This window comes from Sphaerisporangium sp. NPDC005288 (assembly GCF_040607475.1).
Lineage (GTDB): Bacteria > Actinomycetota > Actinomycetes > Streptosporangiales > Streptosporangiaceae > Sphaerisporangium > Sphaerisporangium rhizosphaerae.
Genome location: NZ_JBEXGT010000052.1, coordinates 1 through 57,671, shown reverse-complemented (window position 1 = coordinate 57,671; position 57,671 = coordinate 1). Strand labels below are relative to the sequence as shown.

Annotated in this window: 36 protein-coding genes (1 of these 36 running past the window's edge); 20 read left to right on the top strand and 16 right to left on the bottom strand. The window is 73.0% G+C overall.

The window, feature by feature from the left end; translation table 11 throughout:
* The 3 genes from ABZU32_RS35100 to ABZU32_RS35090 all read right to left on the bottom strand — a co-directional run.
* Nucleotides 1-781, bottom strand: the 5' portion of a protein-coding gene (locus ABZU32_RS35100) for a hypothetical protein (protein ID WP_354929432.1). Its footprint begins 137 nt before the window's first position; the window shows 781 of its 918 coding nt (coding positions 1-781); the start codon lies at nt 779-781; its stop codon lies off the left edge, out of view.
* Between the two features lie 23 nt (nt 782-804).
* On the bottom strand, nt 805-1,326 hold the full coding sequence (locus tag ABZU32_RS35095) for a SigE family RNA polymerase sigma factor (protein WP_354836532.1): 522 nt from the start codon (nt 1,324-1,326) through the stop codon (nt 805-807).
* 235 nt (nt 1,327-1,561) lie between these two features.
* A complete protein-coding gene (locus tag ABZU32_RS35090) occupies nt 1,562-3,502 on the bottom strand; it encodes a Xaa-Pro dipeptidyl-peptidase (RefSeq protein ID WP_354929429.1) in 1,941 nt (646 codons plus the stop codon).
* Between the two features lie 274 nt (nt 3,503-3,776).
* Here ABZU32_RS35090 and ABZU32_RS35085 point away from each other — a divergent pair, with 274 nt between their 5' ends.
* Together ABZU32_RS35085 and ABZU32_RS35080 are read left to right on the top strand one after the other, a co-directional pair.
* Nucleotides 3,777-6,953 (top strand): amidohydrolase family protein, encoded by a 3,177-nt coding sequence (locus ABZU32_RS35085; RefSeq protein ID WP_354929426.1) that lies wholly within the window; start codon nt 3,777-3,779, stop codon nt 6,951-6,953.
* 352 nt (nt 6,954-7,305) lie between these two features.
* Complete coding sequence (locus tag ABZU32_RS35080; protein WP_354836526.1) at nt 7,306-8,679, top strand: hypothetical protein; 1,374 nt, start codon at nt 7,306-7,308, stop codon at nt 8,677-8,679.
* A 194-nt stretch (nt 8,680-8,873) separates the two neighbouring features.
* Here ABZU32_RS35080 and ABZU32_RS35075 read toward each other — a convergent pair whose 3' ends face one another.
* From ABZU32_RS35075 to ABZU32_RS35065, 3 genes are all read right to left on the bottom strand, one after another.
* Nucleotides 8,874-9,335, bottom strand: coding sequence for a cupin domain-containing protein (locus ABZU32_RS35075; protein WP_354929423.1), 462 nt, complete (start codon nt 9,333-9,335; stop codon nt 8,874-8,876).
* Between the two features lie 24 nt (nt 9,336-9,359).
* Nucleotides 9,360-9,491 carry a hypothetical protein gene (locus ABZU32_RS35070; RefSeq protein ID WP_354929420.1) on the bottom strand — a complete coding sequence of 44 codons (132 nt, stop codon included), beginning with the start codon at nt 9,489-9,491 and terminating at the stop codon, nt 9,360-9,362.
* Between the two features lie 105 nt (nt 9,492-9,596).
* Nucleotides 9,597-10,319 (bottom strand): TetR/AcrR family transcriptional regulator, encoded by a 723-nt coding sequence (locus ABZU32_RS35065; protein WP_354929417.1) that lies wholly within the window; start codon nt 10,317-10,319, stop codon nt 9,597-9,599.
* Nucleotides 10,320-10,404: 85 nt separating this feature from the next.
* Here ABZU32_RS35065 and ABZU32_RS35060 point away from each other — a divergent pair, with 85 nt between their 5' ends.
* Nucleotides 10,405-10,722, top strand: a complete 318-nt coding sequence (locus tag ABZU32_RS35060; protein ID WP_354929414.1) for a nuclear transport factor 2 family protein — start codon at nt 10,405-10,407, stop codon at nt 10,720-10,722.
* 82 nt (nt 10,723-10,804) lie between these two features.
* Here ABZU32_RS35060 and ABZU32_RS35055 read toward each other — a convergent pair whose 3' ends face one another.
* Nucleotides 10,805-14,329, bottom strand: coding sequence for a S8 family serine peptidase (locus ABZU32_RS35055; RefSeq protein ID WP_354929411.1), 3,525 nt, complete (start codon nt 14,327-14,329; stop codon nt 10,805-10,807).
* 421 nt (nt 14,330-14,750) lie between these two features.
* Here ABZU32_RS35055 and ABZU32_RS35050 point away from each other — a divergent pair, with 421 nt between their 5' ends.
* Complete coding sequence (locus ABZU32_RS35050) at nt 14,751-15,170, top strand: YchJ family metal-binding protein (RefSeq protein ID WP_354929408.1); 420 nt, start codon at nt 14,751-14,753, stop codon at nt 15,168-15,170.
* A 126-nt stretch (nt 15,171-15,296) separates the two neighbouring features.
* Here ABZU32_RS35050 and ABZU32_RS35045 read toward each other — a convergent pair whose 3' ends face one another.
* On the bottom strand, nt 15,297-15,941 hold the full coding sequence (locus ABZU32_RS35045; protein WP_354929405.1) for a 3'-5' exonuclease: 645 nt from the start codon (nt 15,939-15,941) through the stop codon (nt 15,297-15,299).
* A 9-nt stretch (nt 15,942-15,950) separates the two neighbouring features.
* A complete protein-coding gene (locus tag ABZU32_RS35040; protein ID WP_354836516.1) occupies nt 15,951-16,484 on the bottom strand; it encodes a MarR family winged helix-turn-helix transcriptional regulator in 534 nt (177 codons plus the stop codon).
* An 85-nt stretch (nt 16,485-16,569) separates the two neighbouring features.
* Between ABZU32_RS35040 and ABZU32_RS35035 the strand changes: the two genes are divergently transcribed.
* On the top strand, nt 16,570-17,217 hold the full coding sequence (locus ABZU32_RS35035) for an NAD(P)H-dependent oxidoreductase (protein WP_354836514.1): 648 nt from the start codon (nt 16,570-16,572) through the stop codon (nt 17,215-17,217).
* A gap of 126 nt (nt 17,218-17,343) precedes the next feature.
* On the opposite strand, the gene ABZU32_RS35030 is transcribed toward ABZU32_RS35035, so the two are convergent.
* Entirely contained in the window at nt 17,344-18,165 is an 822-nt protein-coding gene (locus tag ABZU32_RS35030) for a helix-turn-helix transcriptional regulator (protein WP_354929402.1), read from the bottom strand.
* 150 nt (nt 18,166-18,315) lie between these two features.
* On the bottom strand, nt 18,316-19,656 hold the full coding sequence (locus tag ABZU32_RS35025; protein WP_354929399.1) for a 6-phospho-beta-glucosidase: 1,341 nt from the start codon (nt 19,654-19,656) through the stop codon (nt 18,316-18,318).
* A 314-nt stretch (nt 19,657-19,970) separates the two neighbouring features.
* Between ABZU32_RS35025 and ABZU32_RS35020 the strand changes: the two genes are divergently transcribed.
* Together ABZU32_RS35020 and ABZU32_RS35015 are read left to right on the top strand one after the other, a co-directional pair.
* Nucleotides 19,971-21,074, top strand: coding sequence for a Gfo/Idh/MocA family oxidoreductase (locus ABZU32_RS35020; protein ID WP_354929396.1), 1,104 nt, complete (start codon nt 19,971-19,973; stop codon nt 21,072-21,074).
* Between the two features lie 257 nt (nt 21,075-21,331).
* Nucleotides 21,332-22,498, top strand: a complete 1,167-nt coding sequence (locus ABZU32_RS35015; protein WP_354929393.1) for a phosphodiester glycosidase family protein — start codon at nt 21,332-21,334, stop codon at nt 22,496-22,498.
* 111 nt (nt 22,499-22,609) lie between these two features.
* Here ABZU32_RS35015 and sigJ read toward each other — a convergent pair whose 3' ends face one another.
* Nucleotides 22,610-23,638: an RNA polymerase sigma factor SigJ gene (gene sigJ / locus ABZU32_RS35010; protein WP_354929390.1), complete on the bottom strand. Its 1,029-nt coding sequence runs from the start codon at nt 23,636-23,638 to the stop codon at nt 22,610-22,612.
* Between the two features lie 174 nt (nt 23,639-23,812).
* On the opposite strand from sigJ, the gene ABZU32_RS35005 reads away from it, so the two are divergent.
* The 6 genes from ABZU32_RS35005 (at nt 23,813) to ABZU32_RS34980 (ending at nt 30,743) form a co-directional block, all read left to right on the top strand.
* Nucleotides 23,813-24,685 (top strand): NAD(P)H-binding protein, encoded by an 873-nt coding sequence (locus ABZU32_RS35005; protein ID WP_354929387.1) that lies wholly within the window; start codon nt 23,813-23,815, stop codon nt 24,683-24,685.
* Between the two features lie 180 nt (nt 24,686-24,865).
* Entirely contained in the window at nt 24,866-25,930 is a 1,065-nt protein-coding gene (locus ABZU32_RS35000) for a Dyp-type peroxidase (RefSeq protein ID WP_354929384.1), read from the top strand.
* On the top strand, nt 25,927-26,742 hold the full coding sequence (locus tag ABZU32_RS34995; RefSeq protein WP_354836496.1) for a family 1 encapsulin nanocompartment shell protein: 816 nt from the start codon (nt 25,927-25,929) through the stop codon (nt 26,740-26,742). Before ABZU32_RS35000 ends, ABZU32_RS34995 begins: the two co-directional genes overlap by 4 nt.
* A gap of 675 nt (nt 26,743-27,417) precedes the next feature.
* Complete coding sequence (locus ABZU32_RS34990; protein WP_354929381.1) at nt 27,418-27,819, top strand: peptidase inhibitor family I36 protein; 402 nt, start codon at nt 27,418-27,420, stop codon at nt 27,817-27,819.
* Nucleotides 27,820-28,041: 222 nt separating this feature from the next.
* Nucleotides 28,042-30,111, top strand: a complete 2,070-nt coding sequence (locus ABZU32_RS34985) for a phosphocholine-specific phospholipase C (RefSeq protein WP_354929378.1) — start codon at nt 28,042-28,044, stop codon at nt 30,109-30,111.
* A gap of 170 nt (nt 30,112-30,281) precedes the next feature.
* A complete protein-coding gene (locus ABZU32_RS34980; RefSeq protein WP_354929374.1) occupies nt 30,282-30,743 on the top strand; it encodes an ester cyclase in 462 nt (153 codons plus the stop codon).
* A gap of 131 nt (nt 30,744-30,874) precedes the next feature.
* On the opposite strand, the gene ABZU32_RS34975 is transcribed toward ABZU32_RS34980, so the two are convergent.
* Nucleotides 30,875-34,612, bottom strand: a complete 3,738-nt coding sequence (locus ABZU32_RS34975) for a S8 family serine peptidase (protein WP_354929371.1) — start codon at nt 34,610-34,612, stop codon at nt 30,875-30,877.
* 267 nt (nt 34,613-34,879) lie between these two features.
* Between ABZU32_RS34975 and ABZU32_RS34970 the strand changes: the two genes are divergently transcribed.
* The 3 genes from ABZU32_RS34970 to ABZU32_RS34960 all read left to right on the top strand — a co-directional run bounded on the left by ABZU32_RS34970 (nt 34,880) and on the right by ABZU32_RS34960 (nt 38,946).
* Entirely contained in the window at nt 34,880-35,839 is a 960-nt protein-coding gene (locus tag ABZU32_RS34970; RefSeq protein ID WP_354929368.1) for a TIGR01777 family oxidoreductase, read from the top strand.
* A 194-nt stretch (nt 35,840-36,033) separates the two neighbouring features.
* A complete protein-coding gene (locus tag ABZU32_RS34965) occupies nt 36,034-37,041 on the top strand; it encodes a MaoC family dehydratase (RefSeq protein WP_354929365.1) in 1,008 nt (335 codons plus the stop codon).
* 237 nt (nt 37,042-37,278) lie between these two features.
* On the top strand, nt 37,279-38,946 hold the full coding sequence (locus tag ABZU32_RS34960; protein WP_354929362.1) for a cellulose binding domain-containing protein: 1,668 nt from the start codon (nt 37,279-37,281) through the stop codon (nt 38,944-38,946).
* Between the two features lie 218 nt (nt 38,947-39,164).
* Here the strand turns inward: ABZU32_RS34960 and ABZU32_RS34955 are convergent, their stop codons facing one another.
* The 3 genes from ABZU32_RS34955 to ABZU32_RS34945 all read right to left on the bottom strand — a co-directional run bounded on the left by ABZU32_RS34955 (nt 39,165) and on the right by ABZU32_RS34945 (nt 49,929).
* Nucleotides 39,165-39,701, bottom strand: coding sequence for a hypothetical protein (locus ABZU32_RS34955; RefSeq protein WP_354929359.1), 537 nt, complete (start codon nt 39,699-39,701; stop codon nt 39,165-39,167).
* A gap of 16 nt (nt 39,702-39,717) precedes the next feature.
* A complete protein-coding gene (locus ABZU32_RS34950; protein WP_354929356.1) occupies nt 39,718-46,101 on the bottom strand; it encodes an RHS repeat-associated core domain-containing protein in 6,384 nt (2,127 codons plus the stop codon).
* Between the two features lie 126 nt (nt 46,102-46,227).
* Nucleotides 46,228-49,929, bottom strand: coding sequence for a LamG-like jellyroll fold domain-containing protein (locus tag ABZU32_RS34945; RefSeq protein ID WP_354929353.1), 3,702 nt, complete (start codon nt 49,927-49,929; stop codon nt 46,228-46,230).
* A 318-nt stretch (nt 49,930-50,247) separates the two neighbouring features.
* Between ABZU32_RS34945 and ABZU32_RS34940 the strand changes: the two genes are divergently transcribed.
* From ABZU32_RS34940 to ABZU32_RS34925, 4 genes are all read left to right on the top strand, one after another.
* Nucleotides 50,248-51,741, top strand: coding sequence for an MFS transporter (locus ABZU32_RS34940; protein ID WP_354929350.1), 1,494 nt, complete (start codon nt 50,248-50,250; stop codon nt 51,739-51,741).
* Complete coding sequence (locus ABZU32_RS34935) at nt 51,731-52,813, top strand: TauD/TfdA family dioxygenase (protein ID WP_354929347.1); 1,083 nt, start codon at nt 51,731-51,733, stop codon at nt 52,811-52,813. The genes ABZU32_RS34940 and ABZU32_RS34935 overlap by 11 nt, the downstream gene beginning before the upstream one ends.
* Before the next feature lie 55 nt (nt 52,814-52,868).
* On the top strand, nt 52,869-57,242 hold the full coding sequence (locus ABZU32_RS34930) for an amino acid adenylation domain-containing protein (RefSeq protein ID WP_354929344.1): 4,374 nt from the start codon (nt 52,869-52,871) through the stop codon (nt 57,240-57,242).
* A gap of 1 nt (nt 57,243) precedes the next feature.
* Nucleotides 57,244-57,671: AMP-binding protein (locus ABZU32_RS34925; protein WP_354929340.1), on the top strand; the 428-nt coding region annotated here is incomplete at its 3' end.

The window sequence follows — 57,671 nt, the reverse complement described above, 5'->3', positions numbered from 1 at the left end:
CCGGCTTCTGCTCCACCTGGTCGGCGGGCGGTGCCGTGACCGTCACCGGAGTGCCGAAGTCGGCGAAGTCGATGACGTCACGCTGGCCGTTGTCGCTGAAGGTGACCTCCAGTCGCCGTACCCGTCCCTGGTCGTCCACCTCCACCGAGCCGGTGGCGTCGAACGACTCCTTGGAAGCGCCGGCGGGGCCGGTCCACTTCTGGTCCTTCAGCGAGAAGGTGAACCGCCGGCCGGTCCAGCCGGTTCCCGAGGCCGTGCCGTCCTCGTGGACGTCGGTGGCCGACCGGAGCTTCTGCAGGGCGGCCTGGGGGTCCTGGGGGGCGAGCTTGACCAGGGCGGTGGCCGCCGGCGCGCCCTTCTCCTGCCCCTGGTTGCGCGGGTAGAGGTGCCATTTCGCCGCGCCGGCCTCCCTGACGTACATCCGGTCGCCGATGAAGATGGTGTCGGTCCCGCCGCCACTTCTCCCGTTGACGACGCCGACGCGCCGGACCGGGTCGAAGGCGCCGTCGAACGCCTTGGCGCCGGAATCGCCGTGGATGCGGTAGCTCTCCTTGCTGGTGTTGTCCACCGCGGCGGCCACCTGGGCCTGTGCCGAGGGCTGGCCGCCGAGCAGCACCAGCACGGTCGTGCCGACCGTGGCGGCGACACCGGCCGTGGCGATCACCGGCACCAGGGACCGGGCCCGCCGGGGTGCGCGAATCGTCACCGGCATGAGGTCGATGCCCGCGGGCCGATCCTCGGTCGCCCTGACGAGCAGGGTGCGGAGTTCACTCTCGTTCATGGAAGGCTCCTGTCGTTGGTGGTTCACCGGACTCCACTCCCTTCTTGCTCGGGTTGGTTGACAGCCGTCTCGGGTGAGATCAGCAGGCGCATCGCTCGCAGGCCGCGATGCGTGTGGGACTTGACCGTGCCCGTGGAGCAGCCCATCAGGTCGGCGACCTCCGCTTCGGGCAGGTCGACGAAGAAGCGCAGCACCAGGGCCGTGCGCTGCCTCACGGGCAGCTTCGCCAGCGCCTTGCGGACGTCCTCGGCCACCGCCCGGGCATCCGCCACATCGCCCGAGCCGGCCGCTTCCGGCAGGTCGGGACGGGGGACCTCCCGCCGCCACCGGGCGCGCCACCACGAGCGGTGGGTGTTGACCAGGATGCGGCGCAGGTAGGCGTCGGGCTCGCTGCTGGTGTCCAGCCGGTCCCATACCCGGTACAACTTGCCGAGGCAGGACTGCACCAGATCCTCGGCGGTGTGCCAGTCCCCGGTGAGCAGGACGGCCGTTCTCAGGTGATGGTCTCCCCGGCGCCGTACGAAATCCGCGAAATCGGCATCCACCCGGTCTCCTCTCGTCACTGAAAGCCACCCCTGACACGCCCCGAGCGCCACCCCGGGTTGACCGGGTTCACCCGGAATCTTCGGCGGCCTCAGGCGCGCGGACGAGCGGGGGAGCGCGCGGCGTACCGGAGGACGCGTACGCCGGAGGCCGGTCGGCTCTGTTCTCCGGGTGTCCGGTGCCGCGTCGGCGCGGCGGGGCCGTCCGGGTGGCGCGCCCCGCCGGGTGGAGGCGGGGTCAGCCGGTGACCGGGATGAGGGCGTTCGTCGCTCCTACCAGCGGCAGCGTGACCGTGCTCCTGGTGGGGTCGAGGGTCAGGGTCGCGCCGGGGGCGGGACGGATGGTGTGGTCGTGGTCGCTGGACAGCAGCACCAGGCCGATCCGGTGGCCGGCCGGGAACACATAGTCGTGCGGCTGCATGTCGAAGCGCAGGCGGTACGGGGTGCCGGGCTTGACCGGGTCGGACCTCCAGAGCGACCTGCGGTTCTGCGGGTCGGCCCAGCCGCGGGTGATGATCTTCGCCTTGCCGCTCGGGTCGTGGTCGACCAGCAGCGCCGTGAGGTTGGCGGCGGGCCGGCCGAAGGACATCCGCAGCGACAGCTCCGGGGTGCCGCTGAGCCGCACCGCGCCGGCCAGCGGGCCGGACCTGTAGGCCAGGCGGTTCGCGGAGGCCGCCACGTCGGCCAGTGCCTGCGCCGGCTGTGACGCGTCGTCGACGAAGGTCTCGGTCACCGGCGCGCCCTGGCGGGTCCGGCCAGAGGTGAGCACGCCCGCGGTTCCGCCGATGCCCGGCGCCAGGTGCAGGCGGACGCCGGCCGCGGCCGGGTCGGGCCACTCGGTGTACTGCACCAGGCTGCGGTCCTCACGCTGGACCAGCGCCCGCGGGTCGTTCTCCACGCCGTTGCGGTGGTCCCACAGGTAGCGGGTGAACCAGCGGTTCAGCACGTCGAGGCCGGGGGAGCCGCCGTGGCCGCCCTGGTGCAGGTAGATCTTGTGCGGCACGTGACGCGCCTTGAGCGCCTCGTACCACCGCGCGGCCTGCTTGGTCTTGACGTTCCAGTCGTTGAGCCCGTGCGCGACCAGGACGGCGGCGTGGACGCGGCGGACGTCGTTCACGTAGTCGCGCTCGTCCCAGAAGCGGTTGTAGTCGCCGGTCACCCGGTCCTGCGCCTTCGCGAGCCCGTCGATGACGCTCCGGCAGACCGCCCGGTCGGCGCGGGTGTAGACGTACTCGGCGAGCACGTCGGTGTCCTCGCCCTGGTAGCCGCCGGGGGCGACGACGGCGCCGTTGGCGCGGTAGTAGTCGTACCAGCTCGAGATCGCCGAGATCGGCACGATGGCCTCCAGCCCCTTGACGCCCGTGCTCGCGACGGCGTTGGGCAGGGTGCCGTTGTAGGAGGTGCCGATCATGCCGACCCTGCCGGTGGTCCAGGTGGCCCGCACCTGCGCGCCCGTGGCGTCGTAGGCCTTCGCCCGGCCGTTGAGCCAGTCGACGACGGAGGCGGCGCCGATGGTCTCGTCGCGGCCGCCGATGGTCGGGCACCCGTCGGATCTGCCGCTGCCCAGCGACTCGGCGTGGACGACGGCGAAACCGCGCGGCAGCCAGTTGGCCTCGTGGCTGGTGCTGATGGCCGGTCCGGGGCCGGTGCCGTCGATGCTCCTGGCGTTCCCGGCCCCGTCGGCGTCGGCGGCGGCCGGCCGCTCGTCGGTCCGCGGGTCCAGCACCTGGCCGTCCCGGTCGTCCTGGCCTGGGCGCCGTGCCTCGTACAGCTCGTGGTCGACGTCGTGGTTGCCGATCGGGTTGCCGCCGGCGTAGTACGGACTGGCCTCGTACACGACGGGCGACCTCAGCCCGGCCGTCTCGGTCTCCCGGAGCCGGGTGACCTCGGCGTGCACCCGGTCCCTGCGCCCGTCGCCGTCGCTGTCGACCGTCGTCTCGACCCATACCTCCTGGCGGATCCAGTCGTCGGGGTCGGCGGAGAACACCGGCTGGGCGAGGCCGTCCTGGAAGACCGGCCCGACGGCGGCGTCCGGGGACGCGGCGGCCGGGTCGACGACGACCCCCGCGAGGGTCGTGGCGACGGCGAGGCCGAGCGCCGCGGCGCCGCGGCGTGCCGGTGCGGGACGACGGACGCCGGTCGGTGCCACAGGGCCTGTCACCGGGCGAGGCATTGACATCGGCGAACCTTCCGTGACGCTGAGAGGTCCGAGACCGCGGCCGCGGTGCCGAACGGAGTTCAAGGGACCACGAAGGCGGCCCGCTCGATGTTATGGGGACGAAGTTCCGAATGTCGCTGGATGTGCTCTATTTCTTTATTGTGGCATTTGCGGGGCACGTAGGGCTTTTGATGAATTAGTGGTGTCTGTCGTTAGTGCTGGTCGGCGGTCCGGGGCGTCGCCGGTCGGTTCGATGTCACCTTCCGGTCAGCGCTCCGGCGCGCATACTGTCGTAATGTCCCCCACACCAGCCTCCCCCGACCCATCCGTCCTCCCCACCGGTTCACCGTTCCGCCCGTCCCGCCGGGCGGTGCTGGCCGGCGCCGGAGGCGCTCTGGCCGCCACGCTGGTCCCCTCCCTCCCCGCGCGCGCCGAGACCACGGGCGACGGCCGCGACGGCCGAACCCCGGTCGCGTCCGGCACCGACTTCGCCGTCGCCGTCTCACCAGACGGTCGCACGCTCGCCCTGGACATGCTCGGCGTCCTGTGGGTCTGCTCGGCCTCCGGCGGCACCGCGCGCCGGCTCACCAGCGACCTGTACGACATCGCCCAGCCCGACTGGTCGCCCGACGGGTCCACCATCGTGTTCCAGTCCTACCGCGACGCCGTCTTCGACCTGTGGACGATCCGCCCCGACGGGTCGGCGATCAGGAGGCTCACCACCGGGCCCTTCGACCACCGCGAGCCCCGCTACAGCCCGGACGGGCGCACCATCGCCTACTCCAGCGACGCCGGCGGCGGCTACGGCGTCCACCTGCTCGACGTCGCCACCGGCGCGACGCGCGTCCTGGCCGACACCTCCGCCGAGGAGTACGAACCGGCCTGGTCGCCCGACGGGAGCCGCGTCGCGTTCGTCGTCACCGACACCAGGATCGACGTCGTGGAGGTGGCCACCGGCGCCCGCCGCACCGCGGTCACCGTCCCGGCCGGCCAGGTCGTCCATCAGCCGTCCTTCCTGCCGAACGGGACCGACATCGCCTACCACCTGTTCCACGACGGGGTCAACGAACTGGCCTGCACCGCGGGCACGCTCGTCTCCGGCGAGGAGGTCTTCCCGTTCAGAGCGCGGTTCCTGCGGGACGGGCGCTACTACTACACCTCCGGCGGCGCCGTCCGCACCCGCCGCCTCGGCTCGGCGTCCGCCGGCACGGTCGGCTTCACCGCCGCGCTGACCACGACGACCCCGAAGTACCGCAAGAGCGTCCGCGTGTTCGACGCGCCCGGGAGGTTCCCGGTCGCCGGCATCGGCAGCCCGGCGGTGTCCCCCGACGGCACCGCCATCGCCTTCCGCGCGCTCAACGACATCTACCTGACGCGCGCCGGAGGCAGGCCGTCCCCGCTGTTCGGCGACCGGTGGTGGAAGGCCGACCCCGACTTCTCCCCGGACGGGCGGCGGCTGGCGTTCGTCACCGACCGCACCGGCACGCTCAACATCTGGGTCCGCGACCTCGCGACCGGCGCCGACACGCAGCTCACCCACCTGTCGGACTCGGCCGCCCTGTCGGTCCGGTGGTCACCGGACGGCAAGGAGATCGCCTACCTGGACCAGGACGGCGCCCTGTGGGTCCTGGACGTCGCCGCCGGGGAGGTCCAGAAGGTCTTCGACGCGACCTTCGAGCCGGGCCGGCCGACCTGGTCGCCAGATGGCAGGACGATCGCGCTGGCGGCGGTCGTGCCGTACTCGCGACGCTACCGCGAGGGCCTGTCCAAGATCCTCCTGGTCGACCGGGCGACGGGCGCCGGCGCCTACGTCGACCCGGCCCCGCACCGGTCCCTGCAGACCCGCGGCGACGACGGCCCCGTCTGGTCGCCGGACGGCACCATGCTGGCCTTCGCCATGGAGTCGGTCGTATGGGTGCTGCCGGTCGACCCGGCCGGACGGCCCACCGGGCCCGCCCGGCAGGTCACCCGGGAGGTGTCGGACGCCCCGGTGTGGGCGGGCGACTCCGCCACCCTGCTCTACCTCAACGGCGGCAGGCTGAAGACGGTCCGCGTCGACGGCGGGCACGTCCGGACCGTCCCCGTCGAGCTGTCCTGGCGCAACGACCCCGGCCCGGACGAGGTCGTCGTGCACGCCGGCCGCATGTGGGACGGCGTCTCCGCCACCGTGGCCCGCGACGTCGACATCATCGTGCGCGGCCAGCGCGTCGTCGCGGTCGAGCCGCACCGGCCGGGACGGCGCGGCACGCTCGTCGACGCCGGCGACAGGTTCGTCATGCCGGGGCTGATCGACATCCACCACCACCGAGAGATGCAGGGGTACGCCTACGGGTCGCGGCAGGGGCCGCTGTGGCTCGCCCTCGGCGTGACGACCACCCGCTCGCCCGGCTCACCCGCCTACCACATGGTCGAGGAGCGCGAGTCGGTCCAGTCGGGCGCCCGGCTCGCACCGCGCTACATCGCCACCGGTGAGGCCATCGACGGGCCGCGCGTCTACTACAACTTCATGCGCCCGACCTACTCCCACCAGCAGCTGAGACTCGAGCTGGAAAGGGCCGAGGACCTCGGCTACGACCTGATGAAGTGCTACGTGCGGCTGCCCGTCGTCTGGCACAAGGAGGTCATCGAGTGGGCCCACCGCAGGGGCAAGCCGGTCACCTCCCACTACCACTACCCGGCGATCGCGATGGGCGGAGACGGCACCGAGCACGTCGGCGCGACCAACAGGTTCGGCTACTCGCGCACGGTCACGAACGTCGGCTCCGCCTACTCCGACGTCATCGCCATGTTCAACGCCTCGAAGATGGCCAGGACCCCGACCCTGTTCGGCTCCGCGACCCTCTACAAGGAGGACACCTCGCTGGTCACCGACGAGCGGGTCCGCCGGCTCTACCCGAACTGGCGGATGGCCAAGCTCGAGGCGAGCGTCACCACCGCGCGGACGACCGACCAGACGGCCAACCGGGCCAACCTCGCCAACCAGGTCGCGCAGCTGGTGGCGATGGTCCGCGGCGGCGGCGTCGTCACCGCCGGGACCGACGCGCCGATCGACCACCTCGCGGTCAGCCTGCACATGAACCTGCGGGCCATGGTGAAGTACGGCCTGACCCCGCGGGAGACGCTGATCACCGCGACGAGCACGTCCGGCGCCTACCTCGGGCTGCCGCTGGGCAGGATCGGCAAGGGCATGTACGCCGACCTGGCCATCGTCGACGGCGACCCGCTGACGCGCATCGAGGACGCCGCGAACGTCGTCGCCGTCGTCGTCGGCGGCAGGCACCACACGGTCGAGGGGCTACTGGCGCCCTACCCGTCCTCCACGACCACCGACCAGGCCGGGCCGCCCGCCGCCCTGGCGGCCCGCGGCAAGGTCAGGGCCCGTGTCCCCGTCCACCCGAGCGCCGCGGCCTTCTGGTGGAACGACCCGGCGGAACTGGAGAAGGCCCGCGTCTCCTGCGACCACGACCACTAGCCGTCCCTGGTTCGTTCGCTCCCGGGCGACCGGGAGCAAACGAACGATCAGGGATGAACGGGGGCGCTAGCTGACGTTGGCCGCTGTCGGGCATGGATATCCCAATGGGTGCACAGGTCGCTAATCTGCCGATCATCCCAAATAGGGGCCCAATAGCATGGTCCACGGCTATTTTCGGGGAATGGGTGATGCGACGGATGAATGGCACTTTCTTACGATGGACGGGCTGAGACGGGGTCACTCTAGGCGCGGGATTATCGATAAATTGTGACAAGACTCACGCTGTTCACTTTTTCGCCATAAGTCGTGATTAGTCTTCCCGTGCACGCATTACCCACGGGAGGAGCCCCTTTTGTCGTCGAAGCTTTATCGCTTCGCCTCGGCCGCGGTGGCGGCAGGTCTCATCGTCCTGACGATGACGAGCCCGGCGCACGCCACCTTCAACCCCATCGGGACCGAGCCCGTCGCGCCCTACGCCCAGCCGGTGGACGCCAGCGTCCCCCAGCGCGGGTGCACCACGACGCCGGCGGACCCCAAGAACACGACCTCCGCCGCTCCCGCGGTCCAGGTGATCTACGCCTGGCACGACGGCAACGGCAACAACTACGAGTCCTACGTCGAGCGCATCGCCAAGATCGTCGACAGGATGGACTGGCTGCTCGACGAGTCCACCGACTACGACCAGCACGTCAAGCTGAGCTGCCGGAGCGGCTACAACACCGGCACCTCCTCCGGATACGCCCACGCGCTCGTGGTGCCGGAGAAGATCGAGAACGCCGTCATCGCCGGTGAGACCCCGCCCGACGTCATCGCCGACGACCTGTTCGCGGCCGGTTACGACAACGCCAACCGCAAGTACCTGGTGTTCGAGGACTTCGACGGCACGGCGACCGCCCACTGCGGCGACGTCTGCGTGGCGACCGCCGACGAATGGGACAGCGGCACCCTGATGCACGAGCTGATCCACCTGTACGACGTGGACCACGCGAAGGTCAGCGAGGTGCCGAACACCTTCTCGATCAACGACATCATGATCAGCCAGTACAACGACTGGCAGATCGACCAGGAGTTCAACACCTACTACGACCCGAGCGAGACCTCGGCGACCTTCTACACCTCCAGCTATCCCGACACCCGCAAGGTCAACCTCGCCGCCTACTCGATGTTCACCACGCCGACCTGCTGCGACGTGGGGTACAGCAACGACCTGCTGACCGCGCAGGAACGCACGATCGAGGCGGACGCCCCGTACGGCAACCCCACGGGCTTCACCGTGTCCGGCGGCGGCTGGATGCAGGAGACCCCGCCGGGACCCGACGGGCAGACCTCGGCGCGGTACTACGACGGCCGGCGGTCGCTGACCATGAACGTGCAGTCGTACGCCGAGGGCGCGGTGTCGGTCACCCGTAAACCGGCGGTGACCGCGGGGCAGCGGTACAAGTTCTTCGCCCGCCTGACCACCGGCACCTCCGGCAACGTCAAGCTGCGGCTGTCCTGGTACAACTCCTCCAGCGGCCTCATCTCGACCTCCGACAGCTCGACCTACTCCCTGACGTCCGGCTGGCAGGAGTACGCGGTGTCGGCGATCGCGCCGACCGGCGCGGCCACCGTGCAGTTGTCGGTGGTGAGCCCGGCGGGGCAGACCTTCGCCTACCTGCTCGACAGCCTGCAACTCAACCGCTGCGACAACGGCAGGACCACCGACGGCTGCCGCCTGAACGGCTGACCGTCACGCGGTTCCCAGCGCCTCCGGCCGGCGGGTCGCCCGCCGGCCGGAGCGCCCGTGCGCGCTGACGGCGCAGACCCGGCGCCCGCCGTCCGCGTCCGCTCGTAACACCTGCCAGAACGCCCGTCCGGGCGTCCATCCGCACCACGCGGGCACGCGCCTCGACGGGGTGAGCCGTCGCGGCCGTCCCGCGGTCAGGTGGACGTCCGGGCAGGGCCGGTCCACTTCAGCTCGGGCAGGTTGACCACGATCGCCTCCTGCGTACTGCGCGCGATGACCACGACCGCCTCCACCTCGGGGTCGGGGTTCTCCTCCCGGTGCGGCACGAACGGCGGCACGAAGATGTAGTCGCCGGGCGCGGCGTCGATCCGCACCTCGTGCGGCTCGCCGCCCTCCACGTCGAGGAACACGAACGACGGGGTGCCGCTGACCACGTAGATCGCGGTCTCGGAGTCGCCGTGGTGATGGGCGGCGGACACCGTGGCCGGGGCCACGTGCGTCTGGCCCATCCACAGGCGCCTGGACCCGACGCTCGCGCCGCTGATGGCGGCCCGCCGCAGCATCCCGCCGGTCTGCGAGGTGTCGCCCGTCATCTCCGCCGGGGCCACATGGTGCAGCCGGCGATGGAACGGGTCCTCGGAAAGCTCGACGCTCACGTGTGTCTCCTTGGGCTGGCGGGGTCAGAACCGGTAGCGCAGCACCCAGCCGGCGTTCTTCCAGGAGGGCACCAGACCGATCATGGCCACCAGCAGCCGGTAGTACAAAGGGGCGTGCCTGAGCAGGGCCGGTTCGGCGGGGCTGCCGGTCTCCACCAGGCGCAGGCGGGGATGGAATCCCTCGACGCCGCGGGGGTCGTCCAGGAACCACCGCTCGACGCCGTGCGCGGCGAGCTCGGCGAGGCCGGCGGCGGGCGGGTCTCAGGTCAGGCGCCGCAGCCACTCTTTGAGCATGAGCTCCTCGGCGGGGGTGAGCGCGGCGGCGCCCTCGGTGTCCAGCGCCGCCGACAGGGCGCCGGCCAGCGCGCCCACGCCCGTCCGGGCCTCGCCCGCTTCAGGCTCGGGGACGATGAGTGAGCCGAGGATCGTGTCGCGCACCTGGCGTGACATCGCCGGATCGCGACGGTCCTCGGGCTGGGCGATGAGGCTGAGGGTGACGCCGGCGTTGGCCGCCGCGATCTGCCGCGCCGCCTCCGCCGCGCCGGTCCGCAGCCGTCCCCGCCGCGCGAGCGGTGTGAGCAGGCGCAGCAGCATGGCCTCGGCGCTGGAGGTCAGCGAGCAGGGCGTGCCCGGTTCGATCTGGCCGTACAGCAGGACGTAGAAGGACGGGTGGTCCAGCCCGTACCGCACGTGCCGGTCCCAGCCGTCGCGGACGGCCTCGACCGGGTCGGCGCATGCGTCCCCGGCGTCGCCGTCCGGCTCGACGTACTGGGTGAACCCGTAGTTCACCACGGCGTCGACCAGGCCCTGCTTGCTGCCGAAGTGGTGGTAGAGCGTGGGCGCCCGCACCCCGGCGCGCTCGCAGATGGCGCGGGTGGAGACCTGCCCGTCCTTCGACTCGTTCAGCAACTGGCCGGCGGCGAGCAGCAGCCGGTCGCGGGCACCGGCGCCGACCTTGCTCCGGGAGTCCGTCCGAGTAGCCATGTATCGATTGTAGCGGCGCCTCTGGTATACCTGGTGTTACATTGGCTACAGACCGAATGTAGCGACAGGAGCGGGAGGGCAGGAGATGGACCAGATCGAGCGGTACTTCACGGCGGCCGAGGGGCACGACCACGAGGCGGTCGCCCGCTGCTTCACCGAGGACGGCACCGTCTCCGACGAGGGGCACACCTACCGCGGCCGCAGCGAGATCCGGGGCTGGCGCGAGGCGACGGCGGGCAGGTGGACCTACACGGTCACCGTCCTCGACACCGCGCACACCGGCGGGGACGACTACGAGGCGCACACGCTCGTCCGGGGTGACTTCCCCGGCGGCGAGGTGCGGCTGACCTACGGTTTCACCCTCAGAGACGGCCTCATCGCCGGCCTGCGCATCGGCGAGTGAGCCTGCCCCCGGAGCCGCCGGGCATGGGACCGGCCCGCCGCGACAGCGACGGGCCGGTGGTCGGGAGACGGCGGACCGGGGGTCAGCCGGCCGTCTTGTCGGGGCGTTCGGTGAGGCGGATGGCGCTGACGATCGGATCGCCGGTCCGTGCGACGAAGTTCACGTCGAGCCGTCCGCCGGTGACCTTCACCGTGTACTGCCGGGTCAGCGCGGCGTTCTGGCCGGCCTCGCGGGCGATGTCGAGCGCTTGCGCCGCGACCTCGCCGTCGATGCGGACGTCGAAGACGCGCTGGCCCGGCCGCTTGTTCCGGGTCTCGGCGAAGCCGAGCTCGACGGTGTAGACGCCGTCGGGCACGCCGTCGAACCGGTAGCCGTGCATCCCTTCCCGGGCGCTGGCGAACAGCGCCTGGTCGGCGGTGCCGGAGATCGTGCTCTTCGTCGTGGACGCCTTGCCCTCGCCCACGTGGCCGCTGCCGCCAGGGGCGTACCGCCGGTCGGCCGTCCAGGTGTCGCCCGCGGCGTCGATGGTGCTCTTGTCACCGCCGGCGTCGATGGCGACCCGCAGCTTGGGCACCACGACGGTCACGACGACCGGGAAGGCCGGAGCCCGGCCGCTGGAGGAGCGCACGACCAGCGCGCTTGAGCGGAACTCACCCGGCCGGACGCCGGAGCTGGAGGCGGTGACCTGGAGGGTCACCGATCCGCCCGCCGCGATGCGCCCGCTCGCCGGGGTGACCGTCAGCCAGGTCTGGGCGGGGTCGGACTCGACGGTGTAGGTCGCGTCCGCGCCGGTGTTGGACAGCTCGACGGTGCCCTTCCTGGTGGCGGAGGCGGGCATGACCAGGGTGAGCCGCCCGGTCGAGGCGGTGACCCGGCCGGTGGCGAGCGCGGTGTCGAACGCGCTGCGCGCGCCAGCGGTGACGGTGACCTCCTTGGTGAAGGTGCCGTAGTTCTCCGCTGAGACCTCCAGCTCGTAGTCCCCGGCGGGAACCTGTCCGAGGAAGGTGCCGTCGGCCGCGGTGGTGAAGGAGGCCGCGTCGCCCACCTTCACCGTCGCGCCGGCCAGGGGCTTGCCGTCGTTGGCGTCGGTGACGGTCCCGGCCGCCAGTCCGTGACCCCGAGCGGCGAAGACCAGCGTCTGGTCGTCGCGAACCGCCGCGTCGTCCAGGGAGTACTGCAACGCGTCGGTGCCGTCCCCGTTCTCGATGCCGACCGTGGCCTTCTGACCGGCCTTGTAGGTGTCGTCGATTCCGCTGTAGCGGAACTCGACCGAGCCGTCCTCGCCGAGCAGCGCCTCGAAGGAGATGATCCCGTCGACGCCGAGGAACCGCGCGTTGCGCCATTCGAGGACGAAGGTACGGTTCGGCGCCGTGCCGATGGTGGAGGTGTAGAGCCCGCCCTCGCCGTCGATGATCTGCAGGTCGGCCCAGTACGGGTAGATCGCGCCGTTGGGCCCGTCGGTGGAGGGCAGCGGGCCGTGGGTCGGGAAGGAGTAGCGGTCGGTGCCGAAGCTGACGTAGCCGTTGGTGCTCACGACGCCGCTGGTGTAGGTCTTGCCGTAGAACGGGAAGGCGAACGGCAGGCCGACCGTCTGGGTCTCGTCGTCCCAGACCAGCGGCTCCAGGTGCGTGCCCTTGACGAACGGCTTGGCGTCGCTCCTGCAGGTGTGCCCGAAGGCGTCACTGCGGACGGTCAGCTCGATGTCCTTGGCCGTGTCACCGGTCACCGTGACGGGCACGGTGGTCTTCTCCGAGCACAGCGAGGGCGGTGCGGCCTTGAGGTCGTAGGTCTTGTGCGGCAGCCGCAGCTCGTAGCGGCCGTTCGCGTCGGTGACCGTGGTGGCCGGGGTGCCGGCCGCGGTCACGGTGGCGCCCGGCTCGGGCTGTCCGACGCTGGTGACCGTTCCCGACACCGTGCTCAGCTCCTGAGCGGTCAGCGTCAGGTCCTGGGTGACGGTCCGATCGGTGGAGACGGTGACGGTCGCGGTCGCGTCGTCGTAGGTGAACTTCTTCACCGTGAGCTTGTACTCGCCGCTCAGCAGGCGGGGGAGGGTGTAGGTGCCGTCCTGCGCGGTGGGGACGGCGCGGCTCAGCGGGCCCGAGACGCTCACGGTGGCTCCCTCGACGGGAGAGCCGCCCGAGGTGACCCTGCCGGTCAGCGTGCCGAGCTCGCCGGCCGGGGTGGCCTTGACCGCGGCGTAGGCGTCCAGCATGCCCTCGCCCCAGACGAAGTTGTCCTGCGCGGTGCCGCCGCAGCCCTCGTCGTCGACGTCGACCGCTGTGCCGTCGAGCAGCGCGCGCGTGTTGTCCACGTCGTTGCGCAGGAACGGGGAGGCCGACCACATGAGCGCCACCGTCGCGGCGACGTGCGGGCTGGCCATCGAGGTGCCGGACTTCAGGCCGTAGCCGCCGCCGGGCAGCGCGGAGCGGATGTCGACGCCGGGCGCGGAGATGTTCGGCTTGATCTCGCCGTTCTCGCCGGGCCCCCGGGAGGAGAAGTAGGCGATGTGGCCGCTCGCGTCGAACGCGCCCGCGCTGTAGCTGGCGACGTAGCCGCCGGGCGTGCCGGTGGTGCCGCACGCCGGGCCCGCGTTGCCGTTGGAGAAGGCGGGGAAGATGCCGGCGGCGACCCATGCCGACACCATGTCGGTGTACCAGAGGTCGATGCCCTCGCCGCCCCAGGAGTTGTTGACGATGTCGGGGGCGAGGTCGGGCCGGGGGTTCTGGTTGTTCAGGTCGGTGGGCGCGATGATCCACTGCCCGGCGGCGAGCAGGGCGTAGTCGGGGCACCCGCCGACGGTGAAGCACGCCTTCGCGGCGATCCACTTGGCGCCGGGGGCGACGCCGATGGCGTTGGCGCCGCCGTCGTCGCCGACCATGGTGCCCATGGTGTGGGTGCCGTGGCCGCGGTCGTCGCACGGGGCCTTGGAGGGGCAGGCGCCGGAGGGGTCGTACCAGTTGTAGTCGTGGTCGACGGTGCCGTCCGGTCCGGTCCCGCGGTATTGGGAGACCAGCGCGGGGTGGTCCCACTGCACGCCGGTGTCGATGCTGGCGATGGTGACGCCCTCGCCGTGGTCGCCGAGCTCGTTCCACACCTTGGGGGCGTTGATGCGGTCGATGTTCCACTCGACGGAGGCGGTCGTGGCCTTGGCCGTGCCCGGCGCGGGGTCGGGCAGCGGGACGACCTTGGACGGCTCGATCGCCGCCACCTCGGGCAGCTCGGCGATGTCGGCCGCCAGGGCCGCGTCGCCGGTCACCTTGACGGCGTTGACGATCCAGAAGGGGGTGAAGTCGGCGTGCGCGGCCTTCAGCAGTTTGCGCAGGCCCGCCTGGGAGGAGGCGGCGGTCTCGGTCTTGGCGCGGTAGACCTGGCGGCCCTTGTCGGCCTTGGTCTTGGCCGCGCGCGCGGCGCGCAGGTCGGCGCCGTCCTTCAGGCGCACCCAGAAGGTGGCCTTGTCGTCCTTGGACAGGTCGGCCCGGACCACGCGATCGATCTTGTCGGACGCGGGGGCGGCCTGCGTGGCGCTGTACGCCACTGATTGGGGGGCCAGCAGGGCGAGTGCGGTGGTCCCGATCAGGGCCGCTCGCCAGAGGCGGGGGATGGACACACGATCTCCTTCACGGGCCGTGGGGTACCCGTGGGGGACGGAAAAAGGGGTTATAAGGGGATCTTGCACACCCACGTGGAGCATCGTGGTTGGATCGTGGCTTTCACGGCAAGAGCGGGACAAAGCACGTTAAACAAGAATTAACACGCATATGTGAGGATCGGGCGCGGACCAGCCGTCTCCGCCTGTCGGCCAAGTGGCGCCGACCTGCGGGAACGCCGTCCCAAGGTGGCCCGGCCACCCCGCCTCCGCGCGTCCCGCGCCGGGCGTGGCGGGATCACGCCAACGACGGGATCGGACACGCCGGCGGCTCGTGTGGAGCGGGTGCCGGTGGCTCGTGTGGACCGGGCGCTGAGGGCTCGCATGGAGCGGGCTCCGGGCGCGCGCGCTCCAGGCGCCGGCCGCACGGTAGCCTCGCGGGGTGAAGCACGGCTCCCAACCCCGGCGTACGCCGCCGCGCGCGGAGCGGGCCTGCCCCTGCGGCCTGCCCGCCGCCTACGGCGAGTGCTGCGGCCGGTTCCACGCCGGCGCCGCCGCGCCGACGGCCGAGGCGCTCATGCGCTCGCGCTACGCCGCGTTCGCGGTCGAGGACGAGGCGTATCTGCTGCGCACCTGGCATCCGACGACCCGGCCGCCGCGCGTGGAGTTCGAACGCGGCATGCGGTGGACCGGCCTGGAGATCGAGGACGTCTCCGGTGGCAGCCCCGTCCACACCGACGGCACGGTCACCTTCCGCGCCGGCTACACCTACCGTGGGCGTCCCGGCGAACTGCGGGAGAAGAGCCGCTTCGCCCGCCACCAGGGCGCCTGGACCTACCTCGACGCCGTCGCCACCGCCTGACCGGGCGGCCGGCGCGGGTGACCGCTCGGCCCGCCCCGGCCGCGCGCCTGGACCGCGCGCCTGGACCGCGCGGCTGGAGGTCGACAGCCCGCGGCCCGCCGGCGTCCTATTGGCACGCCTGTGTGCTCAGCGGTCGCCGGCGCCGCTCCCGTGGCGGGCGGCGCCTGGCCGCGCGCGCGGTGGCGCGGTGCCGGGGACGGCCGGCCAGCGCACCTCGGCGGCCTCGGCCAGGCGCCCGTGCCACGGCGGGGCGGGGGCGGTCACGTCGAGGTAGTACTGCAGGAGGCCGGCCGTGGCACGGGCGTCGGCCAGCGCGTCATGGCGCCGTTCGAGGCGGACGCCGGCCGCGGCGCAGCAGGCGGCGAGGGAACGCGGCGCGTAGGCGAGCAGCCGGGCGGCCTCGGCCATCGTGCACACGCCGATGCGGTCCAGGCGCGGGAGCCCCGCCCCGAGCCGGTCGAACTCCCGGCGAAGGAAGGCCAGGTCGAAGCGCAGGTTGTGCGCGACGGGCACCCGGCCGCGCAGCAGGCCCGTGAGCGTGCCCGCGATGTCGCCGAACGCGGGGGCGTCGCGGACGTCCGCAGTCGTGAGGCCGTGGACGCTCCGTGGCCCGAGGTCGCCTCCGGGGTCGAGCAAGGTGCACCACTGGCCGGTGAACCGGCCGCTGGGGGCCAGGTGCACCACGCCGATCTCGACGACGCGGTGCCGTGAGGGCCGCAGGCCGGTCGTCTCCAGGTCCAGGACGGCATAGCCGACCGGGTCGGCGCCCACCGCCGGCCCTCAGTCGTGGTCGGCGGCGGCGCAGAATGCCGCGGATTCCGCGGCGGCGCAGGAGGCCGCGGCCTCGGCGGCGGAGTCGGCGGCGGCGCAGGGGATCTCGGAGCCGGTCGCGGCCTTGCTGAGCAGGGCGTAGAGGCTCTCGCGCTCGGCCTGGTCGAGGGCGCCGAAGACCTCGTCCTCGGCGGCGGCCATGGCGCATTCGGCCTGGCACAGCAGATCGGTGCCCGCGGGGGTGAGCTCGACGATGTGGCGCCGGCGGTCTTCGGGGGAGCGTCGGCGCGCGATGAGATCGCCCGTCTCGAGCTCGTTCAGCAGCCCGACGATGTTGGTGCCGTCCATCTCGAGCGTCGCGGCGAGCGACTGCTGGGAGCACCCGCCCTGGGCGCGCAGCACCGTCAGGGCGACGAGGTGGCGCGGGCGCAGACCGAGAGGGACGAGCACCGTCTCGGCGCGGAGCCGCACGCGGCGCGCCAGGTGGTCGAGCAGGGGGCCCGACCGGTGCGACTGCCGGTCGGCGGCCGGCGGGGAGGTCATGGCGAGAAGTCTAGCCGACTTGACGTTCGGTCGGTGGGGCATTAATGATTTGTCCTACACAAACGATTTGTGGAGGAGAAGCGACATGGCTCATCTGTTGCACATCGACGCCAGCATCCGGGGCGAGCACTCGGTCAGCCGCAGGCTCACGGCCCGGGCCGTCGAGGGCTGGCGCGCGGCACACCCCGGCGGCACCGTCACCTACCGTGACCTGGGCCGTCACCCGCTGCCGCACTTCGACGAGGCCGGAGGGCTGGCACGGATGGTGCCCGCCGAGCAGCACACCCCCGCCCAGGCCGCCTCCTGGGCGCTGACCGCGCAACTGATCGGCGAGATCCGGGAGGCCGACACGATCGTGCTGGGCCTGCCGCTGTACAACTTCGGCGTGCCCAGCACGGTCAAGGCGTGGGTCGACCACCTGATCGCCCCGGGGCTGTCCACCGACCCCGCCACGGGGGCGGGCCTGCTCGGCGGCAGGGACTTCGTGGTCATCGCCTCCCGTGGCGGCGGGTACGGCGAGGGCACGCCGCGCGAGGGCTGGGACCACGCCCAGTCGTGGCTGCCGCACGGGATCTCGATGACGGGTCTGGAACCGCGCTTCATCACCGCCGAGCTCACCCTCGCGGAGGTGCAGCCGGCGATGGCCGAGCTGATCCCGCAGGCCGCCGAGAGCCTCACGGCGGCGCAGCGGGCCATCGACGCCCTGTGGACCCCGGCCCACGCCCTGGCGTGACCCCGGCGCCCCGGTCCCGGGAGATCACCGGGCCGGCATGCGCAGGGCATCCGCGGGGGGCGATCCGGCGCGGGGGGATGATCGCCGGCCGCCCTGGGGCGAGCAAGGCGGCCGGGCTCGGCGGGACTAGGGACGCCCCGGGCTCGTCTGGCCGGCGGCGAGGATGCCGAGGAGGGTGAGGGCCTCCTCGGAGGGGGTGCCGGGCTCGGCGTGGCACACGTAGAGCAGCACGCCGGGGGCGCTGCGCACGGTCAGCGTGTCGTGCCGGAGCAGGATCTCGCCCACCGCGTGGTGGTACATGCGCTTGTACTCGTCGACCTCGACGTCCTGGCGGGACCACATCCGCTGGAAGTCGGCGCTCTCCGAGGAGAGCTGGTCGACCAGCTCGTACAGCTCGGGGCGGTCGCGGTCGGCCTCGGCGGGGGCCTCGGTGGCGGCCTCGCGGAGATGGGCGACCTTCGAGCCGGCCTCCCGCTCCCACTCGGGGAAGAACTCCTGCGCGGCGGGGGCGAGGAAGGCGTGCCGCATCAGGTTGTCGGTGTGGTCCATGCCGTCGAACAGGATGCGCGCCATGCCGTTGGCGGCCAGCACGTCCAGCCGCCGGTTGACGGCGAAGACCGGGGCGGTGTGCCAGTTCTCCACGGTCCAGCGCACCCGCTGGGAGAGCCGGGTCGGCCCCGCGGGCGGGTGGGCGAGCAGGTACATCCGCTCGGCTCCCGCCGCGTCGAGGTCGAAGACCCGCGCCAGGGCCGCCAGCACCCAGTCGGGGGGATCTCGCTCGAGCCCCTGCTCAAGCCGTGCGTAGTACGCGGGATGCAGGCCGGCGAGCGCGGCCACCTCTTCCCGTCGCAGCCCCGGGGGCCGCCGGTGGCCGTCCGCCCGGACCGGGGCGCCGGGCGGCGGCGCCGTCTCGCGCAGCGCGCGCAGCAAGTCAGCCAGAACCTCCATTCTGTCAACGTACGGCGTTCCGGCGCATCCACGGTGGGTGTGTCACACCCAGGCTCGCGCGGGTGATCAGGCGGTCGCCGCGCGCACTCCGTCGATGCGCACCCCCGTCGATGCGCGCATCGACGGGCTCGCGTCGTCGTGCGTCCGGGGTCAGTTCCCTTCGCCCAGGTAGCCGAGCTGGGGCAGTTCCCGTTCGTATCGTTCGAGCAGCCGTCCGGCGAGTGCGACGGAGTCCACCAGCGGGTGGACGGCGAAGGCGCGCAGGGCGGCGCGGCGCGAGCCGGTGGCCGCCGCCTCGATCACCGCGCGCTCGGCCGCCTTGACGCTGGTGACCAGGCCCTGGGCGTGGCCGGGCAGCGGGTCCACCACCATCGGGCGGGCGCCGTTGGCGTCGACGAAGCAGGGCACCTCGACCACGGCGTCTTCGTCGAGGGCGGCGATGGAGCCGCGGTTGCGGACGTTGAGGATGAGCGTCGTGCGCTCGTCCAGCGCGATCGCGCGCATGAGCGCCAGGGCGACCCGGTCGTAGCCGCCGGACGCAAGGTCGCTGGACGCCCGCTCGCCGGCGCCGGCGGCCTCGCGGTTCTCGGCCATGTAGGTCGTCTCGCGCTCCAGCCGGGTGCTCTCCCACAGCTCGAGCGCCGAGCCGCCGGTCTCGGCGTAGAAGCGCCGCTGCTGCTCGATGAGCAGCGCCCCCCGCGTGCTCCGGGCGGCGCGCGCGGCCTCCACGGCCTCGCGATGGAAGTAGTAGTAGTGCAGGTACTCGTTCGGGATGGCGCCGATGGTGCGCAGCCACTCGCCGCCGAACAGCTTGCCCTCCTCGAAGGAGGTCACGGCGGCGTCGTCGGCGAGCAGGCCGGGCAGCAGGTCGCGGCCGCCCACGCGTACGGCGCGCAGCCAGCCCAGGTGGTTCAGGCCGGCGTAGTCCAGCCGGACCACCGAGGGGTCGACGCCGAGCGCGTGCGCCACCCGCCGGCCGAGGCCCACCGGCGAGTCGCAGATGCCGATGACGCGGTCGCCGAGGTGGCGGGACATCGCCTCGGTGACGGTGCCCGCCGGGTTGGTGAAGTTGATGACCCAGGCGTCCGGGGCGAGGGCGGCCACCCGGCGGGCGATGTGCACGGCCACCGGCAGCGTGCGCAGCCCGTAGGCGATGCCGCCGGCGCCCACCGTCTCCTGGCCGAGGACGCCTTCCTCCAGGGCGACCCGCTCGTCCACGGCCCGCCCTTCGAGGCCGCCGACGCGGATCGCCGAGAAGACGAAGTCGGCGCCGGTGACGGCCTCGTCCAGGTCGGTGGTGATCCGCACCTCCGGGGCGCCGGGGACCTCCCGGGCCTGCTCGGCGAGCACCCGGCCGATCGCCGCGATGCGGGAGGGGTCCAGGTCGTGCAGGGTGACGTGGGTCACCCTGCCCTGTCCGCGGTCCCCGAGCAGCGCCCGGTAGACCAGCGGGACCCGGAAGCCGCCGCCGCCGAGAATGGTCAGTCTCATACCTCGATCACCCCTACCCCCGCGTCATGCGGTGCGACGCCGGTCACCGGCTCCACGGGCGGGTTCGTGCGCACGATGTCCAGATCACCCGCCTCGCATCCTCGCCATGCCCGTCCTTCGGTCCTACTCTCGCGGAACCACCGCCTCGCGCGGAAGCACTGCCGTGGGTGCGCGATCTTGCGTACGTGGTCATCGGATACATGGGTCGAACCTTTCATTATTCTCACAGGGGTGGTGGGGCCGGTCCGTGGCAGCGGTCCGATCTTCGCCGGCCGGCCGGTGGGCGGCCGCGCGTTGCTCGAGGGAGTGGGTTCGTGAGGCTGAAGGTGGCGGTCGCCGGGCTCGGCGCCATCGCCCAGACGGTGCATCTGCCCCTGCTGGAGCGGCGGAGCGATCTGTTCGAGGTGGTGGCGGTGTGCGACATCTCGCCGTCGCTGACCCGCCGGGTCGCCGACCGGTACGGCGTGGCCCGGCGCCACACCGACGTGACCGCGATGCTCGACGGCGGCGGCTTCGACGCCCTGCTGGTGCTGACCTCCGGCTCGCACGGCCACGTGGTCGCCGACGCGCTCCGCCGCGGCCACGCCGTCCTGTGCGAGAAGCCGCTCGCCTACACCCGCGCCGAGGTCGACCAGATCGCCGCGCTGGAGGACCCCGAGCGGCCCCGGCTGATGGTCGGGTACATGAAGCAGTACGACCCCGCCGTGCAGCGGATGGCCGGGCGCCTGACCGGCGTGCGCGCCGTCCAGGTGACCGTGCTGCACCCGGGCGACGGCTCGCAGCTCGCCTTCGCCCGGCTCCCTCCGCCGGCCGGCGACGTGCCCGCCGAGGTGGCCGACCGGCTCCGCGCCCGGGACGACGAACTGGTGCGCGCCGCCATCGGCGAGGCCGGGACAGAGGCGCGGTGGCTCTACATGACGATCCTCAACAGCATCTGCCACGACCTGTCGCTGCTGCGCCTGCTCGCCGGCGGGCCGGGCGGCGTGGACCACGCGGCCACCTGGCCGGGGCCGGGCGGGCGATCGGTGGAGCTGTCGGGGCCGTTGCGGACCGGCGGCAGGTACGCCGTCCACTGGCACTACCTGGAGGGCTATCCCTCCTACCGCGAGACCGTGGCCGTGCACCACGCGACGGGCTCGTTCGAGGTGGTCTTCCCCACGCCGTACCTGCTCGGCGCGGCGGCCCGGCTCACCGACGTGAGCGTCCAGGGACGCCTGTCCTTCCAGGACGTCACCCCGTCCTTCGAGCGCGAGCTGGTCGCCTTCCACGAGATGGTCACCCTCGGCGAGCCGCCGCTCACCGGCGTGCGCGGCGCGCTGGAGGACGTCGTCACCGCCCAGCAGGCGGTCAGCCGGCTGCTGGCCGGCCACGGCCTCCCCACCGCCGGCGAGGCCAGGACCGAGGTCGGGCCCGTCTAGCCCTCCCGGGTCGTCACGTCGGTGACGGCCGGCCGGTGGAGGGCCGTTGGGTGCGGTGTGACGTCGTCTATGTCGTGGTACCGCGGCCGTGGCCGGGCCGCCGGGTCGTCGATCGTTCATCTCCGCGACTCCGTGCGCACCCCCGCGCCCGGCCGGGAGTTCGCCTGGGCACGCTGGACTGCCGACTTGGTCATCGCTGTCGGAACCATTCCAATTGTGGTCATTTCCGACACGCCATCGATCTGCAGGGATGTGTCATGGGCAACCGCACAGGCGGGCAACTCACCCGAGCTCGGCGGCTCACGCTCTACGCCGTGACCACGCTGGCGGTCGCGGCGCCGGCGTCGATCGCGGGGACGGCGGCGGCGGACACACCCACCGCCACCGCCACCGCCACCGCCACCGCCTCCGCCACAACGTGGCCCAGCGCGAGACGACCTCGTCGGTGGCCGCCAAGCTCGGCTCGCTGGTCGGGGGTCACCGGCGGCTTCTTCCTCACCTCCGGCGCCGACGGCGTGCAGGGCACCATGGCCGGCGCCTACGGCGGCGAGCTGACCTCGATGGCGTCGGGCGCGCGCGCCGCGCTGATCCTCAAGGACGGCGGCCGGCACCCCAGGATCGCCGACCTGACCACGACCGTCACCGCGCGCGCCGGCCGTGCCGCCTACGCCGTCCAGGGCCTCAACCGCACCCCTGGACTGCTGCGCAATTGCGGCCGGCCCGGGGCGGCGCCCACCTCCGAGCCGCGCCAGGACCTCACCTGCACCCTGGCCGACGACCTGGTCCGCTTCACCGGCGCCTACGGCCATGACCTGCCGTCCGGCCCGGGCACCCAGGTGGTGCTCGACGCCAAGGACCGCGTGGTGTCGTTGGGCGCGCGCGGCGGCGCCGTCGCGCCCGCCCAGACCGTGCTGCAGGGCGTCGGCGCCGCGGGCGGCTGGCTCACCGCCCACGCCGAGCCCGGCAAGAGGATCACGGTGACGGAGGTCGTCCGCGAGGCCGGCGGGCGGCGGGTCGAGCTCGGCCCGGACGACAGCGTCGTCAGCGCCGCGCCGACCCTGGTCGAGGACGGGCGCGTCCACATCGACGCCGTCGCCGAGGGCACCGTCGACCCGGCCGACCTGTCCTTCGGCTTCGCGTGGGCCAACAACCGCCAGCCCCGGACGATGGCCGGCGTCGACGGGCGGGGCCGGCTGCTGCTCGCCACCGTGGACGGCCGCCTGAGCGGCGGCAGCGAGGGCTTCACCCTCGCCGAGGGCGCGGCCTTCATGCGGTCGCTCGGCGCGGTGCGTGCGATCAACCTGGACGGCGGGGGTTCCACCGCCATGGCGGTGAACGGCGCGCTGGTCAACCACCCCTCGGACGCGACGGGCGAGCGCCCGGTGGGGGACACCGTCCAGGTGCTGCCGCCGCGCGCCGGCTGACACCGGAGCGCAACGCGCCGGCCGCGGGCCCGGCCGGCCGGGCTGTCCCAGCGGCCGGCCGGCGTGCGTGGCGTCCCGCCGACCGGGGTCCTGCCCGTGACGGGCCTGCCGTCACGGCGCCTGCCCGCCGGGGTCCTCCGATGGGGGTTCGGCTGCGGCGGGTGGTTCCGCCCCGTCCGGGACTCGGGAGAGTTTGTCGGGGTTGGTGACGGTGTAGATGCCGCGGACCTGCTCGCCGTCCGGGGTGAGGTCGATGACCATGACGGCGAAGGGGGAGTCGTCGGCGAACAGCACCGCCGACGGGTCGCCGTTGACCGTCCGGTAGCGCACCTCCAGCTCCTCCGGCGCCCGGGACGTCACGCCGACGATCATCCGGGCGACCCTGTCGCGGCCCTGCACCGGGCGCAGGACACTGGCCCGCGCCTTGCCGCCGCCGTCGGTCCACATCGTCACGTCCGGGGCCAGGATCCGCAGCAGGGCGTCCAGATCGCCGCCCAGCGCCGCGGCGAGGAAGCGCTCGGTCGCCTGCCGCTGGACGCGCGGGTCGGCCTGGTAGCGCGGGCGGCGGGCGTGCACGTGCTCGCGGGCGCGGTGCGAGAGCTGCCGGACGGCCGCCGGGGTGCGGCCGAGGATGCCGGCGATCTCGGGGTGGGCGTAGCCGAACACCTCGTGCAGGACGAAGACCGCGCGCTCCAGCGGGGTGAGCGTCTCCAGCACCACCAGCAGCGCCATCGACACCGACTCCGCGCGCAGGGCCGGCTCGGCCGGGTCCGGCGGCGGGTCGCCGGACACCAGCGGCTCGGGCAGCCAGGGGCCCACGTAGGTCTCCCGACGGCGCCGGATCGCGCTCTGCCGCGCCAGCGCGTGGTTGACCGCGATGCGCACCAGATAGGCGCGCCGGTTCTCGATCTCCCCGGCCGCCGGGTCCCTGTGTCTGGCCGCCCACGACAGCCAGGTGTCCTGCAGGACGTCCTCGGTGTCGGCCACGTTCCCCAGCAGGTTGTACACGATCGAGAACAGCAGCTCCCGATACCCCGCGAACACCCGCGTCGCGTCCTGCGCGGGACCCGGGCCGGCGGGGTCCGGGGTCTGGGGGTGGCCGGAGGGGCCGGTGGTGGGGTCTTCGGGGATGTCAGGCATGGATGGTCCTTATGTCGTGCCGCTCCTTCCCCATGAGAGGCGCCGGCGGCCGGCGGTGTGACATCCGGCGGCGGGAGGTGACCTACGTCTCACCGGCCGTTCGCGATGTCACACCCGGCGCCGCCTGTGCCTCTTGGGTCCGGACAATCCCGAACCCCGACAAGGGAGCATGCCATGACCATCCTGGTCACCGGGGCGACCGGCACCGTCGGCCGCCACCTCGTCCGGCACCTGCTGGAGTCCGGCCACAAGGTGCGGGCGCTGACCCGCGACCCCGCGCGGGCCGCTCTGCCGCAGGGCGTGGAGGTCGTCGTCGGCGACCTCACCGACGCCGCCGGCCTCGCGCCCGTGCTCGACGGTGTGACCGCCGCGCACCTGATCAACTTCGCCGGCGACTACCGGCCGCTGTGGAACGGGCCGGAGATCGCGGCGGCGGCGGCGCGGGCCGGCGTCACCAGGGTCACCATGCTGGGCGGCTGGCAGGAGGGCACCCTGGAGCCGGCCGTCCAGGCGAGCGCGCTGGAGTGGACCAAGCTCAAGCCCGTCGAGTTCATGGGCAACACCCTGGCCGACTGGGCCGGGCGGCTGCGCGCGCGGGGCGTCGTCCGCGAGCCGTACGGCGAGCGCCGCAGCGCGCCGGTCCACGAGTCCGACATCGCGGCCGTGGCGGCGGCGGCCCTCACCGAGGACGGCCACGCGGGGCACACCTACCTCATCACCGGGCCCGAGGTCCTGACCCCCCGCGACAAGATCCGCATCCTCGCCGAGGCCACCGGCCGGGACCTGCGGTTCGAGGAGCTCACTCCCGAGCAGACCCGCGCGGAGTGGATCGAGCGGGGCAGGCCGCCGGAGATGCTGCTGTTCAAGGTGTTCGGCGACGACCCGGCGATCGGCGACGGCGAGAAGGTCGAGTTCCTGCTCAAGGTGTACGGCGCCGCGCACAAGGCGGGCTCCACGGTGAGCGGCGTCGTGGAGGCCGTCACCGGCCGTCCCGGCCGCACGTTCGCCCAATGGGCCGCCGAACACGCCGACGCCTTCCGCCCATGACCCCGGCCCGCCCTCGGTGACCACACCGGTCAGTTCGCCCTGGCGGGCGTGTTCCTGCTGCTCGCCGTCGCGACCCTCGCGCTGGACCTGACGGCCTGACACCGCCCCCGGCACGAGCACCGGCGGGCGCGGCTGACAGGCTGTGCTACTGAGGTGCGAACGCAGGGGAGGGGCGTTGAGATGACGCAGCAGGTGCCCGCCGGGCCGCCCGGCAGACCGGCCGTCCCGCAGCCGGTGCTGAGCCCGCTGACGACGACGGCGATCTTCCTGGTGGTCACGGTCGCCCCGGGCGGCGAGCCGGTCGCCAGGGAACTGCTGACCGACCTGCCGGCGTTGCAGCGGTCGGTCGGCTTCCGCGCCGCCGACGGCAGGCTGAGCGTCGTCGCCGGCATCGGGTCCAAGGCGTGGGACCGCCTGTTCGCCGGGCCGCGCCCGGCCGAGCTGCACGAGTTCCGGGAGCTGGACGGCCCGCGGCACCGCGCGGTGTCCACGCCGGGCGACCTGCTGTTCCACATCCGGGCGATGCGGCTGGACCTGTGCTTCGAACTGGCCTCGCAGATCATGGACCGGCTGCGCGGCGCCGTGGTGGTCCGCGACGAGGTCCAGGGCTTCAAGTACTTCGACGTGCGCGACCTGCTCGGCTTCGTCGACGGCACGGAGAACCCGGTCGGCCCGGTGGCGAGCGAGGCCGTCCTGGTCGGCCCGGAGGACGAGGAGTTCGCCGGCGGCAGCTACGTCATCGTGCAGAAGTACCTGCACGACCTGCAGGCGTGGAACGCCCTGCCGGTCGACGAACAGGAGAAGGTGATCGGGCGGACCAAGCTGTCCAACATCGAACTGGAGGACGCCGTCAAGCCGGACGACTCGCACGTCGCCCTCACCACGATCACCGACCCGGACGGCACCGAGCGGCGCATCCTGCGCGACAACATGCCGTTCGGCAACGTCGGCAAGGGGGAGTTCGGCACCTACTTCATCGGGTACGCCCGCACCCCCGCCGTCACCGAGAAGATGCTGGACAACATGTTCCTCGGGGACCCGCCGGGCAACCACGACCGCATCCTCGACTTCTCCACGGCGGTGACCGGCACGCTGTTCTTCGTGCCCACCATCGACTTCCTCGACGACCTCCCAGACCCGCCGGGCGCCGGCATCGTGGCCGGAGCCGTTACGAACCCCGAGGTCCAGGTCCCGGACGACGGGTCGCTTGGCATCGGCGATCTCAAGAGGAGCACGTCCCGATGAACAACTTGCACCGCGAACTGGCACCCATCTCCGACGCGGCGTGGGCCGACCTCTCGGAAGAGGCGCGGCGCACGTTCCAACGCCACGTGGCCGGCCGGCGGGTCGTCGACGTCCCCGAGCCGGCCGGGCTGGAGCTGGCCGCGGTCTCGACCGGCCACCTGGACGCCATAGAGCCGCCCGCGTCGGGAGTGGTCGCCCGCACCCGCCGGTCCCAGCCGATCCTGGAGCTGCGGGTGCCGTTCACCGTCGACCGGCGCCAGGTGGACGACGTCGAGCGAGGCGCCAAGGACGCCGACTGGCAGCCGGTGAAGGACGCCGCCAAGCGCGTCGCCTTCGCCGAGGACCGCGCCGTGTTCCAGGGGTACGCGGCGGCGGGCATCGCGGGCATCCGCGACAGCTCCTCCAACCCGGCGCTGACGCTGCCGGCCGAGGTGGGCGACTACCCCGACGTGGTGAGCCGGGCCATCTCGGCGCTGCGCCTGGCCGGCGTCGGCGGCCCGTACGACCTGGCCCTGAGCGCGGACGCCTACACGGCGGTGAGCGAGACCGCCGTCCACGGCTACCCGGTCATCGAGCACATCGCGCGGCTTCTCGACGGGCGGATCATCTGGGCGCCCGCCATCGACGGGGCCTTCCTGCTGTCCAGCCGCGGCGGCGACTTCGAACTGTGCATCGGCCAGGACCTGTCGATCGGCTACCTGTCCCACGACGCCACCAGCGTCGAGCTCTACTTCCAGGAGACGCTGACCTTCCTGGTGCACACCGCCGAGGCGGCGGTGGCGCTCACCCCGGCGTCCCCCGTCACCGCCTGAGATCCGCTCTCCGCCGCCGGGCGGCCGGGGGGCACCGTCGTCTCTCCCGGTGCGACCTTTCGGCGGCCAGGGACGCGTCCGGGCGCGCGAGAAGACCTTCCGGCCGCCGGGGCGGACCTCATGTCCGGCGCGCAGTTCCGCAATTCCCGCGAATGGCCGCTTGTTCGGGATCTTGCGGCTGTGGTCAATGATGTGTTACTTTTCTGCGCGTTCGACTGCTCGGTAAGTGATTCCTGTTTCTCCACCATTCGACTGCGTACGGGGACGCCGTGAGTGTGAGAAAGGCACTGTTCAGAGCCACGAAGCCGGCGCCCTGGCGAGCCATGGGCCATCCGGACCGCTTTCCATCGAACCGTCGCGAGGCACGGCGCAGCCGCTCATCGCCCCATCGCGCCCGCCCTCCCGAATTTCCGTCCGAATCTTGACCGTAGTCGTGTCCGCGCCGGTCACATGGCCGGTGAGGCGCACTTACGCGTGTCCCGCCGCGCGGGACGCGCGAGGCTCTACGTCGTAATCCGGCCGCCGGTCGCACCAGCACCCGTTCCGCCTATTCCGCGCGGCCGAAAACGCTTACCGAGCAAAGGCGCGCATGCGCAACCGCGTTATGCGCCAGGTGGCAGAAATCCATTCTTCTTGCCGCCGTCAGGGTTTCATCGAGCATAAAAGGGAGAGAAAGTGAACGCTTCCAGGATCAACCTCAAGGGCAGGTTCGCGGTCGCGGCGTCACTGGCGGCGGCCGCGCTGCTCGCCGGCGGCCTCACCGCCACCCCCGCCGCCGCCTCGTCGACCTCGGCGCTCGCCGGGACGTGCGAGTTCAGCCGCACCCTCTGCTTATTCGAGGGCACCGGGTACACCGGCGCGAGGTTCACCGCGCAGTCGCTGGTTCCTCCCGCGGGCGTCTGCGTCGATCTCACCGCACACGGCTGGGGCTCGGGGCGGGCCCACTCGGCGATCAACACCGCCACCCAGATCGCCACGCTGTGGACCAACACCAACTGCACCGGCACCCCCCTGCCCATTTACCCCGGCAGCTACCCGAGCATCAGCTTCAACGCGGGCAGCGTCTTCGTGTACTGATCCCCCGAGGGCATCGCACCGCGGGGAGGGCCACGAGCGGCGGCCCTCCCCGCGGGCACGCCGCGGCCCGGCGCGAGACGCCCCCGGGCGCCCCGGCGCTTCGCCGTGCCGAGATTCGTCAACGGTTAACCGGAAATGCCGTTGTGCGTCGTCCTGTTGCTATGCGCAGGCACTGGGATGCTGAGGCCGCCGGAAAGATCGGCGGCCCCACCAGAAAGGACCATGATGTCCCAGGGCCTGTCCCGCAGAGGGTTCCTCGTCGCCGGTGCCGGCGCCGCGGCGGCGTCGGTGCTGCCGCCGTCCGTCCACGCGGCCATGGCCATGCCGGCCCCCTCAGGCGGCCTGTCGGCGATCAAGCACGTCGTCTTCCTCATGCAGGAGAACCGGTCGTTCGACCACTACTTCGGCGGGCTGCGCGGCGTGCGCGGGTTCGGCGACCGCAACGCCATCAGGCTGCCGGACGGCGGCCCGGTCTTCGCGCAGCCGGACGGCGCCGGTCATGTGCTGCCCTTCCCGGTGCACGCGGCCGCGGGCGTGGTCGGCAAGGACCTGCAGTGGATCTCGGCGCTGCCGCACGGCTGGGGCGACGGGCAGCAGGCGGCCGCGGGCGGCTGGCACAACGGCTGGATCGGCGCCAAGAGCGCCTCGACCATGACCTACTACGAGCGCCGGGACATCCCGCTGCAGTACGAGCTCGCCGACACCTTCACCATCTGTGACCAGTACTTCTGCTCGGTGCTGTCCTCCACCAGCCCCAACCGCAACTACCACGTGAGCGGGCACACCGGCTACGAGCCCGGCACGACCAAGCGTGCGATCGACAACAGCGCCTACGACGAGGACACCCACGCCGGCTACACCTGGGGCAACGCCGGGGAGGTCCTGCAGGCCGCCGGGCGGTCCTGGCAGGTGTACCAGGAGTGGGACAACTACGAGGACAACAACCTGGAGTTCTTCGCCACCTTCCGCCGCATCGCGCGCAAGGCGCTGCGCGGCGACTTCCAGAGCATGGACTCCTTCTACTCGGCCCTCGGCCGGGCCGGCGAGGCGCAGCGCGAGCAGATGCTGGCCCGCCTGGACGAGGGCGCGGCCGCACTGACCCCCGCAGAGCGCGCGCTGTACGACCGCGCGCTGCGCCGGGTGCGGCCGGGGACGCTCGCGTCGAGCTTCCGCGCCGACGTCGAGGCGGGCCGGCTGCCCGAGGTGAGCTACATCGTCCCGTCGGCGGCCGACTCCGAGCACCCGAGCGCGTCCTCCCCGGTCCAGAGCGCGCGGATCACCTGGGACATCCTCGACGCGATCGCCTCCACCCCCGAGGTGTGGCGCTCGACCGCGCTGTTCATCACCTACGACGAGAACGACGGCTTCTTCGACCACGTGCCGCCGCCGCGGCCGCCGGCCGAGCGGGCCGAGGAGTACTACGACGGCAAGCCGATCGGCCTGGGCGTCCGCGTGCCCATGATCGTCGTCTCGCCGTGGACCGTCGGCGGGTACGTCTGCTCGCAGATCTTCGACCACTCCTCCACGGTGCGGTTCCTGGAGAGCTGGCTGAAGGTCCGCTTCCCCGACGTCTCGGCCTGGAGGCGCACGGTCTCCGGCGACCTCACCTCGGCGTTCGACTTCACCGCGGCGGGCCCGCGGCCCGCGCCCGCCCATCCCGCCGAGGTCCCGCCGTTCACCGGGCGCTGGCGGCCGGCACCGCCCGCCGACCAGCGGATGCCCGTGCAGGAGGAGGGCGTCCGCCCGGCCCGCCCGCTGCCCTACCAGCCGGACGCCTCGGCCCGGCTGGCGGGCAGGACGCTGACCCTGACCCTCGCCAACCGGGGCGCCGAGAGCGTCCACCTGGCGCTCTACCCCTACGCGGGCGAGCTCGCCGCGCCGTTGCACCTCGACGTGCGCGGGGAGGCCACCCGGGCCGTCCAGGTGCCCGGCGACCGCTACGAGCTGGTGCTGACCGGCCCGAACGGCTTCCGCAGGGAGTTCGGCGGGTCGCTCACGGGCGCGGCGGCGGGCGTGCGGCTCCGCTCGGAGATCGACGGCGGCGCGCAGCGGCTGACCCTCGTGTTCGAGAACGCCGGCACCCAGCGGGTCAAGCTGCGCGTCCGCGCGCTGGCCTACCAGGAGCGGGACATGGCGGTCGTCCTGCGGCCCGGGGAGCGCAGGCAGGTGCCCTGGCCGGCCAAGGCGGCGCACGGCTGGTACGACGTCCAGGTCTCCTGCGAGGAGGACCCGTCGTTCGGCCGGCGCCTGATGGGCCACATCGAGAACGGCCGGCCCAGCGTCACCGGCTGAGCCCGGCACCGCGCACCGTCGCCAGGAGCCGCCGGCCCGCGGGAACGGCCGGCGGCCCCGGGGGAAAGATCGCGTCGCACACCTGACCCCGGCATGACGCGGCTGTGAGGGAGGCTTGGCCGCCGGCTGGGTAGCGTGGGAGGGCAGCGCCCCCTGCGGAGGATCACGCCATGTCTGAATTCTGGGATTTGAAACATCGTCTGTGCGACGCGGTCAACGCTCACCACATGGAACGAGTGCTCGACTTCTACAGCCCGGACGCCGTCTTCGTCTCGCCGATGGGCATCGCCGAAGGACGTGAGCAGATCGCCTGGCTCTACCAGCAGTTCTTCCAAGGGTTCCCCGACTTCCACCAGACGCCCGTGTTCGAGGTGGGCGACGCCGACAACCCCGCGGTGACGGAATGGACGGTCACCGGCACCCACAAAGGCCCCTTCCTGCTGCCCGACGGGCGCGAGGTCCAGGGGAGCGGCCGGCACGTCGTCTTCCGGGCCACCTGCTCGACCTTCGTCGATCACGGCAAGATCGTCTCGCACCGTGAGTACTTCGACCAGCTGGAGCTGTACACCCAGCTCGGCTTCGGCCTCGCGGAGCGCGACCCTTCCCTCCGTTTCGCGGAGGCCTGCAGGTAGACGGCTACCCCCGGGTGAAAGGGGACGGCCACCCCCGGCGACGGGGATGGGACGTCGCCGGGGGTGGCCGTGGGGAAGGGCCGTCAGCGGGGCACGCGCAGGGAGTACGGGGGCGCCTCCCGGCGCGGCTCCTACTTCAGGCCGAAGGCACGGGTGATCGTCTGGGTCACCGTGTTGCCCCGCGCGTCCGCCGCGGCGGTCCGCAGGGTGACGAACGTCGCCGTGGCCGGGGCGTCCAGCCGGGCGGTCCAGCCGGGGCCGTCCTTGCGCAGGCCGGTCCTGTGCCAGGTGGCGCCGTCGTCGTAGGAGACCTCCAGCGTCACCGAGCCGATCGCGCCCGGCCGCTCCACGCCGTCCAGGTGCGAGGGGGTGACGGTGAGCGCGTCGTGACGGCGCGCCTTGCCGGCCACGTCGGTGTCCACGGCGTAGTCGAGCTGGATCAGCGGCAGGCGCACGACCTCGCCGGGCGCGGCCGCCGCGGAGGTGAAGCCCCACTCGGTGCGGGTCGACGTGGAGTAGGGGTTGGCCCACGTGCCGCGGGAGTTCTCCGACACCAGCCGGTACGGCAGCCGCTCCGGCTTCACGCCGAAGACGGCGATCTGGTCGTAGGGCGCCTGGCCGAGCAGCGTGTCGCCCTGATACACCTTCAGGCTGTTGGACACCATGCCGTTGAGGTAGGTGCCGCCGATGTGCCCGGCGCCCGAGTCGCCCCAGCCGGGCACCCTCGCCTGGAGGGTGTCGTCCAGCCGCAGCGGTGACAGGCCCTGCTCCAGTCGCGGCCGGTGGATCGGGCCGAACCACCGGACGTCGGTGGTGGTCCCCGCCCGGTAGGTCACCAGGTCGGCGGTGTGCTGCTCGACCTCGCGCACGATGTTCACCTGCTCGTACCAGGTGATCCCGCCGGTCACGTAGTCGGTGCGCTCGCCGATGGCCGGGGCGGTGAACCCGCTCGCGCCGGAGGCGGAGGAGTAGCCGAACCGCCAGACGTCGGCGCGGTCCTCGACCACCTTGTTCTGCCGGTCGTTGCGGAAGGACACCTTGACCCGGGCCAGCTCGTTCTCGTCCGGCCGGTAGACCGGGTCGGCGGGCGCGGCGCCCTTGAAGTGGTGCACCAGGTCATAGGAGTACTCGGTGACCGGGTTGGAGGTCACCTCCAGGGTGGTCGCGCGCCGGCCGTCCTCGATGCGGGCGATCAGTTCCTCGCCCTCGTCCTGACCCAGCGCGACCATCGGCAGCGGGGCCGGGTTCGGCGGTCCGTACAGCGCGTCGTTCCACGGCTCGGCGCGGCCGGGGCCGTCGTTGACGACCACCAGCATCTTCGCGCCCGCGGCGAGCGCCGCGGCGGCCTGCTCCTCGCGGGTGACCGCGGCGGAGTTCCTGACGACCACGGCCTTGCCCGCCGCGGGCCTGGACCGGTAGCCGGCAGCGCCGCCGTCGCCGGCGAACAGCGCCGCGAGCGTGTGACGGCCCTTCGGCAGCGGGGTCGCGCCCCGGTGGACCAGCACGTCGTCGAAGGCGCGGCCGCCGGAGGAGAGGGTCAGCGCCGGCTGCTGCAGACGCCAGTGGGCGCCGATCTCGAACTCCCCCTTGCGCACCTTGGCGCCGGTGGGCAGCGTCCACACACTGTCGTACTCGATCGCCGGCCAGCGGCTGGAGGCGGTGTAGTCGTCGTCGGCGACGGCACGGTAGACGTCCATGCGCATCCCGGCCAGGGTGCTCGCCTTGGGCGTCTCCGCCGCGACCCGCCGCGCCTTGCGCGCGTCCAGGGTGACGGTCCTGTCCTGGTCGAGCCGGACGTCGGTGGCGGCGAGCACGCCGAGGCCCAGCGAGTGGGGCCCGTGCGCGCCTTCGAGGTCGGCGGTCATCCACAAGGTGTAGGTGGCGGCCGGGACGCGCAGGTCCAGGGTGCCGGTCTCGTCCAGCCAGAGCGGGGCGAACAGGTGCTCGGCGGTGAGGATCACCTCACCGCTCAGCGGGCGGCCGGCGCGGTCCTTGGCGGTGAGGGTGAGCTGGTGGCGTTCGCCCTCCTTGGCGACGCCGATCATGGTGCGGGCGCGCACGGCGCCGCTCGCGTCGGCGGCCTCCACCGTGCCCGAGACGGTGGTGTCGCCGGGAACCTGGTCCAGGTGGGCCGTGACCGTCACCGCGGCGGCGCCGCCCGCCGGGACGGTGACGCGGGAGGCCGACAGCGTGTACGCGGCGGCCGGGGCGCCGGTCAGGTGAGTGGTCAGGTCCAGGGTGACCGGGGCGTCGCCGGTGTTGGTGTAGGTGATCTCCTTGGCGCTCGTCGCGCCGGCCGGGGCCGGGTAGGCGTGGAATCCGGCGAAGGCCGAACCGGTGGCGAACACGGTCGCGGCGGTGGTCGCCGCGATGTCCAGCCGCCCGCTGCCCGCTTGGGCGATGCTGTGGTCCGGAGTCGGCTTGGTGGTGCTGACCAGCGCGTCCTTCAGCCGCTGGCCGCTCCAGCCGGGGTGCTGGGCGGCCAGCAGCGCGGCGGCCCCGGCGACGTGCGGAGTGGCCATGGAGGTGCCGCTCATGGTCTGGTAGTAGCCCTCGCCCTCGGTCGCGTACTGCGAGCGCGCGGCGAGGATGCCGACCCCGGGGGCGGTGAGCTCGGGCTTGAGCCCGCGGTCGCCGGGGCGGGGCCCGCGGCTGGAGAAGTCGGCGAGGGCGTCGGAGGCGTCCACCGCGCCGACGGCCAGCGCGGCGTCGGCGACGGCGGGGGTCGCGACGGTGAACTCGCCCGGGCCGTCGTTGCCCGCGGCGATGACGAACAGCGCGCCGGTCTCGGCGCTCAGCTCGTTGACGGCCACGCTCATCGGGTCGGTGCCGTCGGAGGGGCCGGCGCCAAGGCTCATGCTGATGATCTTGGCGTGCTGGTCGCGGGCGGCCCACTCCATGCCGGCCAGCACCCACGACTCCTGGCCGCCGCCGCTGTCGTCCAGCACCTTGCCGACGTGCAGCCGGGCGCCGGGGGCGACGCCCTTCTCCTTGCCGCCGGAGGCGGCGCCGGTGCCGGCGATGGTCGAGGCGACGTGCGTGCCGTGACCCGCGCCGTCCTCGATGCTCTCGTGGTCGGGGACGAAGCTCTGGCCGGCGACGACCTGTCCGGCCAGGTCGGGGTGGGCGGTGTCGACACCGGTGTCCAGGACGGCCACCTCGACGTCCTTGCCGGTGTTCCCGCTCTGCCACACCGTGGGCGCGCCGATCTGGGCGGTGCTGTCGGCGAGGCTCGCCTTCACCTTGCCGTCCAGCCACACCTTCTCGATGCCGCCCGCCAGGGAGCCCTGCGCGCCGCGCCGGGAGGGGGCGGGGAGGGTGGCGCCCTTGGTCAGCGCGGACCAGAAGCCGGCCGAGCGGTCGGCGTCCAGCGCCGCCCCCTGGACGCTGGTCAGGGGACGCACCTGGCGCGCGCCCTGAGGCGGTGCGGCGGTCCGGGCGCGGGCGGCGGCGTCGGTGTAGGTGACGATGAGCGGCAGGCGGGCGCTGTGCGCGTCGTCGTAGCCGTCGGCGAGCAGCCGGGTCACGTTGAACAGGTCCCGGTCCAGCAGCCCGGCGGCGAGGTACCGCAGCGCCGACCGCGGGTAGACGTAGGTCTGGCCCTTCTCGGCGTGGGTGACGGCGTCGGCGGGACGGCCGTCCGGGCTCACGACCGTGCGGGTCTGGGTGCCGTCCGGCGCGGTGCCGACGGTCACCTTGTCCCCGGTGAGCAGCGTGACGGTCCGTCCGGGCGCGGTGCTCGCGCCGGAGGCGGTGACGCCGTCAGCGGCCGGGGCGGTGGAGGCGTCGGCCGGTGGGACGGCCGCGAGCGCCGCGAGCGCGGCGGCCAGCGCGACGAGCCCGCGCCCCCGGGAGGGAGGGAATGGCAAGGGAACCCCAAAGCTAGGAGTGCAGCGAGATCCCTAGATTGTGGTCAAATGTCCGGGTTCCTGGCCGATTGAGCTCTGACGCATTTATGCCATGTCGCATATGCGAAAGCCCCCAGCGGAAACGCACGGGCCCGGGCGGCGTCCTGAGCGTGTCGATCGACCTGGCCAAGGCGGGGGGCCGCGGACGGACGGGGAGACCGTGCGACTTGCCCTGAACGGGTTCAAGTCACTGCGCTAGGCTCGTCCCACCCACATAGGGGGAGCCTGATGAAGGTAGTGATACCCGGGGGAACCGGGCAGGTAGGCACTATCCTGAAGCGCGCGCTGACCGCTGCGAACCATGACGTCGTGGTCCTGAGCAGACGGCCGGCGGGCGAGCGTGAACTCCGCTGGGACGGCGCGACCCTGGGGCCATGGGCGAAGCACATCGACGGCAGCGACGTCGTGATCAACCTGGCCGGACGCAGCGTCAGCTGCCGCTACACCGCGGCCAACCTACGGGCCATGATGGACTCGCGGGTGCACTCGACCCGGGTGGTGGGAGAGGCGATCGCCGCCGCCGCGCGGCCTCCCGAGGTATGGCTGCAGATGAGCACCGCCACCATCTACTCCCACCGCTTCGACGCGCCCAACGACGAGACGACCGGCGTGCTCGGCGGCACCGAACCCGGCGTCCCGGGCTACTGGGCCTACAGCGTCGAGATCGCGAAGGCGTGGGAGAGGGCGCAGGAGCGAGCCGAGACCCCGCACACCCGCAAGGTGGCCATGCGCTGCGCCATGGTGATGAGCCCTGATCGCGGCGGCGTCTTCGACATCCTGCTGCGGCTGGCGCGGCTCGGCCTCGGCGGCCCGGTCGCGGGCGGCGCGCAATACGTGTCCTGGATCCACGACCGCGATCTCGTCCGCGCCGTCGAGTTCCTGGTCCACCGGGACGACCTGGCCGGGCCGGTGAACCTCGCCGCTCCCGTTCCCCTGCCGCAGCGCGCGTTCATGCGCGTGCTGCGTGCCGCGTGGGGGGTCCCGGTGGGCCTGCCGGCGACGAGGTGGATGACCGAACTCGGCGCGTTCGTCCTGCGCTCGGACACCGAACTGCTGATGAAGAGCCGCCGGGTGGTCCCCGGCCGCCTGCTCGAAGCGGGCTTCACCTTCGACCACGCCCGGTGGCCCGAGGCCGCGGAAGACCTCGTACGGCGCGTACGCGGCGGACCCGGTTCCAGGCTCGCCTGAGGCCGGGAAGGCCGCCGGTGAGGCGGACGTGGAAGAGACGGGCAGGCGCCGCGACCTACGCCGTTCCGGCCGGCGGGCGCGGTGTCGCGGCCGGTGTCCGAGGGCGCGGGACGCCGGATTCCAAGATCGGCGGGACCGGGCGGCGGGGGTGATCGCGGCGACGGGGGCACGGACGTTCGGGCGGGAGAGGGCCGATGGCGGGAATCAGTGAAGGGCCGTACTTCGAGGAGCTGGCGGTGGGGCGGGTGTTCGACGCCGCGCCCGGGGTGACGCTCACCGAGGGCATGGCCGCGGCGCACCAGGCGGTCGTGGGCGACCGGCTCCGGCTGCCGCTCGACGCGCACCTGTCCCGGGAGGTCCTCGGCGGCGGGACTCTCGCCCACCCGGCGCTGGTCTGGGACGTGGCGATCGGCCAGTCCACCCTGGTCACCCACCACGCCAAGGCCAACCTGTTCTACCGGGGTCTCGCCTTCCGCCGGCTGCCGCTGATCGGCGACACGCTGCGCACCCGCACCGAGGTGGTCGCGCTGCGCCAGAACCGGCCCCGGCCGGGGCGCCGCCCGACCGGGCTGGCGGTGCTGCGCATCACGACCGCCGACCACGACGGGCGGCCGGTGCTCGACTTCCGGCGCTGCGCGATGATCCCGCTGCGGGACCACGGGGCGCGCACCGGCCACGACGCCGACCTGGAGGCGGTGGGCGCGTCCGCGACCGGCGCGGACCTCGCCGGCCGGGCCGCCGGACTGCTCGACGGCTGGCGGCTTGACCGGTTCAGAGAGCAGGTCCCCGGACGGCACTTCGCGGACGTGGCCGAGGGCGACAGGTGGCAGGTCGGCGGGGGAGACGTGGTGTCCGCGGCCCCGGAGCTGGCCAGGCTGACCGTCAACATCGCGCAGGTGCACCATGACACGCGGGAGGCGGGCGGGCCGCGGCTGGTGTACGGCGGGCACACCATCGGCCTTGCGCTGCACCAGGCGGCCCGTGCGCTGCCGAACCTGGTCACGGTCGTGGCCTGGCACGGCTGCGACCATCTCAGCCCCGTGCACGAGGGCGACACCCTGACCAGCGAGATCACCGTGGAGCGCTGTCAGGAGCTCCCCGGTGGCGGCGGGCTGGTCCACCTGCGCTCGGTCGTGGAAGCGGTGTCCGGCGCCGAGCCGGCCGCGGTCCTGGACTGGCGTTTCGTCGCCGTCATGGCCTGACCGGCCCGACCGGCCCGACCGGTTCCATCGGGCGACGCCGGTGAGATTTCCGCCGGTGCCGGTGAAGCTTTCAGGCGGAGATGGGGGGATCGACGGGGCCAGAACCGGTTAAGGGCAGGTCGGGCCGCATGTGGAGGCGATGCGCTGCCCGGTCCGGCGCCGGGCGGTTGCGGCGCGCTGCGGGACGGGGTTGTTTGGCAGCGCCCCCATCCTCTCGTCCCCGCAAGGAACACCACCATGGCAAGACGGATCAGGCCGCTCCACCTGCTGCTGGCGCTGGCCCTGGCGATCATGGCCGGCGTGGCGCCGACGGCCTTCCCGGTGGCCGGCGCGGCCGCCTCGGGCTTCGTGCAGCGCTGCGGCGTCCACTTCTGCCTCAACGGCAGGACGTACTACTTCGCCGGCGCCAACACCTACGACATCTTCACCTACGGCGGCAGCTACGGAGACACCGAGACGCAGTACATGGACAAGGCGCGCATCGACGCCCACATGGCCGAAATGCAGGCCGACAAGGTCAGCGTGGTCCGGCTCTGGATGTTCAGCCACGAGAGCTGGCACGGCTTCGAGCCGTCCAAGGGGCAGTACAACGACCAGCAGTTCGCCCTGTTCGACTACGTCATCGAGTCGGCCAAGGCGCACGACATCCGGCTGATCCCGGTGTTCGAGAACTACTGGGAGGCTTACGGCGGCATCGACACCCGGCTCAAGTGGGAGGGGCTGAACGGCGGGCACCCTGGCCGGGCGGTGTTCTTCGACAAGACCAGGTGCCCGGGCTGCTTCACCCAGTACAAGAACTACGTCAACTACGCCCTCAACCGGACCAACCACTACAGCGGCGTCAAGTACAAGGACGAGCCGGCCGTGTTCGCCTGGGAGCTGATGAACGAGCCGCGCTACCAGGACGTCAGCGCCGAGGAGAACAAGAGCGGCGCGACCCTGCGCAAGTGGGTGGACGAGATGGCCTCCTACGTCAAGAGCATCGACGCCAACCACATGGTCGGCGCCGGACTGGAGGGCCACGAGTCCCGCTACGGGTTCGGCGGCGACGAGGGCAACCCCTTCGTCTACATCCACCAGTCGCCCTACGTCGACTTCACCTCGGCGCACCCGTATCCGAACGCGGGCTGGGCGAACCTGACCCTGGACCAGACCAAGACGCTGATCGGCAGATGGATCTCCGACTCGCACGACGTGGTGGGCAAGCCGTTCTTCATGGGCGAGTTCAACACCGAGGGCAACGCCGACCGGGTCACCTGGTGGACGGCGCTCTACGCCGACTTCGAGGCCAGGAACGGCGACGGGTCGGCGTTCTGGTGGTACCCGGACAAGAACGGCGGCGGCGACCAGCACAGCGTGAAGAGCGGCGACCCGGCGCTCGCGGTGTTCCGGGCGCACTCGGCCCGGATGGCGGCCAAGGGCGGCGGAACGCCCACCCCGACGCCGACGCCGACGCCCACTCCGACGCCCACTCCGACCCGGACGCCGACCCCCACCCCGACACCCACCCGGACTCCCACTCCCACTCCGACCCCGACGCCCACTCCGACCCGGACGCCGACTCCCACGCCGACCCCCACGCCCGGCGGGTGCTCGGTCGGCTACAGCGTCAACGACTGGGGGAACGGGTTCACCGCGGACGTCACCATCACCAACAACGGGACCGCCGCCGTCAACGGCTGGACCCTGGCCTTCGCCTTCGGCGGCTCCCAGCGGGTCACCAGTGCCTGGAACGCGACCGTCACCCAGACAGGAGCGCAGGTGACGGTGCGGAACGCCGCCTGGAACGGCACGATCGGCGCCAACGGCGGCACGGCGGCCTTCGGCTTCCAGGCCGCCTACACCGGCGCGAACGCGGTCCCGGCGGCCTTCACCCTCAACGGCGCCGCCTGCGCGAGGAGATGACCCCGGACGGACCAGATCCGGAGAGCCGACCCCCCGGCCGGATCGCCGTCGGACGAACCGCGGCGCCGCCCCCGAGCGGGGAGGCGGCGTCGCCGCTGGAGTAAGAAGGCGGCGTCGCCTCCGGGAGAGGGAGGCGTCGCCGCCCCGGGTGAGGGGGAGGCGACGTCCCCTCTGGGTAGGGGAGTCGACGTCACCCCTGGGTGGGGAGGCGTCGCCGCTCATGGGCGGCAGCGGTCCGGGTCGGCGCGCAGGAAGTCGTCCCGGTGCATCGTGGTGTTGCCGTCCCCTCCGTCCCAGGCCAGCACCTCACCGTTCCCCAGACCGGCCAGGTCGGCGGCGGTGAACGGCACCCGTCCCTTGAGGCTCCTCTCGCCCATGGCGCCGCTGACGGTGGCGACATAGGGGACGCCCTCGCGGAGCGCGGTCAGCTCGCTCCCCGTGGCGCGCCAGCCGGCGGGCGGGTTCTGAAAGAGCTGGACGGCGCGCACCGAGGAGGTCCAGCCGCCGTTGTGCACGCTCCAGGCCGCCGGCCCGCCGCCGCCGCCGGCAGCGGTGTCGGCCAGGACGGAGAAGTCCTTGGCCAGGTAGCCGGGGCAGTCGGCCAGCAGCAGCCGCGCGCCGCCGTCCGCGGCCCTTTCGACGGCGAGGACGCCCTTCGGCGCGGGCGTGCATCCCGCGCCGAAGGAGACCAGGGCGGCCAGGGCGGTCAGTGCGGCGGCCCCGCGCGTGAGCCCGGGCCGCCTTCTGCGAATCACCGTTCCATCTTCCTCTCTAGGTCCCCGGCATCCGGTATTCGAGGGGCCGCCAGGTCCAGTAGCTTCCCCACCACAGGTTGGCCTCCATCTCGTACTTGTTCATGGACGCCGGGTCGCCGACCTTGTGCTGGGAGTAGGCCGCGGCGGCGGCGTACCGGGCGACGAAGTCGACGGCGGTGGCGGAGGCCGCCCACTGCCGGGAGTGCACCGCCTCGTGCTTCTCCAGGTTCGGCCCGTAGGCGTCGGCCTGCGCGCGCCCGGAGACCTTGCTGGTCTTGGCGATGTCCTCGCGGCGCTGCTTCTCCTCCTGCATCTGCTGCTGGTAGGCCTGCTTGGAGTACGGGTAGAACAGCACGTCGCCGATGGTCATCGGCTGGTCGCCGCCGGGGGAGCTGCTGTAGCAGACGTACTGCAGCGAATGGCGTTCGCAGATGCCGTCGTGCATCTTCCCCTTGTGGTAGAGCCAGGCCATCTCGTTCGCGCCGTTGGTGTTGTTGCCCCAGTGGAACGGGTGGAGCAGCAGCGCCGTGCTGAGGTCGACCCCGTTGCCCTTGCAGAAGCACCCGCCGGGCGGGGCCTTGGGCGCCGGGCCCGGGCTCGGGGAGGGCGTCGGCTGCTTCTTCTTCTTTTTCTTCCGCGCCGGGTCGGCGGTGCCGGTCTTGGGGTCGTAGCCGACGGCGTCCTGTGTCGCCTGGTCGCAGTACTTCAGGTCGTACTGGCAGGAGTTGGGCCTGGACCCGATCTCCTCGCCCGTCGGGTCGCTGAAGGTGGCCGGGTTCTGGTTGCCGTAGGAGTAGCCGTTCAGCGACTGGCTCTGGTCGGTGGACAGCACCGGGTCCACGCTCAGGAACCTGCCGGTCAGCGGGTCGTACAGGCGGGCGCCGACGTAGGTGAGCCCGGTGTCCTCGTCGGCGGTCTTGCCGAGGAAGCCCTTGTCGTCGGGCCATGGCCGGCCGGACGGGGCGCCGCGCGGCGCGCCGAACGGGGTCGTGTACCGCTTGGCGATCGCCTGGCTGCTCGCGTCGACCGCGAGCGAGGAGGTGCCGTGCTGGTCTCCGGCGACGAACGTGACCGTGTTCGTCCCCGTTTCCGTGCTGCGCACCGCGATGACCTGGTCGCCGGCCGTGTAGGAACGGACGGCCCAGTTCTTGACGGCGGTGCCGGTCCTGCTTTGGTGGATCTCGGTGGCGCCGAGGTACAGGACGCTCTCGCCGTCGCCCTCCGCGCGGCGGAGCAGCACCTCGCCGTCGGCGTCGTACACGTAGGTGGCCTTCTGCGCGCCCTGCGTCACGGTGGAGACCCGGCCCTGCGCGTCCCAGGTCAGCGTCTGGCCACCCCGCCCGGTCGTGTTGCCGGACTTGTCGTAGGAGTAGGTCGGCGTCACGCCCGTGCAGGACGCGGCGGAGGTGACCGCGGTGAGAGCGTGCCGCCTGGCGGTGTCGCCGTAGCAGTACGTCGAGGTGGCGGCCGCTCCGCCGGTGTAGCCGGTCTCCGTGCTGCGCATGCCCGCGCTGTTGTAGGTGTACCCGGTGCGGTACGGCGCGGCCCCGCCCAGCGTCCTGCTGGTGCAGTCGTCGGTGGCCGGCGTCCACGCCTCGGTCAGGCGGCGCTGCCCGTCGTAGGCGAAGCACTGGAAGTCGCTCGCGCCCGCGCCGTCCTGGGTCGGGGTGTCGGCGATCTCGGTGACGTTTCCCGCGTCGTCGTAGTGGTAGGTGAGGTCCTGCGGCTTGACCGGCGTGGACTGGGTGGTGACGAAGGACCTCTTCAGCCGGTCGGTGCCCTCCTCGTAGGTGTTGCTGATGTAGGTCTTCTTGGCGGCGGCGTCCCCCGACAGGGCCAGGGTGAGCTGCTGGGGCCGGCCGAGCGGGTTGTAGTCGGCCGCCTGGAGGTAGTCCTGGGTGCCGGTGACCTTCACGACCTGGCCGGTCGCCGTGTAGGTCAGGCTGACGGTCTCCGCGGCCAGACCTCCGGCCGCCGGCTCGGTCGAGCTCTTCAGGGTGGCGTCCGGGTTGTAGGCGCCGCCGAAGGTGTAGGAGGTCCTGGCCGCGCCGGAGACGACCATCGGGTCCTTCTGGTCGAGGTCGATCTCGGTGCTCGTCGCGCGGTACAGCGCGTCGTAGCTCAGGACCTTGCGGGTGTAGGCCCTGCCGGTGGCGACGGCGCCGCCCTCGTAGCTGGTCGCGGACGCGAGCCGCCCCTGGACCACGGTGTCGTAGGTCCAGGCGGCCAGTTTTCCGGCGTCGGTGCGCGACCCCGACCACAGCCCGGTCCTGCGGCCGAGCTCGTCGTAGCCGTACAGCAGCACCGAGCCGTTCGCGCCGGTGACGGTGTCCGGCTGGTCGAGCGCGGTGTAGCGCAGGGTGCCGGCGCCCTTGTCGGGGTCGGTGATGCCCGCCTGCCGCCCGAACAGGTCGTAGGTGTAGGACCACTGGGCGCCGTCGGGGCCGGTGACGGTCCGCTGTCGGCCGCCGGGGGTGTAGGCGAAGGAGGTGGAGGCGTACCCGCCCGCGGTCATGGAGCCGTACTGGGTGTCGGCCGGCGAGGGCGAGCCGTACTCGCGGCTCTCGACGGTGCGTCCCAGCGCGTCGGTGATGGTGCGGGTCGCCTTGCCGCCGGTCACGGCGCTGGTGGCGGTGGAGTCACCGGTGTAGGCGGTGGTGGTCGTCCACTTCGGCACGCCGTAGGTGAGGAAGGTGCTGCTGGTCGGGCGTCCGGCGCCGTCGAAGACGCGGTTGGTCTGCTTGGGCACCTCGCCGTACTCCTCCCGGCTGTAGGTGGCGTTCGGCGTGTGCCCGGCGTCGAAGATGTCGGCGTAGGTCTCGTAGGCCAGGCCGCGCGAGTCGTAGCGGGTGTCGGTCAGCAGCCGGCCGCCGTTCGGCGTCGGCTGCTGGGTCTGCATGGGCCGCAGCAGCGAGTCGAAGATTTGGTACGTCCAGTTCGCCGTGGTGGACGACCGGACGGTGGAGGTGCCGATCGCGGGCGCCTTGCCCCGTTCGAACACATAGGAGTAGGCCATGCTGGGGGTCTCGCCGCCGCCCTTGCTGCGGTCGGGCAGCCACACCCCGGTCAGCCTGCCGAGGCCGTCGTAGGTCTGCTCGGTCTTGGCGTCGTTGGGGTCGTAGGTGCGCAGCGGCTGCCCGCGCGTCCCGTCGAGGAAGACGGTGGTCTTCTGCTGCTTGGCGTTGGTGACCACCGTCTTGGTGGGCACGCCGGCGCCGGTGGGGGTGTAGGCGGTGGTGGTGGGGTTGCCGCCCGCGTCGGTGACGACCAGGGGCCTGCCCAGCGTGTCGAAGGTCGTCTTCGCCGTGCGCTGCCAGCCGGTCGGCGGCCGGTCGCCGCCGGTGACCGCCGCCGGGTAGCCGGTGGCGCGGCCGGTCCAGCTCTCCTCGCCCTTGGCCGGCTTCTGGCCGGCGGACCAGCCCGTCGCCGAGGCGTTGTCGTAGACGGTGGCGGTGTCGGACAGCACGTCGCCGGCGGTGGCGCCGTCGGCGGGCAGCGACAGGTCGGCCTCCTTCACCGAGCAGGGCCGCCCGACCTGGCGGGTGCGGGAGACCAGCGTGTTGATGCCCTTGGCGTCGTCGCGCGCGTACCAGGTGCGGGTGCAGGTCTCGTCGCCGCTCTTGGCGGTGTCCCCGGTGGCGTCCTGCGTGACCGGCATGCCGTAGCCGTCGTAGGTGGTGGCGGTGGAGACGGTGCGCCAGGTCTTCGGGACCGTGAGGTAGGTGTGCTCGTACGACCTGCCGGTGCGCAGGTAGTACGCCTCGGTGTCGGCATAGGACTTGTGCTGGGTCGCGGTCCGCGACGACCAGGGGTCGTTCACCGTCACCTCGATCGGGACGGCGCCGTCGTAGGTGACCTCCTCGCGGGTGTAGCCCGCGTACTGCTCGGCGTCGGTGAAGTCGGGCACGTCGAGCCCGGTTGCGTCCAGGCCGGGCACCGAGGCGGCGCGCCGCCGGTCGGGGTCGACGACCCGGGGGCTCGCCGACTTCAGCAGCCGGTCGCCGTTCATGCCCTGCAGGAAGACCGAGACGGTCGTGGTCTGGGTGCCGCCGGCGGAGCCGGTGGAGGCGGTGACCTTCTGGTAGCCGCGCCACAGCGACCAGGTGCGCTCGCCGGCGGGGATGAACGGGCTGTCGTTGTAGTGCCAGGCCGGCTTGTCGTAGGCGTAGGAGTACTCGGTGAGCGGGTTGTCCCCGGCCGGGTCGGCGATGTTCACCGCCAGCACGCGGTACTTGTGGAACCAGTCGACCGAGGCGTCGGAGGCCCCGTTGACGTGCCAGAACTGCGGGTAGCACGAGCCGTTGCCGGCGTCCTCGGCCGCCGGCATCGCCGAGCCGCGCACGCACTCGGGCTCGTTGTAGCTGACCGTCGTGAGCGCCCCGGTCTCCGAGGTGATCGTCTCCAGGCGCGGCCTGGTGAGCGGAAGGATGTCGCCGCCGCCGGGCTGGGTGCCGCCGGCGACCCGGTTGGGGCGCATCGCGTAGGTGAAGGAGACCGGGTCGAGCGTCACGGGCCCGTCCGTGGGCGACCCGGTGCGCACGATCGACGTCAGCGACAGCGTCTGGTCGGCGGAGGTGCCGATGTCGCCGCCGTCCAGGTACTTCTGGGTGAACGCCCAGGAGTCGACCGGCTTGTACGCCGTGCCGGACAGGACGGAGGTGTCGACCTTCACCAGCCGCTTGCGGGAGAAGAAGTCGGGGCTCTCGGTGTGGCAGTCGTCCTTGCTCGCGTCCTTGGCGCAGATCGCGTCGAAGGGGACGTCGGGCCAGCGCTCGGCGGTGTCCTTGGTCAGGCTGGAGCAGTCGCCGTCCGTGCAGCGCTCGCTGTAGGAGAAGGACACCTTGTCGGGGGCGGTCGCGGTGAACAGCGTGTCGGACCGCTGCCCGTACAGGATGCGGTCCAGGTAGCCGCCGCGGGTGTAGAGGGTGGTGGCGGTGTCGGCCTTGTTCTTGCGGTAGTAGTTGGTCTCCTTGGTGTACCAGTACGACATGGCGTTGCCGTGGGTGTCCTCGACGTAGTCCAGGTTCCAGCGCCACGCTTGGGTGACCGCCCGGTCGGCGAAGGCGTCGCCCTTGGTGTAGCCGGGTTCGCCGGAGTCGTCGCCGTACACCGGGACCGTCCACACCGAGTTGGTGCGCTCGGCGCCCGCGCCGGTCAGCTTGTCCAGGCCGAAGTAGTACTTGGTGCCGTCGCCGGTGGTGACGATCCAGTACTCGCCGTCGTCGTCGCCGTTGGCGGCGCCGGTGGACCAGGTGACGGTGGAGGCGTCGTCGTTCTTCAGCCGCCAGGCGTGGCCGGTGTCGTCCTTGACCAGTTCGGTGGACCTGCCGTTCAGCACGAGCGAGGCGTTCTCGTACTTCCAGCACAGGTCGTACTGCTGGTCGTGACCGTCCTCGTCGCAGGGGCCGTACTGGCGGTCGATGTAGGAGGCGGCGGCCGTCTCGAATCCCTCGCCGACCGAGGTGCCCTGGTTGTTGCCGGCGGCCGTGCGCCCGTCGATGCCGCCGGAGTCGTAGGACAGGTCCAGCGCGGGGGAGGGCCCGGCGGGGGGCTCCACCGGCGCCATCGGGTAGGACCAGGTGAACGCGCCGGAGCCGCCGCCCGCCTCCCAGGTGGACGACGCGCCGAGCGGCGTGGCCGAGTAGTCGCCGCCGCCGTCGGGCGCCTCGCCGGTCGGGGCCAGGGCCTCCGCGGCGAACACGGCCGGAGCGGCCCCGAGGGTGACCGGCGCCGACAGGGTGAGCGTGGCGGAGGAGTTGACCGAGGCCAGCGGGGTGCGCGTGCGGCACTCCTCCAGCGCGGGCGTCGTCAGCGCACAGGCGGGAAGTCCCACCAAGCGCAGCCGGCCGCCCCATCCGCCGCCGTACGCCGAGGCGAAGGAGGCGTAGCCGACGCTCAGCCGGGCCTCGCCGGAGGCCGGCGCCGAGGCGGTCAGCAGCACGCCGTCCACCCCGGCCGCCTCGGCGGCGGCGCGGTCGAGCACCCGCACGCGCGCCGCCGTACCGGCCGCCACGCCTGCCGCCACGCCTGCCGCGGTGCCTGCCGCGGTGCCTGCCGCGGTGCCGGGGGGCTTCGCCGCCGTCGTGCCGGCGTCCTTTCCGGGCGCCGGGGTCAGGGTGACGGGCAGGTCTCCCACGGTGACGCTCGCGGCGCCGAGCGGGACCTGCGCCGTGCCGGCCTTGGGCCAGGCGGCCCTGCGCTCCCTGGCCGCCCGGGCGGCCCAGGCGTCGTTGCGCGCCTGGGAGGCCGCGACCTGCTCGCGCGCCTTCCTGGCGCCGGTCGCGTTCATGGCTCTGACCTGGCTGGACCGCTGCTGCGGTACGGGGGGCGCGCCGGGTGGGCCCGCCGCGGCGGAGGCCGCGGGCGTCACCCCCAGCACCAGTGTCACCATCACTGCCATCGCGGTCGCCAAGGCAGCGCGCATTACGGGCCGACGCATGACCCAACCTCCTCGAGAGGAACAGAGAACCGGGATCAACCGGGGGTGAGGACGTGCGGGGACCGGGGTGCCGGTCCCCGCACTCCGTCAGTCGCCGACGACGGCGTCGAGCTGGTCGGAGTCGGACAGGGCGCCCGCCCACAGGCGCAGGTCGGTGAGCTCGGCGGCCAGGAAGTGGCTCCAGGCGGTGGCGCTGAAGCCCTTGCCGACCGCGAACTCCCCGGACCCGGCGGCCGCGGTGTAGGCCAGGTCGAGGTCGTTCTGCTCGTGGCCGACGTAGAGCCGCACCACCGGGCCGCCCGGGGCCAGGGCGTCGTAGACGCCGGTCAGCCGCACGGCGCTGTCCGGGCTCGCCGTGTCCTCGGAGCTCACCCAGCTCTTGGCGCCGTCCTTGCCGACCCGGCCGAAGCGCCAGAAGCCGACCGGCACGGCCACCTCGTTGCCGTCGTCGTCCAGCCGGGTCTCTTTGCCGGTCAGCTCGAACCACAGGCCCCACGAGGAGCCGTCGGCGGTACGCTGCCCGGCCACCTGGCCGAGCGAGCCGATCGGCATCGCGAGGGCCTTGTCCTGGTCGAGCTGGACCTTCGCGGTCACGGTGAACGAGCCGGTGTCGTCGACGACCGGCCCCGGGGCGGTGGCCGCGTCGTCCACGCCGTCCAGCACCAGGCCCTCGCCGTCCAGCGTCGCGCCGCCGGCCAGGGTCAGCGAGCGGCCGTAGCCGGACAGCGTGTCGGGCAGCGCCGTCCCGGCGGCACCCGCCGGATCCCAGTCGGCCACCAGCTCCATGTCATCACGCCCCGACGCCGGGGACTCCGACCGCGCCTGCGACGCGACCTCCTCGGGGGTCAGGACGCGCTGCCAGGCGGCGACCTCGTCGACGGAGCCGGCCAGGTAGTGCTGGAACAGGCCGGCCCAGGTGTAGCGGCCGATCTCGAACGGTCCGGTGGCCGACCAGGCGCCCGCGACGGTCGCGGTGCCCTGTGGCAGGCCGTTGACATAGAAGGCGAGCTTCTGCGTCGCCGGGTCGTAGGTGCCCGCCAGGTGGGTCCACGCGTTCACCTGCGCGGTGTTGTTCTTCGCGCAGACCCCGAAATACGCCTTGCCCGTCGCCGCGTCGGCGTCCTTGACGCCGAAGCAGTAGGACACCCGGCCCACGTCGTACCAGAGGTTGAAGGGGCTGTAGCCTCCGGCGCCGTCCTGCGACAGGACGGTGCCCGGCGTGGTGGTCTGGTCCATCCGCACCCAGGCGGCGACCGAGTAGGCCGAACGCGTCTCCAGCACCGGCCCGGAGGTGGCGGCGTAGGCCGACGTGCCGTTCAGGCTCAGGCCCTTGTCGGTCTTCGGGGTGGTCAGCGCGGTGCCGTCCTCGTCGTACCACAGCTCGCCGCGGCGTCCCCGGCCGTCCCGCACCGCGCCGCCGCCGAGGGTGGCGTCGTGCCGGGCCGCGCCGGTGGAGGAGTCGGCGGCGGCGCCCGCGTCCTCGCCGAAGTGCCACCTGCCGACCGGGCCCGCGCCCGCGGCGACCAGGAAGTCAAGGACGGTGGTGGCGCCGTAGCGGCCCACGTTGTCCTTGGCGCGGACGTACAGGCTGAAGGTGCCCGAGGCCCCCGGCGTGATCATCGGTTTGACCGTGGCGCCCTGGACGTCCGCCGACCAGGTGGGCGTGGTGGACAGGCGGTACTGGTAGGCCACGTTGTTGGCGTCGCCCGACGCCGGCGCGAAGGTGAACGTCGCGCCCAGCCCCGGGCCGCCGGCCGCCGTGCACGCGGTGGTGGTGCACGCGGTGTACGGGGCGCCGGGGGTGACCACCGGCGCCTTCGGCGCGGTCGGGTCGACCTTGAAGTAGCACCAGCCCGCGCTCAGGTAGCTGCTGGTCCCGGCCAGCCACTTGGTGTAGTTGCCGTAGTACGAGCGCGTCCAGGAGTCGTAGCGGTAGAGCACGCCTTCGGTCAGCGTCGGCGCGTCCGCGGTCACCTTCACGTTGTCGCCGACGTGTCCGCTCGCCGGCCGCTCGATGGTGGAGAACGCCTGCGTCCAGGTGCCGTCGGAGTTCTTCTTCTGGACGTAGAACGCCCCCCGGAGCATCGCGCCGGACTCACCGCCCGCCAGGGTCTGCGGGACCGTCGCCATGGCCGGCGTGGGGTCGGAGACGACCGCGGGCGCCGACTCCTTGGTCTCGCAGACCGTTCCCGACCCGGTGACCAGGCCGACGCCGGTCGGCACGCCGGGCATCCCCACGTAGTCGACGACCAGCACGGCGTCGTTCCGGAAACGTTTCCAGGCGGAGGTGTCGCTCTCGTCGTGCGCCCGCAGTTCCAGGGTCAGCTTGGAGAACTTGCCGGCCGCGAAGTCCTTCACGGTGGGGGTGAGGTTCTCGTTGGTCTCCTCGGGGTTGTCGCGGAACTCGATCGGCGCGGCCGGCTCGTCGGGGTCGCACGCCGAGCCGCGGCCCGCCGAGACGTTGCGGTCGACCATCCAGTCGAGCTCCTTGGGCCGGCTCGCCCAGGTCGTGGCGGAGGAGATGTTGTTGGTGCGGACCAGGTCGACCCATCGGGGGGAGCACTGGAACGCCCACGGCTCGGTGACGCGGAAGGCCGCGCCCAGCACCTGCTTGCCCTTCAGGCTCGCGGGGGAGAACTGGAAGTACAGGCGCTGGGTGTAGCCGGGGCCGCAGTAGTAGCCGCTCCAGGTGCCGCAGTGGCCGACGCCCTTGCCCTCGTTGTCGTCGCCGTTGCTCCAGTTGTAGGACTCGTACCCGTCCGAGCGCAGCAGCGTCCGGTCGCTCTCGCCCCAGGTGACGCTCGGGTCGATGTAGACCGGGTAGGCGCCCTGGTCCTTCTGCCGGAGCAGGCCGGTGTCGGGCACGACCGCGAGCGTGCCGCCGCCGACCTCGATGGGCAGCTGAGCCTGGCGTGCGCCGGGGGCGGGGCCGTCGGCGCCGTCCGGTTCCGCGGCGAGGGCCGTTCCGTCCTCCGGCGTGGCGGAGGCGGGCGCCCGCCCGCTGAGCGACGCGGCCGGCCCGCTCGTCGCGGCGGGCCGGCCGGCGGCCGGGTCGCCGGTGGAGTCCCACATGGCGGCGGGCGGGGAGGAGAAGACCTCGGTGGCGTTGCCGTCGGTCGCGGACATGCCGCCGTCCTCGGTCTGCTCGACCTTCAGGCCGGAGGAGGTGACCGCGTAGTCGACGCGCTCGAGCGCGGGGTTCGCGGCGGCCTGCGGGGTCTTGACGACCAGGACCTGGCTGAAGCCCTCGGTCGTCGCGGTCATCCTGAGGTCGACGTCCGGCAGCACGTCGCGGTAGGTGGCGTTCGGGCCGTCCAGCACCGGCGCCGGCAGGGGGGCCGGCCATCCGAGCTCGAGGGTGCGGCCGTCACGGGTGATGCTGACCAGCCGGGCGGCGCCGCCCCCGGAGAAGCTCAGCCGGACGGCGGCGGCCACCGGGGCCACGGTGCCGTCGGCGCGGCGCTGGAGGGTGGCGTCCGGCGTCACCCACGCGCCCCCCGCCCCCTTGACCCGCACGGGCACCGTCGACTGTTCGAGCCGGAAGGACTCCCCGTCGGGGTTGGCGTACGTGGTGGAGAACTCGGTCCGGGCGCCGGTCACCTCGACCTGCTCCCCGGTCTCGGCGGCCCGCGCCGACGCCTGCCGCCACTCGGCGGGCCGGCCGGCGCGGGAGCCGGCCGGCCCGCCGTCCGCCACCGCGGCCCAAGGCGTTCCCGCCCCCACGAACGCACCCACCACGGCGACGACGGCGAGCGTGCGCCAACCTCGCGGCCCGGGACACCTGGACATCGGTCATCTCTCTTCGCGTAAGGAGCTCATCAAGATCGCGCCACATCCTGACCTTGGCTACTAGTTCATGTCAATGAACTATTTCAAACTGAAAATTTACAGTTCTAGAAATATCCGCAAAGGACCTCAAACCCTGACGTACCGGGGCGATTAGCCGAGTCCTGGAACGCGGTGGAACGCGGTGGAACGCCTTCATGAGAGAGGCGGCCGAAGGGCGCCTCACGGGGGTGGACGGGGCCGCGCGCGTCACCACGCGAACGGCGTGCCCGGCGCTCCCGCACGCCACAGATCACCGGCATCGAGGGGAGAGGCGGAGCGATGGGCATCGCGGAACCGGACCAAGGCGTGATCGCCGGCGAGAGGGGACGGGGGGAGGGAGTCCACACCGCGGCCACGGTGGAGGCGTCGCTCCCCGTGCGGGGTGTCCTGCGGGAGGCGGGCTTCCGGCTGTTCTGGACCGGTCAGACGATCTCGCTGATCGGCAGCCAGGTCAGCCTCGTCGCGCTCCCGCTGCTGGCCGTCCTCACGCTGGACGCCGGACCCTTCGAGGTGGGCCTGCTCGCCGCGCTCGGCCGCGCGCCGTGGCTGCTGTTCGGGCTGCTCGCCGGGGCGCTGGCCGACCGGGCCCGGCGCCGTCCGCTGCTGGTCGCGGCCGACCTGGTACGGGCGGCGGTCCTGGCCTGGATCCCGGTGGCCGCCTGGCTCGGCGTGCTCACGGTCGGGCAGCTCTACGCCGTCACCTTCGTCGTCGGCACGATGACCGTGCTGTCCGAGGTCGCCGCCCAGTCGTTCCTGCCGAGCCTGGCCGCGCCCGCGCAACTGGCCGACGGCAACGGCAAGCTGGAGGTCAGCAGGGCGTCGGCGGAGGCCGTCGGCCCGGGCCTCGGCGGCGTGCTGGTGCAGGCGGTGACCGCGCCGTTCGCGATCGTCGCCGACGTGGTGTCCTTCCTGCTCTCGGCGACGCTGCTCGGCCGCCTCAAGGTGGACGAGCGCACGGGCCCGGGCGGCGCGCACGCCGTGTCAGGGACCGGCGCGGGGGCGGCGGCCACGGCCGGCCCGGGGGCCGGGCCGGAGTCGGTCGCGGGGCCGGTCGCGGGGTCGGTCGCAGGTCGGTCGGTCGCGGGGTCGGTCGCGGGGGAGATGCGGGAGGGGCTGCGGTTCGTCCTCGGCCACCCCCTTCTGCGGTGGAACGTGCTGGCGGCGGCGGTGGCCAACTTCTTCGGCAACATCCTGCTGGCCATCCTCGTGCTGTACGTCCTCACCGAGCTCCGGCTGGCCCCGGCCGTCGTCGGGCTCGTCCTCGGCCTCGGCAGCCTCGGCGCGGTGCTGGGCGCCGCTGTCGCGCAGCGGCTGATCCGGCGCGCCGGCTACGGGCCCACCCTCACCGCGGGCCTGGCGGTGACCGCCGCCGGCGGCCTGCTGCTGGCCCCGGTGGACGGGCCGTACGCGCTGCGCGTGGCCTGGGCGGTGGCGGCCCTGATGCTGCTCCTCGGCGGCGTCCCGCTCTTCGACGTCGCGGTGGTCACCCTGCGCCAGCTCATCACCCCGCCCCGCATCCTCGGGCGGGCCAACGCGACCATGCGTTTCCTGGTCTTCGGCACGATGCCGCTCGGCGCGCTCGCCGGCGGCCTGCTCGGCGACCATGCCGGGCTGCGCACGGCCGTCCTGGTGGCGGGAGCCGGCCTTGCCGTCCCCGTCGTCCTCGTCCTGGTCTCCCCGCTCGCGCGGCTGAGATCGCACCTGCCGCCGTCCATGGCGGCGTCCGGCCGACCGTCGGACATCACGATTCCTGGAGGAAACCATGACCACTGAGATCACCGGCCTGACCGCCACTGAAGAGGGCACGCCCACCCGGGCGCCGCGCCGCCGCGCGATCCGGCTCTCCGAACTGGACCTGGTCACCATCGACACCGAGGGGGGCCTGTCGGTGCTGGTCCGCCCCCGCGTCCCCGGCGTGGACCTGGCGCGCTGGCTCAAGGACAACCACGAACGGGTCGAACGGCTGCTCGGCGAGCGGGGCGCGATCCGCTTCCAGGGGTTCGACGTCACCACCGCCGCCGCGTTCGAGTCGGTCTCCAGCGCCCTGTCGCCCGAGCTGCTGAACTACGTGTACGGCTCGACCCCGCGCAGCCGCGAGAAGGGCGGCGTCTACACCTCCACGGAGTACCCGCCGGACCAGACCATCCCCCAGCACAACGAGATGGCCTACTCCACCCGGTGGCCGATGAAGCTCTGGTTCTACTGCCAGTACCCGGCGGCCGCCGGCGGTGAGACGCCGCTGGCCGACAGCCGCCGCGTCCTGCGCCGCATCGACCCGGCCCTGCGGGCGCGCTTCGCCGAGCGCGGGGTGCGGTACGTGCGCAACTACGGCGGCGGGCTGGACCTGTCGTGGCAACGTGCCTTCGAGACCGACGACCGCGAGGAGGCCGAGCGGACCTTCCGCGATCTCGGGATCTTCTATGAGTGGTTCGACGGGGGCCGGCTGCGCACCTGGCAGGTCTGCCAGGCCGTGGTGTCCCACCCGGTGACCGGCGAGGCCGCCTGGTTCAACCAGGCCCACCTGTTCCACCCCTCCAGCCTGCCCGCCGAGGTGCGCGAGTCGCTGCTCGCCTCCTCGGGCGAGGAGGACCTGCCCCGCAACGCGCTGTACGGCGACGGCACGCCGATCGAGGAGTCCGCGCTTGAGGAGGTCAGGGCGGCGTTCGCCGCCGAGACCGTGGCCGAGCCGTGGAGCGCCGGCGAGGTCCTGCTCATCGACAACGTGCTGATGTCCCACGGCCGCCGCCCCTACGAGGGGCCGCGCAAGGTGCTGGTCGCCATGACCGACCCCAACCCCGTGCCCGGGTCCCCCGCCGCCGGCGGCGAGCACGAGGAGAACAAGTGACCGCGTCGTACCCCGCATTCGATCCCATCGGCCCGGCCGTGCAGGAGGAGACAAAGTGACCACGTCATTCGAGGCGTCCGAGGCGTTCGAGGCGCTGGAGGGCTTCCCGCTGTCGCCGCAGCAGCGCGACACCTGGGTACGGGCGGGCGGCGAGGGCGCGCCCGCGCCGTCGATCGTCTGCGCCGTGCGGATCGACGGCGACCTCGACCGCGGCGTCCTGCGCCGGGCGATCGCCGAGCTCGTACGCCGGCACGAGATCCTGCGGACCGGGTTCCACGCCGTTCCCGGGCTGACCCTTCCGGTACAGGTGATCAGCGTCACGGCAGGCGTCCCGCTGGAGGACCTCCCCCCGGCCGCCCCCCTTGCGGACGGGCACGACGACGCCATGGCGCTCCGGTCCGGCACCGCGCCGGCCGGAGACGATGCCCTCTCGGCCCCGTGGGTGAGGACCGCGCCGGCCGGAGACGATGCCCCCTCGGCCCCGTGGGCGGGGACCGTGCCGGACGGGGACGACCCCGTGGCCCGCTGGGCGGGGCGGCCGCTCGACCTGACGGCCGGCGGTCTGCTGTCGGTGGCCCTGCGCCGGGAGAGCTCGCGGCGGCACACGATGCTGCTGCGATTACCGCTCCTGTGCGCCGACGGCCCCGCCATGGAGCGTCTGGTCCACGAGCTCGCCGCTCTGTACCGCGGCGAGCCCCTCTCCGACGCCGCCGACCGCTGGCAGTACGCGGACCTGTCGGAGTGGCTGAACGACCTGCCTTCGCCCCCCGAGGCCGGCGCCGCTCCCGCGGCGGCGGGCCCGCCCCGGCTGCCTTTCCTGCGGACGGTGGCGGTCCCCGACCCCGCGGGCGATCCCGGGACCGGCGAGGTGGCCGTGGAGATCGGCGCGGCGGCGTGGAGCCGGGCGCGCCTGGCCGCCGAGCGGCTGGAGGTCCCCGTGCGGGCGCTGCTCGCCGCCTCCTGGACCGCGACCCTCTACCGCTACACGCGGCAGCAGTCGATGGTCCTGACCGTCGCCGCGGACGGCCGCGACGCCACCGAGGCGCGCGACGTGGTCGGGCCGCTGACCCACGACGCGCCCCTGAGCCTGGAGGTGCCGGAGACCCTCGCCTTCTCGGATCTGGCCCGCGAGACCGCCCGTCTGGACGCCGCGCCACGCCCGTCCGGCCTCTCGGGCGCCACGCCGTCAGGACAGGCCGCTCCGGCGGACGGCCCTGGCGGGACGCCGGCGCCGGTGGGCGGGCTCACGGGGACGGCCGGGCGTGCGGGCGGGCGGACCGATCCCGCCGGCCCGGCCGGTGAGACGGCGTCCCCGGCCCACCCCGTGGGGTTCGCCTACCAGGCCGTCACGGCGCCGTCCGCGGGAGAGCCCGGTTTCACGATCGCGGCGATCGACCATGGGCCCGGGCGTCACCCGCTGGAGCTCCGCTGTGTGGAGCTGGCGGGGACCGTGCGCCTGACCCTGCGCCACTGCCCGCGGCGGTACGACCGCGCGGACGTCGCCGGGCTCGGCGCGGCCCTCACCGCCCTCATCGCCCACGCGAGCGCGGAGCCCGGGACCCCCGTCGGCCTGCTGCGCCTGACCGGCGAAGCCACCGGCACCGCGACCGGCACCGCGACCGGCACCGTGGACGGCGGCGATACCGCGCTCGCGGAACGGCCGTTCCGGCGGCACGCCGGCGCGGACCCCGGCCCGGCGCGCGAGCCGTCGGCGGCGCGCGTCGCCGGTGACCCCGAGCTGGTGCACGAACTGTTCGAGCGGCACGCCGCCACCAGGCCGGACGCCGTCGCCGTGGTCTGCGAGGAGGAGCGCCTCACCTACGCCGAACTGCGCGACCACGCCCGGCGGGTCGCCGCCCGGCTCGCGGACGCCGGTGTGCGGCCCGGCGACCTGGTGCCGCTGTTCGCCGACCGGGGTCTCGACGCCATCGCCGGCGTGCTCGGCATCCTGCTCGCGGGCGCCGCGTACGTGCCCGTCGAGCCGGTCACGCCGGCCAAGCGGCTGGCCTTCCTGCTCGACGACATCGGCGCGGGACCGGTGCTCACCCAGGCCCACCTGGCCTCTCGCCTCCCCGCGGGCGCCCGCGCCGTCCACCTGGACCCGCCGCGCGCCCCGGGCGCGGCGGCTCCGGACCGTTCCCTGCCGCGGCCCGAGCGGCACGCCCCCGCGTACGTGATCTACACCTCGGGGACGACGGGGACGCCCAAGGGCGTGGTCATCGAGCACGACCAGCTCGCGCACTACGTGGCCGGGCTGACCGCCGCGCTCGGAGCGCCCGTGGCAGGCGGCTTCGCCATGGTCTCGTCGCTGGCCTCCGACCTGGGCAACACGGCGCTGTTCCACGCCCTCTGCAACGGCGGGACGCTCCACCTGATCACCAAGGACCGCGCCTCGGACCCCGACGGGCTCGCCGCCTACCTGCGGCGCGAGCCGGTCGACCGCATGAAGATCGTCCCGTCCCACCTGCGCGCCCTGCTGGACGCGGCGACCCGGCCGAGCGACCTGCTGCCCCGCGCGGCGCTGGTGCTCGGCGGCGAACCCTGCCAGCCGGACCTGGTCGACCGCGTGGAGTCGCTCGCGCCGTCCTGCGCGGTGGTCAACCACTATGGCCCGACCGAGACGACCGTCGGCGCGACCACCCACGCCGTCACCGCGGACGGCATGGACCCGCGGTGCCGGACCGTGCCCATCGGCCGTCCCCTCGGCCGGACCAGGGTGCTGGTGCTCGACCCGTCGCTCACCCCGGTCCCCGACTGGGTGCCGGGCGAGGCGTACATCGCGGGGCCGCAGGTGGCGCGCGGCTACCTCAACCGGCCCGGCCTCACCGCCGAACGCTTCCTGCCCGACCACGTCGGCGGAGACCCGGACGGGCGGATGTACCGCACGGGCGACCGGGTGCGGCGGCTGCCCGGCGGCGCGCACGAGTTCCTCGGCCGGGTCGACGACCAGGTCAAGGTGCGCGGGTTCCGCGTGGAGCCGGCCGAGGTCGAGGCCGTGGTCCGCACGCATCCGCGGGTCCGCGACGTCGCCGTGCTGGCCCGCGAGGACGCCGCGGGCGACCGGCAGCTCGCCGCCTACGTCGTCGTCCGCCGCGCCTGCGGCGCCGACGGCCCCGGCGAGGTACCGGGCCTTCGGGAGTTCCTGCTCGAACGCCTGCCCGACCACATGGTCCCCGCCACGGTGGAGACGATGGACGCGCTGCCGCTCACCCCGAACGGCAAGGTCGACCGGGCGGCCCTGCTCGCCAGGGCGCCCGTGGCCGGTGCGCGGGAACGGCAGGTCGTGGAGCCCCGGGACGAGGAGGAGGCGCGACTACTCGCCATCTGGCGGGACACGCTGCGCACCCGCCCGCTCGGCGTGACCGACGACTTCTTCGAGGCGGGCGGCAACTCGTTGCTGGCCGTGCGGCTCATCGCGCAGATCCGCCGGCGGACCGGGCACAACCTTCCGCTCGCGTCCCTGTTCACCGACGGCACGGTGGCGGCGATGGCCCGCCTCATCCGTACAGCCGGGCAGGACGCCGGGATCGCCGGGGACGCCGATGGCGGCGCCGGCCCGGTCACCCGGGACCCGATCGCCGTGCCGATCCAGGCGCTCGGCGCGCGCAGGCCGTTCTTCTGCGTCCACGCGGGCGGCGGCACCACGCTGGGCTACCTGGACCTGGCCCGCAACCTGGGCGCCGACCAGCCGTTCCACGGCATGCAGTCGCTCGGCCTGGACGGGGTCCAGGAGCCCCTGCCGACCCTGACGGAGATGGCCACCCGGTACGTCGAGTGCATGCGCCGGATCCAGCCGGAGGGGCCGTACCTGATCGGCGGGTGGTGCCTGGGCGGGATCATCGCCTTCGAGATGACCCGCGTGCTGCGCGCCCAGGGTCAGCGCACCGGCGTGCTGGTGCTCATCGACAGCGAGTCCCCGGCCACCGCCGCCGCGGGCCTGCGCGCGGAGGAGGCCGCGGGCGGCCCGGGCGCGGACCTGGACGACACGACGCTGCTCAAGCGGTTCGCCTGGCACTTCGGCATCGAGGACACCCGCGCCGACCTGGCCGAGCTGACCGAGGAGCAGCGGCTCGCGCACCTGCTCGACCTCGCCCGGCGCCACGACGTGCTGCCGGCCGACGCCGGGCCGGAGCAACTGGGCTGGCTGCTGCGGGTCTACAAGAACAACATCCTGGCGGTGCACGACTACCTGCGCGCCTTCACCCCCGGAGAGACCCTCGACCATCCCGTGGTGCTCTACCGGCCGGTGCGCGAGCTCGACGCCGGGCAGGACGCCGCGTTCGGCTGGACCGGGCTCGCCGGCGCGCGGCTCAGCGTCGAACTCGTCCCCGGCGACCACCACTCGGTCATGCGGCCCCCGGCCGTCGCCGTGCTCGCCGAGCGGCTGCGCACGCTGCTCGGCACCTGCCAGGAAGGATGGGGAAGCTGACATGAGACCGGATCCACGATGGAACGCGACGGCGCTGCCGTACCGCGTGGACACCATCCACGAACTGGTCCGGGAACAGGCGGCCCGGCGGCCCGGCGCCGTCGCGCTGGTCGACGGCGAGGTGCGGGTGACCTACGGCGCGCTGGACGCGGCGTCGGAGGAGTACGCCGTGCGCCTGGCCGAGGCGGGGGTCGGGCCGGGGATGACGGTCCCGGTCGTGCTCCCCCGGTCGGCGCGGCTGGTGGCGGTGCTGCTGGCCGTCCTCAAGCGCGGCGCCGCGTACGCCGCGCTGGATCCCCGCTGGCCGGCCGCCCGCCTCACCGCCCTGGCCCGGCAGTGCGGCTCCATCGTCGTCACCGACCGCCCGGACCCGGCGGACCCGGCGGGTCCGGCTGGCCCGGACGGCGACGAGGCCGGCGGCCCGCGGGC

Excerpts from the sequence above, each read along its gene's own strand:
- ABZU32_RS34995 (WP_354836496.1), top strand. The coding sequence starts at position 25,927 with ATGAACAACTTGCACCGCGAACTGGCACCCATCTCCGACGCGGCGTGG.
- ABZU32_RS35085 (WP_354929426.1), top strand. The coding sequence starts at position 3,777 with ATGTCCCCCACACCAGCCTCCCCCGACCCATCCGTCCTCCCCACCGGT.
- sigJ (WP_354929390.1), bottom strand. The coding sequence starts at position 23,638 with ATGCCTGACATCCCCGAAGACCCCACCACCGGCCCCTCCGGCCACCCC.
- ABZU32_RS35000 (WP_354929384.1), top strand. The coding sequence starts at position 24,866 with ATGACGCAGCAGGTGCCCGCCGGGCCGCCCGGCAGACCGGCCGTCCCG.
- ABZU32_RS35035 (WP_354836514.1), top strand. The coding sequence starts at position 16,570 with ATGGCTCATCTGTTGCACATCGACGCCAGCATCCGGGGCGAGCACTCG.
- ABZU32_RS35040 (WP_354836516.1), bottom strand. The coding sequence starts at position 16,484 with ATGACCTCCCCGCCGGCCGCCGACCGGCAGTCGCACCGGTCGGGCCCC.
- ABZU32_RS35025 (WP_354929399.1), bottom strand. The coding sequence starts at position 19,656 with ATGAGACTGACCATTCTCGGCGGCGGCGGCTTCCGGGTCCCGCTGGTC.
- ABZU32_RS35030 (WP_354929402.1), bottom strand. The coding sequence starts at position 18,165 with ATGGAGGTTCTGGCTGACTTGCTGCGCGCGCTGCGCGAGACGGCGCCG.
- ABZU32_RS34970 (WP_354929368.1), top strand. The coding sequence starts at position 34,880 with ATGAAGGTAGTGATACCCGGGGGAACCGGGCAGGTAGGCACTATCCTG.
- ABZU32_RS34935 (WP_354929347.1), top strand. The coding sequence starts at position 51,731 with ATGACCACTGAGATCACCGGCCTGACCGCCACTGAAGAGGGCACGCCC.
- ABZU32_RS35015 (WP_354929393.1), top strand. The coding sequence starts at position 21,332 with ATGGGCAACCGCACAGGCGGGCAACTCACCCGAGCTCGGCGGCTCACG.
- ABZU32_RS35090 (WP_354929429.1), bottom strand. The coding sequence starts at position 3,502 with ATGTCAATGCCTCGCCCGGTGACAGGCCCTGTGGCACCGACCGGCGTC.
- ABZU32_RS34985 (WP_354929378.1), top strand. The coding sequence starts at position 28,042 with ATGATGTCCCAGGGCCTGTCCCGCAGAGGGTTCCTCGTCGCCGGTGCC.
- ABZU32_RS34980 (WP_354929374.1), top strand. The coding sequence starts at position 30,282 with ATGTCTGAATTCTGGGATTTGAAACATCGTCTGTGCGACGCGGTCAAC.
- ABZU32_RS34960 (WP_354929362.1), top strand. The coding sequence starts at position 37,279 with ATGGCAAGACGGATCAGGCCGCTCCACCTGCTGCTGGCGCTGGCCCTG.
- ABZU32_RS34950 (WP_354929356.1), bottom strand. The coding sequence starts at position 46,101 with ATGGCAGTGATGGTGACACTGGTGCTGGGGGTGACGCCCGCGGCCTCC.
- ABZU32_RS35060 (WP_354929414.1), top strand. The coding sequence starts at position 10,405 with ATGGACCAGATCGAGCGGTACTTCACGGCGGCCGAGGGGCACGACCAC.
- ABZU32_RS34940 (WP_354929350.1), top strand. The coding sequence starts at position 50,248 with ATGGGCATCGCGGAACCGGACCAAGGCGTGATCGCCGGCGAGAGGGGA.
- ABZU32_RS34945 (WP_354929353.1), bottom strand. The coding sequence starts at position 49,929 with ATGTCCAGGTGTCCCGGGCCGCGAGGTTGGCGCACGCTCGCCGTCGTC.
- ABZU32_RS35065 (WP_354929417.1), bottom strand. The coding sequence starts at position 10,319 with ATGGCTACTCGGACGGACTCCCGGAGCAAGGTCGGCGCCGGTGCCCGC.
- ABZU32_RS34965 (WP_354929365.1), top strand. The coding sequence starts at position 36,034 with ATGGCGGGAATCAGTGAAGGGCCGTACTTCGAGGAGCTGGCGGTGGGG.
- ABZU32_RS35005 (WP_354929387.1), top strand. The coding sequence starts at position 23,813 with ATGACCATCCTGGTCACCGGGGCGACCGGCACCGTCGGCCGCCACCTC.